Source organism: Amycolatopsis sp. NPDC104775 (assembly GCF_055583325.1).
In genome coordinates this window covers 176,623-234,293 of the sequence record NZ_JBVJOE010000009.1, presented here as the reverse complement: position 1 = coordinate 234,293, position 57,671 = coordinate 176,623, and the positions used below count along the sequence as shown (strand labels likewise).

Below are 57,671 nucleotides of genomic sequence, written 5' to 3'. Positions count from 1 at the left end.
GCGGCAGCCGACACCGATGTCGCCGCGATCGCGCCCGATCCGGCTGTCGCCGAGGGAATCCTCGCCGACACGCCCGCGGTGGACGTGTTCGACGCCGACACGCACCGCGAGGCGAAGGAACTCATCGCCCGGTACCCGATGTCGCGTTCGGCGCTGCTGCCGATGCTGCACCTCGTGCAGTCGGTGCAGGGCTACGTGAGCCAGGAGGGCATCGCCTTCTGCGCCCGGCATCTCGACCTGACCGACGCCGAGGTCAGCGCGGTCGCGACGTTCTACACCATGTACAAGCGCCGCCCGTGCGGCGAGCACCTGGTGAGCGTCTGCACCAACACGCTGTGCGCGGCGCTGGGCGGCGACGACATCTACAAGAAACTCCAGACGCACCTCGGCTCCGCGGAAAAGCCGTTGGGGCACGAGGAAACCGCGGGCACGCCAGGCGAGCCGGGCTCGATCACCCTGGAGCACGCCGAATGCCTCGCGGCCTGCGACCTCGGCCCGGTCATCCAGGTGAACTACGAGTACTTCGACAACCAGACGCCGGAGCAGGCGGTCGCGCTCGTGGACGCGTTGCAGGCGGGGAAAAAGCCCGCCCCGACGCGCGGTGCGGCGCTGACCGACTTCAAGGGCGCGGAGCGGCAGCTCGCCGGGTTCTGGCCCGAAGACGAGGCTGCTTACCGCAGTGCCGTGGACGGTCCTTCGCAGGCGGTCGAGACCCTGCGCGGGGCGCAGATCGCGGCTGACCGCGGCTGGTCGGCCCCCGGCATGCAGGACGTTCCGCTTCCAGAAGTGGAGAAGAAGTAATGGCCGATCCCATCACTCCGGTCCTCACGAAGCGCTGGCTCTCCCCGGAATCCTGGCGCATCGAGACCTACGAGGCGCTCGAGGGCTACACCGCGGCGCGCAAGGCGCTGGCCGCCACGCCCGAGCAGCTCGTGCAGGTGGTCAAGGACTCCGGATTGCGCGGCCGCGGCGGCGCGGGGTTCCCAGCGGGCGTGAAGTGGTCGTTCATGCCGCCCAACGAGGACAAGCCGCACTACCTGGTGATCAACGCCGACGAGGGCGAACCGGGTACCTGCAAGGACATTCCGCTGATGATGGCGGACCCGCATTCGCTGATCGAGGGCTGCATCATCGCCTCGTACGCGATGCGGTCGCACCACTGCTTCATCTACGTCCGGGGCGAGGCGCTGCACTGCATCCGCCGGCTCAACGCGGCCGCGCGCGAGGCGTACGCGAGGGGCTACCTGGGCAAGAACATCTTCGGCACCGGCTGGGACCTTGAGCTGACTGTGCACGCCGGGGCCGGCGCGTACATCTGCGGCGAGGAAACGGCGTTGCTGGACTCGCTCGAAGGCCGCCGCGGCCAGCCCCGGCTCAAGCCGCCGTTCCCCGCCGCCGCCGGGCTGTACGCCGCGCCGACGACGGTGAACAACGTCGAGACCATCGCGAGCGCGCCGTACATCATCAACGCCGGTTCGTCCTGGTTCCGCGAGATGGGCCGGGAGAAGTCGCCCGGCCCGAAGATCTACTCGATCTCCGGCCACGTCGAGAAGCCCGGCCAGTACGAATGCCCGCTCGGCACCACGCTGCGCGAGCTGCTGGAGCTGGCCGGCGGCATGAAGGACGGCATCCCGCTCAAGTTCTGGACGCCGGGCGGGTCCTCGACGCCGATGTTCACCGCCGAGCACCTCGACGTCCCGCTCGACTTCGAGGGCGCGGCCGAGGCCGGTTCGATGCTCGGCACCACGGCGGTCCAGGTCTTCAACGAGACCGTTTCGGTGCCGTGGGCGGTCATGAAGTGGACCCAGTTCTACGAGCACGAATCCTGCGGCAAGTGCACGCCGTGCCGCGAGGGCACGTACTGGCTGGCGCAGATCCTGGAGCGGATGGTCGAGGGCCACGGCACCGAGGAGGACATCGACACCCTCCTGGACGTGTGCGACAACATCTTCGGCCGCTCGTTCTGCGCGCTCGGCGACGGCGCGGTGTCGCCGATCCAGAGCGGCATCAAGTACTTCCGGGACGAGTTCCTGGCTCTGTGTGAGAGCAACAAGCGTGAATTGGTGGGAGCGCAGGCATGACGATCGCGCCCGACAAGCCCGAGACGGCTGAGACGCCGGTCCCCGAGGGCTACGTCAAGCTGACTATCGACGGCGAAGAGGTCATCGCGCCCAAGGGCGAGCTGCTGATCCGCACCGCCGAACGGCTCGGCACCAGCATCCCGCGGTTCTGCGACCACCCGCTGCTCGACCCGGCGGGCGCCTGCCGCCAATGCCTGGTCGAGGTCGAAATGGGCGGCCGTCCGATGCCGAAGCCGCAGGCCTCGTGCACGATGACGGTCGCCGACGGCATGGTGGTGAAAACCCAGCTCACCTCGCCGGTCGCGGACAAGGCGCAGCAGGGCGTGATGGAGCTGCTGCTCATCAACCACCCGCTGGACTGCCCGATCTGCGACAAGGGCGGCGAATGCCCGCTGCAGAACCAGGCGCTCGCGCACGGCCGCGCGGAATCGCGGTTCGTGGACACCAAGCGCACGTTCCCGAAGCCGCTGCCGATCTCGTCGCAGGTGCTGCTGGACCGGGAACGCTGCGTGCTGTGCCAGCGCTGCACCCGGTTCTCCGAGCAAATCGCCGGCGACCCGTTCATCGCGCTGCTCGAACGCGGCGCGCACCAGCAGATCGGCACCGCGGAAACCGCCGACGTGCTGGACCTCGCCTCGCGCACCACCGGCGGCGAGCCGTTCCAGAGCTACTTCTCCGGCAACGTGATCCAGATCTGTCCGGTCGGCGCGCTCACCAGCGCGGCGTACCGGTTCCGGTCGCGGCCGTTCGACCTGGTGTCGGCGCCGAGCGTGTGCGAGCACTGCTCGTCCGGCTGCGCCGAGCGCACCGACTTCCGGCGCGGCAAGGTCCAGCGCAAGCTGGCCGGCGACGACCCGGAGGTGAACGAGGAATGGCTGTGCGACAAGGGCCGTTTCGCGTTCCGCTACGTGCAGGCCAGTGACCGGATCCGTCGTCCGCTCGTCCGCAACGCTCAAGGCGAGCTGGAGGAAGCATCCTGGACCGACGCGCTCCGGATCGCCTCGGCCGGGCTGCTGAAGGCCCGCGAGGGCAAGGGCGGCGCTGTGCTCACCGGCGGTCGGCTGACTGTCGAGGACGCCTACGCGTACTCGAAGTTCGCCCGGATCGCCTTGCGCACCAACGACATCGACTTCCGCGCCCGCGCGCACTCGGACGAGGAACTGGCTTTCCTTGCCTCGACGGTCGTGGGCACTACGCCGGAAACCGGCGTGACGTTCACCGAGATCGAGAACGCCCGCACGGTGCTGTGCGTGGCGTTCGAGCCCGAGGACGAAGCGCCGATCGTGTTCCTGCGGCTGCGCAAGGCGGCCCGCAAGAACCGCACCCGCGTTGTCCACTTGGGACAGTGGACGACTTCCTCGGTGCGCAAGACCTTCGGCGAACTGCTGGCCTGCGTGCCCGGCGGCGAAGCGGCCGCGGTGGACGGCATCGCACAGCACGCGGCCGACCTCGACGCCGCGCTCAGCGGCGACGGCGCGGTGATCCTGGTCGGCGAGCGGGCCGCGGAAATCCCCGGCCTGTTCTCCGCACTGGCGCGGCTCACCGAGCGCACCGGAGCCCGGCTGGCGTGGATCCCGCGCCGCGCGGGCGACCGGGGCGCACTCGAAACCGGTTGTGTGCCAACGCTTCTGCCGGGCGGGCGCTCGGTCGCCGACGAGGCGGCTCGCGCCGAGGTCGGCAAGCAATGGGGCGTCGAGCTTCCGGCCGAACCGGGCCGTGACGTCACCGGCATCCTCCAGGCCGCCTCGGGCGGACAGCTGGACGCGCTGGTGGTCGGCGGCGTCGACCCGAACGACCTGCCGGACCCGGACCTGGCCCGCCGCGCGCTCGACAACGCCGGGTTCGTGGTCAGCCTGGAACTGCGGGCGAGCGAGGTCACCGAACGGGCCGACGTGGTCCTGCCGATCGCCCCGGCGGTCGAGAAGGCGGGCAGCTACCTCAACTGGGAGGGCCGCCGCCGCGCCTTCGACATCACCCTGGAGGGCACCGGTTCCCTTTCCGACGGCCGGGTGCTCGACACCCTCGCCGTCGAAATGGACGCCGACCTGTTCACCCAGACCCCGGCCGCCGCCGCGGGCGATTTCGCGAAGCTCGCGCCGGTCGCCTCCTCGGTGCCCGCGCCGTCGGTCGCCGCCGCGGCGGCCCCGGTCCCGAACGGCAAGGCAGTGCTCGCCACCTGGCGGCAGCTGATCGACAACGGCTCGCTGCAGGACGGCGAACCGCACCTCAAGGGCACCCAGCGGCCGCCGGTCGCGCGGCTTTCGGCGAAGACCGCCGAAGGTCTTGGCCGGACCGTCCGGGTGTCGAACGAGCGCGGGTCGATCACCCTGCCGGTCGAGGTCGCCGACCTGCCGGACGGCGTCGTGTGGCTGCCCGGCAACTCCGACGGCTCGGCCGTCCGCGCCGCACTCGCCGCCGGACACGGCGCGCTCGTGCAGATCTCCGGAGGTGACCAGTGAGCCCGCAGCTCACGCAGTTCCTCGCTGCGTATCCGGACGCGGCCGAACGGGCCCGGCTGCTCGCCGACGACCCGTGGTGGCTCGTCCTGCTCAAGGCGGTCGTGGTCCTGCTGATCGGGCCGGTCCTGACGATCTTCCTGATCGTGTGGGAGCGCAAGGCGATCGGCCGGATGCAGAACCGGCCCGGCCCCAACCGGGTCGGCCCCGGCGGTTACCTGCAGTCGCTCGCCGACGCGATCAAGCTCCCGTTCAAGGAGCAGATCATCCCGGACACCGCCGACCGCAAGGTGTACTTCCTCGCCCCGGTGCTGTCCGCGGTTCCCGCGCTGATCGCGCTGTCGGCCATCCCGTTCGGCCCGGTGGTCTCGATCTTCGGGCACCAGACGGTGCTGCAGCTGATGGACCTCCCGGTCGGCGTGCTGGTGATCCTCGCCTGCTCGTCGGTCGGCGTGTACGGCATCGTGCTGGCCGGCTGGTCGTCCGGCTCGCCGTATCCGCTCTTCGGCGCCATGCGCTCGGCGGCGCAGGTGATCTCCTACGAGATCGCGATGGGCCTGTCGATCGTCGCGGTGATCCTGTACTCCGGTTCGCTGCAGACGTCGGAAATCGTGCAGGCGCAGACGCACGGCTGGTACTTCTACATGCTCATCCCGAGCTTCGTGATCTACGTGATCTCGATGGTCGGCGAGACGAACCGCGCGCCGTTCGACCTCCCGGAGGCCGAATCCGAGCTGGTCGGCGGCTTCCACACCGAGTACAGCTCGATGAAGTTCGCGATGTTCTTCCTCGCCGAGTACGTCAACATGGTGATCGTCTCGGCGTTCTGCACCACGCTGTTCCTCGGCGGCTGGCGGTTCCCGTTCGTCGGCGACGATTCGCCGCTGAACCAGAACTGGTGGCCGATCCTCTGGTTCTTCGCCAAGACCTTCATCCTGCTGTTCGGCTTCATCTGGCTGCGCGGCACGCTGCCCCGGCTGCGCTACGACCAGTTCATGCGGCTGGGCTGGAAGGTGCTGGTCCCGGTCAACCTGGTGTGGATCGTGGTCGTGGTCGCGATCAAGACGATCCAGTGGAGCTGGCCGCAGATCCTCGTCGGCGTCGGCGTCGTGCTGGTGGTGCTCGTGCTGCTGAGCCTCGCGTTGCCGGACAAGAAGCTGCCCGAATCCGATTACGTCGACCTGGCCGGAAGCGGCTACCCGCTGCCGCCGCTGGACCTGCGGGTCCCGGACGCGACGCCGCGGCAGCAGGCGCTGGCCAAGGCGGAGGCGAAGGCCGCGCGGCGCAAGCCGGCCGGCGTCACCGCGGCGGCCGCACAGGAAGGAACAGAAGATGGCGGCAACTGACTTCCTCAATCCCATCAAGGGATTCGGCGTCACCTTCGGGATGATGTTCAAGAAGGTCGCGACCGAGGAGTACCCCGAGGCCGGAGCCCCGGCCGCGCCGCGCTACCACGGCCGTCACCAGCTCAACCGGCATCCGGACGGGCTGGAGAAGTGCGTCGGCTGCGAGCTGTGCGCGTGGGCGTGCCCGGCGGACGCGATCTTCGTCGAGGGCGGCGACAACACCGAAGAGGCGCGGTACTCGCCGGGCGAGCGCTACGGCAAGGACTACCAGATCAACTACCTGCGCTGCATCGGCTGCGGCCTGTGCATCGAGGCGTGCCCGACCCGGTCGCTCACCATGACCAACTTCTACGAGCTGGCCGACGACGACCGGCAGCGGCTCATCTACACCAAGGAAGACCTGCTCGCCCCGCTGCTGCCGGGCATGGAGCAGCCGCCGCATCCGATGCGGCTCGGCGACAACGAGCAGGACTACTACGTGAACGGTCCCGAACTGGCCGCGCACGCGCAGCAGCAGGAGGCGAAGAAGTGATCGCCGCCCTTCTCGCGCAGGCCCCGGCCAGCGTCGACGCGTCCGTGACGACCGGCGAGGCCATCGCGTTCTGGATCCTCGGACCGCTCTCGCTGCTGGGCGCGCTCGGGATGATCTTCTCCCGCAACGCCGTGCACTCGGCGCTGTGGCTGGTGCTCACGATGCTGACGCTCGGCGCGCTGTACATGACGCAGAACGCGCCGTTCCTCGGGTTCACCCAGATCATCGTCTACACCGGCGCGATCATGATGCTGTTCCTGTTCGTGCTGATGCTGGTCGGCCGGGACAGTTCGGACTCGGTGGTCGAGGTGCTGCGCGGGCAGCGGCTCGCCGCGGGGGTGCTCGGCATCGGACTCGCCGCGCTGATCGCCGCGGGCGTGTTCCGCGCGATGGTGAACGTGACCCCGGCCAAGCCGCTCGACCCGTACCAGCAGACCGGCGGCGGCCCCGGCGGTCTCGGCAGGCTGATCTTCACCCAGTACCTGTTCCCGTTCGAGCTGACCTCGGCGCTGCTGATCACCGCCGCGCTCGGCGCGATGGTGCTCGCCTTCACCGGCCGCAGCAGCAAGAGCAAGCTCTCCCAGCGCGAACTGGTCAAGCTGCGCTTCCGCGGCGAGCACGACCGTCCGTCGCCGCTGCCCGGCCCCGGCGTGTTCGCCACCGCCAACTCGGTCTCCACCCCGGCGCTGCTGCCGGACGGTTCGGTCGCGCCGGAGTCGCTGTCGGAGATCATCGAGGCCACCTCGGCGATCCGGCTCATGCGCGAGCGCAAGCTCATCGCGGACGAGGGCCCCAAGCCCGACGCGCACGCACTGGTCGGCGGCGTCGAAAAGGCTGAGCCCGCCGAGGAAGAAGGGGAAGGAAAGTGACCCCGAGCTACTACCTGCTGCTGTCCGCGCTGCTGTTCTGCATCGGCGCGGTGGGCGTGCTGGTCCGCCGCAACGCGATCGTCGTGTTCATGTGCATCGAGCTGATGCTGAACGCGGTGAACCTGACCCTGGTCACCTTCGCCCGCATCAACGGCGGGCTGCACGGCCAGGTGATGGCGTTCTTCGTGATGGTCGTCGCGGCCGCCGAGGTCGTGGTGGGGCTGGCGATCATCATGGCGATCTTCCGCACCCGCCGCTCGGCCTCGGTCGACGACACGAACCTGCTGAAGTACTGAGGGAGACGACCGAGTGACCGCATCATCGTGGCTGCTGGTGGCCCTTCCCGCCCTCGGCGCCCTCGTTCTGCTGCTATCCGGCAAACGCGCGAAAGCGTGGGGGCACCTGCTTGGCTGTGCCACCGTCACGCTTGCCTTCGTGTACGCCGTGATCCTGTTCTTCTCCACCGACAGCCACACGGTCACCGACACCAAGGTCTACTCCTGGATCCCGGTGACCCAGCTGCAAGTGGACTTCGGGCTGCGCATCGACGCGTTGTCGCTGACGTTCGTGCTGCTGATCACCGGCGTCGGCATGCTGATCCACTTCTATTCGATCGGCTACATGGCCGACGACGAGGGCCGGTACCGGTTCTTCGCATACCTGAACCTGTTCGTCGCCTCGATGCTGATCCTGGTGCTGGGCAACAGCTTCGTGACGCTGTACCTCGGCTGGGAGGGCGTGGGTCTCGCCTCGTACCTGCTGATCGGCTGGTATCAGAACCGCCCGTCCGCGGCGACCGCGGCGAAGAAGGCGTTCCTGATGAACCGCGTCGGCGACGTCGGGCTCGCGCTGGCGATCTTCCTGATGTTCAAGTACGTCGGCTCGACCGGCTACGCGCAGGTCTTCGAGGGCGTCGCGCAGGGCAAGATCCCGCCGGGCGCGATCACCGCCATCGCGATCCTGCTGCTGCTGGGCGCCTGCGGTAAGTCCGGCCAGTTCCCGCTGCAGGCATGGCTTCCGGACGCGATGGAGGGCCCGACCCCGGTGTCGGCGCTCATCCACGCGGCGACGATGGTCACCGCTGGCGTGTACCTGGTGGCCCGCTCCAACGTCATCTTCACCGCCACGCCGGACGGCAGGCTGGTGGTCACTCTGGTCGGCGCGGTCACGCTGCTGCTCGGGTGTGTCGTCGGCTGCGCTTATGACGACATCAAGAAGGTGCTCGCGTATTCGACGGTCAGCCAGATCGGCTACATGATGCTGGCGGTCGGCCTCGGGCCGGGCATTTACGCGCTCGGCATCATGCACCTGGTGGCGCACGGCTTCTTCAAGGCCGGGCTGTTCCTCGGGGCCGGTTCGGTCATGCACGGCATGAACGACGAGGTCGACATGCGCAAGTTCGGCGGCCTGGCCAAGAAGATGCCGATCACCTTCGTCACCTTCGGCCTCGGCTACCTGGCGATCATCGGCTTCCCGTTCCTCACCGGCTACTACACGAAGGACGCCATCATCGAGGCGGCGTTCGGCCAGGAAGGCTGGCGCGGCTGGGCTTTCGGCCTCGCGACGGTGATCGGCGCCGGGCTCACCGCGTTCTACATGACGCGGCTGATGATGATGACCTTCTTCGGCAAGGAGCGCTGGAAGGACATCAAGAGCACCGACGGACGCGACTTCCACCCGCACGAGTCCAAGCCGATCATGTGGGTCCCGATGGCGATCCTGGCGGTCGGTTCGGTCGGCGCGGGCGCGTTCTTCGCGATCGGCAACCGGTTCGTGGACTGGCTGGCCCCGGTGGTCGGCCAGTTCGAGGAGGCCGAGCACACCCCGATCCCGTCGTGGACGGTGCCCGCGGCGACGCTGGTGCTGGCCGCGCTCGGCGTGCTGCTGGCGGTCTGGCTCTTCCGCCCCTCGCGCGACGTTCCGCTCGAGAAGCCCGAGCGGGTGGCCTGGCCGGTCCGCGCGGCACGCAAAGACCTGTACGGCAACGCGCTCAACGAAACCCTGGTCGCCCGTCCGGGCACCTGGCTGGCGCGGGCGCTGGTGTACGTGGACAACCGCGGCGTCGACGGCGCGGTGAACGGCCTCGCCGCGACACTCGGCGGCGGGTCCGGGCGGCTGCGCCGGATGCAAACCGGATTCGTGCGGTCCTACGCACTGTCCATGCTCGGCGGCACGTTCCTGCTTCTCGCGGCCCTTCTGCTGGTGAGGTTCTCCTGACATGACTTGGCTTCTGGCGCTCATCCTGCTGCCGCTGGCCGGCTCGCTGGTGCTGGCGTTCCTCAAGGGGAACGACCGGGCCGCGGTCGCCACGGCGCTCGCCGTGTCCATTGTGGAGTTCCTGCTGATCATCCCGTTCTGGGCGAGCTACTCGCCCTCGGGCGCGCGCATCCAGCAGGCCACCACGATGGACTGGATCCCGAGCTTCGGCATCCACATCTCGTTCGGCACCGACGGCATCTCGCTCATCATGATCGCGGTGATCGCCCTGCTGGTGCCGATCGTCGTGGGCGCGCTCGGGCTCACCGACAAACTGCCCGCCGGCCGCAGCGCGGGCGGGTTCCTGTCGCTGATCCTGCTGCAGGAGGCGATCACGATCGGCGTCTTCGCGGCGACCGACGTGTTCCTCTTCTACGTGCTGTTCGAGATCATGCTGATCCCGATGTACTTCCTGATCGGCGGCTACGGCGGCGCGAACCGGCAGTACGCGGCGGTGAAGTTCTTCCTGTACTCGTTCCTCGGCGGCCTGATCATGCTGGCGTCGGCGATCGGGGCGTACTCGCTGGCCTCGGACAAGCTCGGCGGCAAGGGCACGTTCGACTGGGCCACGCTGGTGACGGTGGTGCGCGACGCGCCGACCGGCACGCAGATCTGGCTGTTCCTCGGCTTCTTCCTCGCGTTCGCGATCAAGGCCCCGCTGGTCCCGTTCCACACCTGGCTGCCGGACGCCGCCGGCCAGGCTCCGATCGGCGTGGCGGTGCTGCTGGTCGGCGTGCTGGACAAGGTCGGCACGTTCGGGTTCCTGCGGTACTGCCTGCCGATGTTCCCGGAGGGAAGCAAGGCGCTCGCGCCGCTGGTGCTGATCCTGTCGGTGATCGGCGTGCTGTACGGCTCGATCCTCGCCGCCGGGCAGCAGGACATGAAGCGGTTCATCGCCTACGTGTCGATCGCGCACTTCGGGTTCATCGCGCTGGGCATCTTCACCTTCAACGAGCAGGCGATGGTCGGCTCGGTGTCGTACATGCTGAACCACAGCCTGTCGACCGGGATGCTGATCGTGGTGATCGGCCTGATCGTGATGCGCGGCGGGTCGAGCCGGATCTCGGACTACGGCGGCATGGCGAAGGTGACCCCGCTGCTGGCCGGAATGCTGTTGCTGGCCGGGCTTTCCGCGCTGTCGCTGCCGGGGACCAACTCGTTCGTCAGCGAGTTCCTCGTGCTGCTGGGGTCCTTTGTGGACCAGCCGGTGTACACGATCTTGGCGACCGTGGGCATGGTGCTCGCCGCGGCGTACGTGCTGTGGCTGTACCAGCGGATCATGCAAGGCCCGGTTCGCGGTGACGCTCTCGTGGGCGTCGGCGGGGGACCGGGCACCGCGATCGCGCCGGAACTCGGCGCTCGCAAGGCCATTACCGACCTGGGCACACGCGAGATCGCGATTCTCGCGCCCCTGGTCATCCTGATCATCGGACTGGGTTTCTACCCCAAGCCGATGCTCGACACGATCACCCCGTCGGTGCAGGCGACGCTGTCTGCCGTGCAGGGAGGCAAGTAAACCGTGCTCGACATGTTCCTGGCGCAAGCGCCGGCGGCGCCGCTGGAAGTGCCTTCGGTCGATTACGCGGCCGTGCTGCCGATGCTGATCGTCTTCGGCGTCGCCTGCATCGGCGTGCTGGTGGAAGCGTTCGCTCCGAAGGCGACGCGGTGGGGGATCCAGGTCACGATCTCCCTCGTCGCGATCCTCGCCGCGGGCGTTTCGCTGATCCTCTACGCGACCGGCTCCACGTCCACGAAGGCAGGCACGACGACGTTCTCCGGCGCGATCTCGGTCGACCGGCCGTCGTTGTTCCTGTGGGGCACGCTGCTGCTGCTCGGACTCGGCGCGGTGTTCCTCATCGCGGACCGGAAGCTCGAGCCCGGTGGTGCGTTCGTGGCGCAGGCGGCGATCCGGCCGGGCACCGTGCAGGACCGCGCGCAGGCCAGTGCGGCTACGACGTCGCAGACCGAAGTGTTCCCGCTGACGCTCTTCGCGCTCGGCGGGATGATGACTTTCTGCGCGGCCAATGACCTGCTGACGATGTTCATCGCGCTGGAAGTGCTTTCGCTGCCGCTGTATCTGATGTGCGGTCTGGCGCGGCGGCGTCGGCTGATCTCGCAGGAAGCCGCGGTCAAGTACTTCCTGTTGGGGGCGTTTTCGTCGGCGTTCTTCCTGTACGGGCTGGCGTTGCTGTACGGCTACGCGGACTCGGTGAAGCTGGCTGACATCGCGCACGCTGCGGCTGGGTCGGATCGGTCGGACACGTTGCTGTTCGCTGGTCTTGGGCTGCTGGTGGTGGGTCTGCTGTTCAAGGGTTCGGTGGGGCCGTTCCACACGTGGACGCCGGACGTTTATCAGGGTGCGCCTACTCCGGTTACCGGGTTTATGGCTGCTTGCACGAAGGTCGCCGCGTTCGGGGCGATTCTGCGGGTGCTCAGCGTCGGGTTTTCCTCGACCAGCTGGGAATGGCGCGGGGTTATGTGGGCGGTGGCCATCATTTCGATGGCGCTCGGGGCGATTCTTGGCCTGACGCAGACTGATGTGAAGCGGATGATCGCTTACTCGTCGGTGGCGCACGCTGGATTCTTGCTCGTGGGTGCGATCGCGATGACTGAGGACGGGTTGTCCGGGACGCTGTTCTACTTGCTGGCGTATGGGTTTACGACGTTGGCCGCGTTCGGCGTGGTTTCGCTGGTTCGGGATTCCAGCGGGGAGGCTACGCATCTGTCCGCTTGGGCTGGGCTGGCTAAGCGGTCGCCGTTGCTGGCTGGGGTGTTTACGTTCCTGCTGCTTGCGTTGGCGGGGATTCCGTTGACCAGTGGGTTTGTCGGGAAGTTCGTGGTGTTCTCGGCGGCGTTGTCGGACGGGATGGCGCCGTTGGTGGTGGTCGCGTTGGTGTTCAGCGCGGTGGCTGCGTTCTTCTATTTGCGGGTGATCGTGTTGATGTACTTCTCGGAGCCTGCTGCGGATGGGCCTACGGTGACGGTGCCGGGTGGGTTTACTACGGCGGCTATCGCGTTGGGTGTTGTGGTTACGTTGGTGCTTGGGGTGTTGCCTGCCTTTGCGTTGGATTGGGCTGGGGCTGGGGGGTTTGCTTCCTAGCGGCTCGTCGCCTGGCGGCGACATTGCGCCCCGGGCGTGAGGGGGCACCCCGAAGCTGATTGTGATGACGTTCGGCGGGTGCTTGTCAAGGCGGGAAAGATGCCTTGACAAGCACCCGCCGAACGCATTTTTGGCTTCGTATCGGGGCGCGGGGGTGGTGTGGGTGCATGGTGAGGTGGGTGCGCGGGCTGCGGTTTAGGGCCGTGAGGGGAACCCTGAGGGAATCAGAGTCAATGAGGGTTCCCCTCACGGACGTTTAAGGAGTCGGGGCGCAGGCGGTGTGGCCTACGGTGACTGAGCCTGTTGCGCCGGAGGCGGGGGTGAAGTCGATGCGGAGCATGGTGAGGGTCATGCTTCCGTCGCCGGGCAGGGTTTGGATGTTGAAGACTGCGTTCGCCAGGACTGTTCCGTCGGATTTGGTCAGCGGCTTGGTGTAGTTCGCGGGGATGGGGGACGGGAGGCCGGTGATTCCGGTCAGGCCGCTCAGGGTCCAGTTCGCGTTGGTGCCGCTTTGGGTTGCCTTGCAGGTCACCGTGTAACTCGAGATGCGGATGCGTTTTCCGCCTGCGCTCACCAGGGCCGACAGTTCGAAGTTGTTGCCGGTGGCGGTCGACGTCGTGGTGGTGATGTCGTTCGCCGGGTCCGTCACCTCCGTGGTGCACGAGGACGTGCCGCCGCCGAAGGTGACGCCGGGGCGGGACACTGCTGGCGCGGAGCCGCTCGTCGGGCCTTCTACCGAGCACGGGGCCTGGGTGGGCACCGAGACCGTGGTGCCGGACTTCGTGAAGTTCGCGTTGCCGATGTCGGCGATTCCGGCCGGGCTGTCCGCGAAGGCGGTCCCGGCAGCGGCGAGCAAACCGGCGGTGGCCAGCGCTGCCCCGGTGAGTGCGGTGCGCTTGATGATCATGATGGTGTCTCCTCGCTGCTGATGCTGCCTCCAGGACTATCCGCAGGTCCGAATCGCCCGTTGCGTCCTCGGGTGGCGATCACCCGTCCGGGACCGCGGATCAACCCGTTCGTGGCCTGGCGGGCCGCTGGGGCGGCAGTGTCGCCTTCGTCACCGTTTCCGCAGGACAGCGGGTAAAGGCAGGCAGCGGGGCAACCACTACCCTGAAGGGGGTAACCGACTGGCGAAGAGCGCCATGAGAGAGCGGAGCCGACGTGTCTGTGTCTTCACCACCTCCGGGGGCGGCCCGGGATGGCGCTGTCGAGGACCTGCGCGCGACCGTCGGGCTGCAGATCCAGGACGAGCCGTTGCTGCGCGCCATCGCGGGCGGGCTGGCGGATGTCGAGACGATGCTGCGGGACGTCGTGAAAAGCGATGTGCCCGCCGTGCACGACGCCGCGTTGCACCTGGTCGAAGCGGGGGGCAAACGCTTTCGTCCGCTGTTCACGCTGCTGTCGGCGCAGTTCGGGCCCAAGCAGGGTGAGCAGGTGCTGATCGCGGCCGCGGCGGTCGAGCTGGTGCACCTGGCGACGCTGTACCACGACGACGTGATGGACGAGGCGACCATGCGCCGCGGCGCGGAGAGCGTCAACTCGCGCTGGGACAACACCGTCGCGATCCTCACCGGCGACTACCTCTTCGCGCACGCCTCCCGGCTTGTCGCCGACCTCGGCACGGACGCCGCGCGGATCATCGCCGAGACGTTCGGCGAGCTGGTCAGCGGGCAGATGCGGGAGACCGTGGGTCCTGGTCCCGGCGACGATCCGGTCGAGCACTACCTCACCGTCATCGCGCAGAAGACCGGTTCGCTGATCGCGACGTCCGGGCGCTTCGGCGGCATGATGTCCGGCGCGGCTGAGGAGCACATCCAGGCGCTGCGCCGCTTCGGCGACATCATCGGCGCGGCCTTCCAGATCTCCGACGACGTCATCGACATCGCCTCGCCGTCGGTCGAGCTGGGCAAGGCGCAGGGCACTGACCTGCGGGAAGGCGTTCGTACGCTGCCGATGCTGTACGCGCTGGCCGATCCGGACACCGACCCGCGGCTCGTGGAGCTGCTCGCCGGCCCGATCACCGACGACGAGCTGGTGGCCGAGGCACTCGAGCTGCTGCGCCGTTCCAGCGGCCTCGAACGAGCGCGGGAAACCCTTTCCGACTACGCTTCCCGAGCACGTGCCGAGCTCGCCTCGCTGCCCGCTTCCCCTGCGCGCGACGCTTGCGAGTCGGTCGCCGACTACCTGGTCGCGCGAACGTTCTAAAAGGGGCGGAAGATGTCCATTTTCGGGCAGGTGTGGCTCTGGAGCCTGCTGGCCTTCCTCGTCGGCGCGGTCCTCGCCTGGCTGGTGCTGGCGCGTCCGGCGCACAAGCGGGTCCGCGAACTGGAAACGGAACTGGCGAGCGCGCACGCCGACACGGCACGCGCCGCGGCCAGCACGCCCGCGCGCACCGCGGTGCTGCCTCCGGCGGAGGACTGGACCAGAGACCGCCGCGAGCACGCTCCGACGGAAGTCATCCAGGCGACGAGCGCGTTCGAGCCGGAGGCCGAGTACGACGCGGAGTACCGCACGGCTCCGGAACCGGCCGCGGCTGCCGCTCCGGACGACGACGTCGACGAGGCGTTCGCTCAGGCCGAGGCCCGTGAACACCAAGCGGCGAACGGTCTTTTCGACAGCGCGCCTGCCGAGAACGCGCCGGAGGACACCGGTTCGGCCTACCGCGCCGCTGCCACCGAGTACCTGCAGCCCGCCGAGCGTGACACTGGTTCGCATCGCATCGCCGAACCGGCCGAGGACCACGACAGCGGCTACCACCGCATCGCGGAACCGGCGGCCGAGCACGACAGCGGCTACCACCGGCTGCCGGAACCGGATTCCGCGGCGGACTACTCCGAAACGGACAGTCCCGTCGAGGAGGAGCCGAGCCGCCAGCACGCCGAGTCTTTGTCCTCTTTGGAGCGACGGCTCGACCCGGATCCGCTGGACACCACCGCTTCCGAGCCGGAGCCGGTGTCACTGTTCCGTCCGGGACCGGGCCGGGCGACCACCGAGCCGGAACCGGCCTGGTTCAGCCAGCCGGACACTCCGCAGCGGTCGCCGTTCGAGGAACCCGCTGAATCGTCGGTCGGGCACCTCGAAGAGGATTCGTCGACCGACCACCTGATCCCGAGCGCCGAACCGGTCGCTGAGTCCACAGAGGACGCTGGGGAGGCCGGGGAAATCGCGGAAGGCAGCCAGGGCTTGCCGAAACGGCAGCGCCGCGAATCCCCGCGCGGCGGTTTCGACCCGCCGCGGCCGATTCAGCCCTCAATGCGTCCGGTGGAGCGTCGCGAACCGGATCTCGCCGGCGGGCACAGCGGTTCGCTGTTCGAGCCGTCCGTGCAGCCGAACCAGGCCGCGATGGCCGCTCCGGAGCCGCCGCCTGCCCGGCAGACCGCGGACGACGCGGTGCCGCCGGGGCCGTTCGGACCGGGATCGGCGATGCCGCGGCCGGGTGGCGGCCGTCCGGCGGAGGGTTTCACGGTCAAGGCGAGCGTGACGGCGTTGCGGTATTGCGCGGAGGATTCGCCGCAGTTCCCGAAGATGGTGGCTGAGGTGTGGTTCCGCAGTGCCGCTGACGCCGAGCGGGTGGGATTCCGTCCCTTGCATTGAGTCCAGATAAGACAGCGGCCGCCATTCCCGAACCGGGAGTGGCGGCCGCTGTCTTAAGTGGACTAAGCGACGGTCCAGGTGTCCTTGCCCCGCAACAATCCCTGCAGATCCGGCTTGCGCGCCTCGCGCGCCTGCTCGACCTGCGCCCGCGCTGCGTCGTCATACGTGGGTCGTTCGACCTGGCGCAGGATGCCCGTCGGGACGTGGTTCAGGTTCTGGTCGCCCAGCCGGGAAAGCGCGAAGGCGTACGACGTGTCCGCGATCGTCGGGTCGTGCACCACCAGGTTTTCCTCGCCGATTTCCGCGACCTTGCCGACATCCAGGCCGCCCCAGTCGCCGCGGCGGACGCCGAACTCGCTTTCCGGGCCGAAGCGGATCGGCTCGCCCGCGCGCAGCGGGATCAGCCGGGACGCGGCTTCGTCCTTGTCCTTCAAGACATCGAAGGCGCCATCGTTGAAGATCGGGCAGTTCTGGTAGATCTCCACCAGCGCCGAACCGCGGTGTTTCGCCGCCGCTTCAAGGACTTCGGTGAGTCCCTTGCGGTCGGAGTCCAGCGCGCGGCCCACGAACGACGCCTCCGCGCCGATCGCCAGCGACAGCGGGTTGAACGGCGTGTCCAGCGAACCCATCGGCGTGGACTTGGTGACCATGCCCTGGCCCGACGTCGGCGAGTACTGGCCCTTGGTGAGCCCGTAGATCCGGTTGTTGAACAGCAGGATCTTGATGTTCACGTTGCGCCGCAACGCGTGGATCAGGTGATTGCCGCCGATGGACAGCGCGTCGCCGTCGCCGGTGACGACCCACACCGACAGGTCCGGGCGCGTCGTGGCGAGCCCGGTCGCGATCGACGGCGCGCGGCCGTGGATCGAGTGCATGCCGTAGGTGTTGAGGTAGTACGGGAACCGCGACGAGCAGCCGATGCCCGAGATGAAGACGATGTTCTCGCGCTTGAGCCCGAGCGTCGGCAGGAACGACTGCACGGCGTTGAGCACCACGTAGTCGCCGCAGCCGGGACACCAGCGCACTTCCTGGTCGGACTTGTAGTCCTTGGCCTTCTGCGGTTCGTCGGTGGTCGGCACCAGGTCGATGCCGCCCAATTGCGGCAGCCCGAGATCGATGGCGGTCACTTGACGCCCTCCGGAACGAGGTTGGCGATGATGTCGGCGAACACGTTCTGCAGTTCCTCGGCCTTGAACGGCAGGCCGGCGACCTTGGTGTGCGAGTGCACGTCCACCAGGTACTTCGCCCGCAGCAGCAGCGCGAGCTGGCCCAGGTTCATCTCCGGGACCACGACCCGGTCGTAGCGGGCGAGCACCTCGCCGAGATTTTTCGGCAGCGGGTTGAGGTGGCGCAGGTGCGCCTGCGCGATCGGCATCCCGAGCTTGCGCACCCGGCGGCAGGCCGCGCCGATCGGGCCGTAGGACGAACCCCAGCCCAGCGCCAGCACGCGGGCCTCGCCGGACGGGTCGTCGACCTCCAGGTCCGGCACGTCGATGCCGTCGATTTTGGCCTGGCGCAACCGCACCATCTTGTCGTGGTTGTCCGGGTCGTAGGAGATGTGGCCGGTGCCGTCGGCTTTCTCCAGCCCGCCGATGCGGTGCTGCAGCCCCGGAGTGCCCGGGATCGCCCACGCCCGCGCGAGCGTCTCGGGGTCGCGCACGTACGGCCAGAACTCGCCGGATCCGTTGTCCGAGTTGGGTTCCGCCGCGAATTCCACCCGAAGATCCGGCAGGTCTTCGACATTCGGGACCAGCCATGGCTCCGAGCCGTTGGCGATCGCGCCGTCGGACAGCAGCAGCACCGGCGTGCGGTACTTGAGCGCGATCCGGGTGGCCTCGATGGCCGCGTCGAAACAGTCGGCCGGCGAGAGCGGCGCGACGATCGGCACCGGCGATTCGCCGTTGCGGCCGAACATCGCCTGCAGCAGGTCGGCCTGTTCGGTCTTGGTCGGCAGGCCGGTGGACGGCCCGCCGCGCTGCACGTCGATGATCACCAGCGGCAGTTCGGTCATCACGCCGAGGCCGATGGTCTCCGACTTCAACGCGACACCCGGCCCGGACGTGGACGTGATGCCCAGCGCCCCGCCGTAGGACGCGCCGAGCGCGGCCCCGATCCCGGCGATCTCGTCCTCGGCCTGGAAGGTGATGATGCCGTAGTTCTTGTGCTTGGACAGCTCGTGCAGGACGTCCGAGGCCGGGGTGATCGGGTACGTGCCGAGCAGGATCTGCAGCCCGGACTGCTGTCCGGCGGCCACGATCCCGTAGGCCAGCGCGGTGTTGCCGGTGATCTGCCGGTAAGTGCCCTTGTCCAGCTTCGCGGGCGCGACCTCGAAGGTGGTCGCGAACGATTCGGTGGTCTCGCCGTAGTTCCAGCCTGCCCGGAAGGCAAGGATGTTCGCCTCGGCGATGTCCGGCTTCTTCGCGAACTTCTCGCGCAGGAAGCGTTCGGTGCCCTCGGTCGGCCGGTGGTACATCCAGGACAGCAGGCCGAGCGCGAACATGTTCTTGCAGCGTTCGGCGTCCTTCTTGCCGAGGCCGGTGTCGGCGAGCGCGCCCTGGGTCAGCGTCGACATGGCGACCCGGTGCACCTGGAACGGCGAGAGCGAATCGTCTTCGAGCGGGTCGGTCTCGTAGCCGACCTTGACCAGGTTCCGCTTGGAGAACTCGTCGGTGTTGAGGATGATCGTCCCGCCGTGCGGGACGTCCCGCACGTTCGCCTTGAGCGCGGCGGGGTTCATCGCGACGAGCACGTCCGGCCGGTCGCCCGGGGTGAGGATGTCGTAGTCGGCGAAGTGCACCTGAAAGGACGAGACGCCGGGGATGGTGCCCTGTGGCGCCCGGATCTCGGCAGGGAAGTTCGGCATGGTCGACAGGTCGTTCCCGAACGCCGCCGCCTCCGAGGTGAACCGGTCGCCGGTCAGCTGCATCCCGTCGCCCGAGTCGCCGGCAAACCGGATGACCACCCGGTCCAGCTTGTTCACCTCGGTGGACCGGGACGCGGTCAGCGCGCCGTTCCCGGCCGCGCTGCCGTTCGCACTGGTGCTCATGGGTCAGGGAATCCCTCTCTCCCGGCGTGCTGCGGGCCCGGGTCGGCTCCCCGGGGAGCCCGCCGAGGCCTGCTTCCGAGGTTACTCGCCGAGCCTTGGCCTCGGCCCGAGTCCGGCTCAAGTGTGGGGTGTGCAGACCGAATGCCCGCCGGGGGTGCCCTCGATCGTAGGGCGTCTGGTGCCGCGGTCCGGAGTGACGCGCGTCTCTTGCCGCGGGTGCGACACTGACCAGCAGTTTGCTCCAGGTTGAGGGTTCCCGGAATGTGGGAATTTGTGCGCGGACCGGCTCAGCGGCCGCTGATGCGGGCCTTCATCGCCGCCAGCCGCTCCGCGAATGCCGGTGCGGCCAGCGATTCCAGCTGCGGAGTGAGTTCGGCGTCGACCGCCGCGGAGTGTTCGGACAGGACGCTCGTCTGCCGCATAGTCCGCTTGGTGGACAGCACGACCTCGCGCGGCGCGGCGACCGTCGGGGCGGCGAGGTCGCGGGCGGCCTGGACCAATGCGTCGTGGTCGCCTTCGATTAAGCGCAGTGCGAACCCGGCCTCCACAGCGGATTCCGCGGTAAGGGTTTCGCCGAACAACGCCATCGCGGACGCCCGCTGCGGACCGAGGATTCGTTGCGACATCCAGGTCATGCCGCCGCCGGGATGCAACCCCAGTTCGAGGAACCGCGGGATGAATTTGGCGTGCGGCCCCACGAGGCGGACGTCGGCGGCCAGGGCGAGGTTCAGACCAGCACCGACGGCGGCCCCGCCGACCGCGGCGATTGTCGGCAAGCTGCAGGACGCGACAGCGAGGAAGCCCGCGTATACCGAGCGCAGTCCTTCGGCGTCGGCCTCGCCGAGCGCGGTGAGGTCCGCGCCCGCGCAGAACGCCGGGGGTGCGCCAGTAACGATCACCGCGTGCACGCTCTCGTCGGCTTCGGCGCGCGCGACCGCCGCGGCCAGCTCGGCGGAGAGGTCGAGGGTGAGCGCGTTGCGGCTCTTCGGGGCGTCGACGGTGAGCAGCGCGACGCCCTGGTCGTGCTCGCTGTGAATGCGGTCGGTCATGGCGCTCAGCATCGCAGGCGCGTGGTGGTCAAGCCGGTTAGAACCGTCACTCAGGAAGGCGTCGGCGGGCGTTCCAGCAGCCGGGACAACACGACCGTCGAGACGGTGCGGTCGATGATTTCGAGCCCGCGCAGCCGTTCCAGCGCGGTCTCCAGGTGGTGGATGTCGGCGGCGCGCAGGTGCACGATCGCGTCTGCCGCACCGGACACCGTGTACGCGGCGACCACCTCGGTCAGCGGTTCGAGCCGGGCGCGGATCCGGCCGGGCGTGACGTTGCCCTGACAGTGCACCTCGACGAACGCCTCGGTGCCCCAGCCGAGCGCCTCCGGGTCGACGACCGCGGTGAACCCGCGCAGCACGCCCGTTTCCAGCAGTCGGTCCACGCGCCGCTTCACCGCCGGGGCGGACAGTCCGACCACCTTGCCGATCTCCGCGTAGCTGGAGCGGGCATTGGCCACCAGGCAGGAAACGATTCGCTGGTCGATGGTGTTCACACGCAATGTTTAGCACGCAGGTGCGCACTGAACAGCGATTGATTGCGAGATTAGGTCCACCTTAGCCTGGTTGCATGCAGGGAGAGGTTGTGCCGCCGCGGGTGCCCACACCCCGCCGTTACCTGATGTGCCCGCCGCGTTACTTCGCCGTCGACTACGCGATCAACCCCTGGATGGACCCCTCGAAGCCGGTCAGCGCGGACGTCGCCGTCGCGCAGTGGACCGAGCTGCGCGACACCTATCTCCGCCTCGGCCACACCGTCGAGGAAATCGACCCGCAACCCGGCCTTCCGGACATGGTGTTCGCGGCCAACTCGGGCACCGTCGTGGACGGGCGCGTGCTCGGCTCGCGCTTCCGCGCTCCGCAGCGCACCGCCGAGGCCGAGCACTTCCGCCGCTGGTTCCTCGAACACGGCTACCGCGACCTGACCATGCCGGAGAAGATCAACGAGGCCGAGGGCGATTTCGCCTGGACCGGACGGCTGCTGCTGGCCGGCACCGGCTTCCGCACCGACCCGGCCGCGCACGCCGAGGCACAGGAGGTGCTCGGCGTCCCGGTCGTGTCGCTGCAGCTGGTCGACCCGCGCTACTACCACCTGGACACCGCGCTGTTCGTGCTGGCCGAAGCGACCGACACGACGACCGCGCAGGTCGTCTACTACCCGGACGCGTTTTCGCCGGGTTCGCAACGCGTGCTGCGCCGGATGTTCCCGGACGCCGTCCTCGCCACCGCGGCCGACGCCGAGTGCTTCGGACTGAACGGGGTGTCCGACGGCCGCAACGTGGTGCTGCCGGTGGAAGCGACGGATCTCGGCGCTCGGTTGGCGGAGCGCGGGTATGAGCCGGTGTACGTGGACATTTCGGAGCTGCGCAAGGCTGGCGGCGGGCCGAAGTGCTGCACGCTGGAGATCCGCAAGTAGGTCAGTGGGGGTACTCCGTCTGGTCGATCGCGCTCTGCTCCGGGAACGGCCCGGAGGGGAGCGCGGCCGGGTCGATCTTGTGCACGGTGAGCTCGAGGTTGGTGTAGGTGTACCCGTTTTCCTTGAGCCAGGCCGGGACGCCGAATTTCGAGAAGGAGCAGTCGCGGGTGAACCGGCCGGTCGCGGCGTCCCAGTCGGTGCCGCCGGTGCTGTAGGCGGTGTAGTGGCCGTCCGCGATGCCGCCCGCGGAAGCGGTGGCCCCGGCCTTGACGTACACCGTGAATACCGGGCGCGTGCCGTCAGCCAGCGTCACCGCCTGGTCGGTGCCGGAGACGTTCTTGACCGAGATGCTGTTCTTGCCGCTGCCCGCGCCGGTAATGACCGTTTCGTTCGCGAGGCTTCGGTTCGGTTCCGGCTGCGGGCCGGGGAACAGCGGGTCGAGGCGATAGGGGTGGGCCGGGTCGGCGGTCGCCAGTTTCGCGAGGCTGTCGCGCAGACCGGCGACGGCTGGGTCGCGGCTCAGTATCGCCATGGCGGAAAGGGCGCCGCACAGTTTGTTGTCGAACGTCGGGGCGATGACCTTCGGGAGGGCGTTGGCGCTGACCACGTTGAGGTCAGTGAGCAGGTCCCGGTTGGCGGCGCGGACGGCGTCCGGGGGCGTGGCGGCGTCGAGCTGGCGGACGGCCTGGTTGAGCGCGTCGCTGAGAGCTGTTCCCGCGTCCCGGAGGGCGCTGGCGGTGGTCGCCTGTCCGAGCTGCTGGACGGCCGGGGTGATCGACGCGCCGAGGTCGGTGAGGAGCTTCTGGTAGCCAGCCGGGTCGAGCGGAGCGGGTTTGACGGTGCTGCTGGGCGGGCTAACGCTCGGCGCGGCCGCCGGGCTGCTCGTCGCGGCGGCGCTGGACGCGGTCTCGTCGGCCGAGCGGTTCGTCAGGGCCAGCACCGCGCCGGTGCCGAGGACGACGACGGCGACGATCGCGGCGAGCAACCGCGGGCGAGTTTTCACTAGGCCGAGCACCTGACGATTTTCCGGGCTGTGCCAAGGATCCGGGTCGGTATTTATGCTTACCTCAGTACTCGCCCGAGGAACCCGCGCAGGTAGCCCGCGACGACGTCGAGGTGGCTTTCCAGCAGGAAGTGGCCGCCGTCGATCAGGTGTACCTCGGTGTCCTTGGCGTCGCGGGCAAAGGCTTCCGCACCGGCTGGGGCGAAGATCTCGTCGTTGCGGCCCCACACGGCGAGCACCGGGACGTCGTGGGTGCGCAGGAATTCGTGCAGCCGCGGGTAGAGCGGGCGGTTGTGCTGGTAGTCGCGGAACAGCGCGAGCTGGATTTCGTCGTTGCCGGGGCGGGAGACCTGGGCGTGGTCGTGCTCCCAGGTGTCCGGGTCGACCAGGCTCGGGTCGGGGACGCCGTGCAGGTACTGCCAGCGGATGGCGTCGTAGCTCAGCGCGGCGCGGACGGCTGGTTCGGTATCGGGGCCGGGGTTCGCGCCGTACGCCCAGAGTCCGGCCCAGAACTCGTCGACGAAGCCTTCCTCGTAACCGTTGCCGTTCTGGGTGACGATCGCCGAGATTCGGTCGGGGTGGTTGAGCGCGAGCCGCCAGGCGATCGGGGCGCCGTAGTCCTGGACGTACACGGCGTAGCGGTCTAGGCCGAGTTGGTCGAGCAGGCCGGACGTGAGGTCGGCGAGGGCGTCGAAGGTGTAGTCGAACTCGTCGGCCGCGGGGGCGGCGGAGTGGCCGAAGCCGAGGTGGTCCGGCGCGATGACGTGGTAGCGGTCGGCCAGCAGCGGGATGAGGTTCCGGAACATGTACGAGCTGGTCGGATACCCGTGCAGCAGGACGATCGCGGGCGCGTCGGCAGGACCGGCCTCGCGGTAGAAGAGCCGGTGGCCGTCGACGGCGGTCGTGCGGTGGTGGATCACGGCTAACCCCTTTAGCGATTTGATCCGGTTAGGTGTTCGCCAGCGAAGCACGTTCGAGCTAACCTGTCAAAGGGTTCAATCTGGTTAGGGAGCTTCGATGGACGTGCTTGCCCTGCTCAACAGCAGGCCGCTGGTCAACGGCGAGGAAGCCGACGCGCTCGACCGGCGATGGGCGCGGGAGCACGGCGGCGACGGGAGTGTCGCGGAGCTGGAGTTGCTGCGGCAGGCGCGGGACCTGCTGCGAGACGTCGTGCGCGGGGACAGCTCGCCGGTGGTGTTGCGTCCGCTGTTCGACGGGGTGCGTCAGGTTCCGGAGGTTTCCGCGGACGGGCTTCGCTGGTCGGTCGAGACCCCGCCGCATGCCCGGTTGGCGGTGGAGGCGGTGCTGGACTGGGCCGCGATCGAGAAGGATCTTCCCGGGCGGTTGCGCGCCTGCGCCAATGACGAGTGCCAGCTGTTCCTGCTCGATCGCAGCCGGGCGAATCGGGCGCGCTGGTGCTCGATGGCGGCCTGCGGCAATCGCGAGAAGGTGCGGCGGCACTATCAGCGAAATCATTGAATCTTCACCCAAAAGTGTGAAGCTGACCGTTGTCTACAAGTGTGGACGTATTCCGATTTTCCTGCGGGAGTGCTTTCCCTGTGCTGGAAATTCACTGCTGACCATGGGTTCAGCGCCGGTAACTACTCCGTTTGCGAATCCGATTAATCGGGTACGGTACGTCGGACGGGAGGCGCGGATGATCACCTTTGCGGTGCACGGCATTGGGAAGCCCCAGCGAACCCTCGATCCCGGCGAGGACGAGCGGTGGATCACCGTGGAGCAGTTCGACGCGCTCTTGGACGTCGTTTCGGGCAGCGACGCACAGCTCACTTTCGACGACGGGAACGCCTCGGATGTCGAGATCGCGCTGCCCCGGCTGGTCGAGCGCGGGCTTTACGCCGAGTTCTTCCCGCTGGCCGGCCGGGTCGGCGAGCGCGGGTACGTGGACCGCGACGGGCTGCGGCAGCTGGTGGACGCGGGGATGCACGTCGGGTCGCACGGCTGGGACCGGCTCGACTGGCGGCGGCTGAACGGTCCGTTCGCGGTGCGCCGGGAGCTGGACGAGGCACCGCGGTTGCTGGAGCAGCTGAGCGGGGCTCCGGTGCGGCGGTTTTCCCTGCCCGAGGGCCGGTTCGGCCGCCGGGTGCTGACGCATTTGCGCGACGCGGGCGCGACCCGCGTGTACGCGAACGTCGGCGGGGTGCGCGGGGCGGCGCTGGTGCGGTCCCGGACGGAGATCCGGTCGGACCTGAACCCACGCTGGGCGGAAGCGGTGAGCCAGCGTCCGCGTCGCTTCGCCGGACGCGTCGCTTCGCCGGACGCTGGGCTTCCCGGCCCGGGCGGTAATTCGCCCGCCTCCGGTCTGGCAAGGACTCCTTCCCGGACTTGGCTTCCCGCAACGAGCCCTTCCCGGACTGCTCGGTTCGGCGGGAAAAAACACCCTCTTTTGGCGGGTTGTGACCACGTCCCTTCGGCGGCATCCTGAGCGCGCGCCGCCGTAAGGAAAGTTTCCTAATAAAAGGGAGCGTCGATGCGGAAACTCGTCCTGCTCGCGATTCTGGCGATAGCCGCCGCCGTCCTGCCCGCCGCGCTCGCTTCCGCGGCGACCGCCGCGCCGGAAGCGGTTCAGGCGGGTCCGACCGCGGACCAGATCCTCGCCAAGGTCGCCTCCTGCAAGCAGATCTCCAACGGCAAATACAAAACCGACGAGGACTCCGGCAGCGCGACCGTTCCGGTCTGCGACGCGGGCAAGGCGGTCTTCTGGAAAGCCGACATGGACATCGACTGCGACGGCCAGCGCACCACGCAGTGCAACGAGAACACCGACTGCTGCTTCTACCCCGACACCGCCTTCCCGCAATCGGACGGCAAACCGCTCAACGCCGCGAAGCTGCCCTACATCGTCGTGCCTAGTTCGAGCGGCATCTGGAACTACGCGAACTCCGGCCTCCGCGGCGGCGGTTCCTGTGCGGTGATCTACAACGGCAAGGTCGAGTACGCGGTCATCGGGGACACCGGCCCGAACAAGATCATCGGCGAGGCGTCCTACGCCACGGCCAAGGACCTCGGGATCAATCCGGACCCGAAGAACGGCGGGGTCGACTCCGGCGTGACCTACGTGTGCTTCAAGAACTCGGCGGTGAACCCGATCGAGGACCACGCCGCCGCGACGAGCACGGGGCAAAAACTGGCCTCCGCGTTCGTCGGCGGCAACTGAATTTTCCGAAGCTTCGGAAGGCATTCACTGCCCTTTCCGGACAACGGTGGGCAAATTCCCCGGCCGGTAGGGCCGGATGGGGTAACGCGGGCCGGATGGCCGGCACACGGCGGGAATCCTTGTCAGGACAAGGGTTCCCGCCTTGTTATGCGGAACCGGTAACGAAGCCCGTCCGCGCTCCGACCAATGAGCAGCGAACGGTCGGGCGGAGGTTCCGTGGTGAAGATCAGCGTCTTCGGGCTGGGATACGTCGGGTGCGTGTCCGCGGCTTGCCTGGCGGGAGAAGGACACGAGGTCGTCGGAGTAGACGTCAATCCGGCGAAGGTGGCTCTCGTGACGGCCGGCAAGGCACCGGTGGTCGAGGAGCGGATCGGCGAACTGACCGCGGAGGTGGTTGCCTCCGGTGCGCTGCGGGCGACCACCGACGTGGCCGAAGCGATTGGTTCGACGGACGTTTCCCTGGTCTGCGTCGGTACGCCGTCCGCGCCCAACGGGAGTCTTTCCACCGAGTACCTGCAACGCGTAGCCGAGGAAATCGGCACTGCGTTGAAGGAACGAAAAGGGTTGGGTGACAACGAGAACCGGCATACGGTCGTGTTCCGGAGCACGATGCTGCCGGGGACCTGCCTCGGGTTGCTCGTGCCGATTCTGGAAAAGCACAGCGGCGGCACCGCGGGGGTCGATTTCGGCGTGGCGGTGAACCCGGAGTTCCTCCGCGAGGGCACCAGCGTCCGCGACTTCTTCCAGCCGCCGAAAACGGTGATCGGTGAGTTTGATCCCGCCAGCGGCGACGTCGTGGCGAAACTCTACGAGGGACTGCCCGGCGACGTCTTCCGCGTGCCGATCCCGGTCGCGGAGATGACGAAGTACGCGGACAACGCTTTCCACGGCGTGAAGATCGGTTTCGCGAACGAACTCGGCGCGATCTGCCGGGCGCTCGGGCTCGATTCGCATCAGGTGATGGACGTGTTCCTCGCCGATCGCAAGCTCAACATCAGCCCGGCGTACCTGCGGCCGGGTTTCGCCTTCGGCGGTTCCTGCCTGCCGAAGGACCTGCGCGGGCTCGTCTACGCCGCGCGGCAGGCGGACGTCTCGGTGCCGTTGCTCGCACACGTGCTTCCGTCGAACACCGAACATCTGCACCGGGCGTTCGACCTGGTCGCGCGGACCGGGAAACGCAAGGTCGGGCTGTTCGGGCTTTCGTTCAAACCGGGCACTGACGACCTGCGCGAAAGTCCGCTGGTCGAACTCGCCGAACGGTTGCTCGGCAAGGGATACGACCTCAAGATCCACGACGCCAACGTCAGCCTGTCGCGGCTGATGGGGGCCAACCGCGAGTACATCGAAAGCCGGCTCCCGCATCTCGGGCAGCTGCTCGCCGGGTCGGTGCAGGAGGTGCTCGACCACGCCGAAGTGTGCTTGATCGGCACCTCGGACCCGGAAGTGCTGGCCGCGCTGCCGCACGGCAGTGGTCCGGTGCTGGTCGATCTGGTCCGCGTCCCGGACGCCGCCGCGCGCCGGACGGAAGAGGGGTACGTCGGCCTTGCCTGGTGAAGGCTTTTCCGAAAACGAAATCCTGCGGAACCGGGTCGCGCTGATTCTTGTGGAGAATCTGTCGGTGCCGTTCGACCGGCGAGTGTGGCAGGAATGCCAGACATTGCGCGACGCCGGGATGACGGTGCACGTGATCTGCCCACAGGGCACGAAACGGGACACCGAAGCCGAAGTCGTGCTCGACGGCGTGCACATCCACCGGTATCCGCTGCGAGCAGCGACCGGCGGACCCGCCGGGTACGCGCGCGAGTACGGATCCGCGCTGTGGCATACGTTCCGGCTGGCCCGCAAGATCGGCCGGGTCGACGTCGTGCACGCCTGCAACCCGCCGGACCTGCTTTTCCTCGTCGCCCGGATGGTGCGAAGACGTGGCGCGAAATTCATTTTCGATCAGCACGACCTGGTGCCGGAACTGTATTTGTCCCGCTTCGACCGCGGACAGGATTTCCTTTACCGCGGCGTTTGTGCGTTGGAACGCGCCACCTACCGCGCGGCCGACGTCGTGCTCTCCACCAACGAGAGCTACCGCGAGGTCGCGCGGATCCGCGGCGGCAAGCGCCCCGAGGACGTGTTCGTGGTCCGCAGCGCGCCGGTCGTGGAGCGGTTCCACGAGGTGCCGGTGGAGCCGGAACTCAAGCGGGGCAAGCCGAATCTGCTGTGCTATCTCGGCGTGATGGGCCCGCAGGACGGGGTGGATTACGCCCTGCGCGCGCTCGCTTCCCTGCGCGACGAAGTGGGCCGCGACGACTGGCACGCGGTGTTCGTCGGCGCGGGCGACACGTTCGACGAGATGGTCGCGTTGTCGCGGGAGTTCGGTCTGTCCGGGCAGGTGGAATTCACCGGCCGGGTGTCCGACGAAGATTTGCTGCGGTATTTGTCGGCCGCCGACGTGTGTCTTTCGCCGGATCCGCTCAATCCGCTCAACGACGTGTCGACGATGAACAAGGTCATGGAGTACATGGCCATGGGCAAACCGATGGTGTCGTTCGAGCTGCGCGAGGCGCGGGTGTCGGCGGGCGAGGCGGCGCTTTACGCCCCGGCCAACGACATCGCGGAGTTCGCGAAGCTCGTCTCCGTGCTCCTGGACGACCCGCAGCAGCGGGAACGGATGGGGAAGCTTGGCAAGGAACGCGTGCGCGGACCGCTCGCCTGGGGCAATTCGCAGGCGGCGTTGATCAAGGCGTACGAGCGTGCGCTGGGTTGAGCTGGGTCGCGTTTCGAACAAGGTTCGGCCGGATGGTGTAACCAACCGGTGCGGTGCCGCGACGGGGTCAATGACCCGTGCGTCGGCCCGTGAGGGGAGACCTGGTTTTGAGTGACGAAACAGTACGCCTCTCCGTCGTGGGGAAGGTCGTGCGCCGTCGATGGCGAGCGCTGCTGCTGCTCGCGGTCGTCGGCGCGGGTGTCGGGGCCGGGGCTTCGGTGGTGCTGTCGCCGGGATACGAGGCGCAGGCCAGCGTGTTGCTGCAAGGAGCGCGGCAGCCGGACGAACTGCTGACCCAGGCGCAGGTGGCGACGAGTTCGGTGGTGCTCGACCGGGCGTCGGCGGCGCTGGGACTCGGAATTCGCGGGACGGACTTGCAGAAATCGGTCACCCCGTCGGTCGCGCAGGGCAATGTCGTGACGCTCACCGCGAAAGGTGACAGCCCGGAGCACGCGCAACGGCTGGCGGACCAGGTGGCCAAAGAGTTCGTGAAATATTCGACGCAATTGCTCGGAAATTCCGCCGACCAGGCCGCGCAACTCGCGCAACAGCAGAGGGAATCGCTGCGCCAGCAGATCGCGCAGACCAATCAGCGGATCCTCGACCTGTCGAAGGCCGTGGCGAACGGCGACTCCGTCGAGGGCGTGCAGGCACGCACCACGCTGCAGGGATTGCGGACGGCGCTGGAGCAGGCGGTCAACAACCTCAACGCGGCGGACGCGGCGACCGGCGCGGGCAACATGGTCGTGCTCGGCCCGTCCGAACGGCCGTCTTCGCCGTCCGCGCCGACCTTCCTGCAGCTGACGGTCGGCGGAGCGGTGCTGTTCTTCGTGCTCGGGGTACTGGGCTATCTCTTCGGTGCGAGGACTGACCGGCGGCCGCGCAGCGAAGACGAAATCGGGTCCGCGCTGGGTGCTCCGGTGCTGGCGAGCGTGGACATCCCGGCGGCCGCGGACACGCCGGTGAAGTGGTGGCGCAAAGCGGTCGGGAACGACCGGCCGTGGAATCTGCCCGAGGTGCCGGCGTCGGCGGACGACGCGGCTCGCGAGGTGCGGTACCGCCGCGTGCTGGCGCGGCTGGGTGCGGACCGCGACGGAGTGTTGCGGTTGCTGATTCTCGTCCCGCGCGGGGACGCCTCGGCGCGGGAGGTCGCGGAGCAGTTCGCGGACGCCGCGTGCGGCGAGCGCAGGCGGGTCGAGGTGAAGGTGGCCGAGATCGAGGTGGTACCCGGGGCGCAGCCGATCGTGCCGGACGGAACGGCAGGGGTGCTCGTGGTGGTGTCGCTCGGCTCGCGCAACGCGTGGGAACTGGTTTCGATCGCGGAGGCTTGCTCGGACGCCGGGCACGAAATTCTCGGTGCCGTGCTGGCGAGGGAAGTGCACCTGGCTGGCGGGCCGAAGCCCAAGCCCGCCGTCAAGCAGCGCACGGACGAGCTGGCGGGTGCGAGATGAGCACGGGACAGGTCCAGCCGCTCGTCGATCTCCAGCGGCTGGTGGTCGCGCTGCGGCGCAAACGACGGTTCTGGCTGACGACCGCGCTGGCCGGGCTGGTCCTCGGCTGCGCGGTGGCGGTCCTGCTGCCCGCGCCGCCCACCGCGGTCACGAAGATCATGGTGATTCACCCCAACGACTCGCCGACCGACAGCGGCACGCTGATGCGCACCGACGTCGCCGTGCTTTCGACGGTCAACATGGCGGCGGCGGCCCTGAAACGGATCAACAACACCGAAGCGCCGTCGGATTTCCTGAAGGACTACGCCGGGCTCGGTCTCACCAACAACGTCCTGCAGGTGACGGTCAAGGGAAAGACCAAGGACGACGCGGTCGCGAAGGCGAAAGCGCTCGCGGACGCGTTCATCGCCGACCACACGCAGCGCACGCAAGCAGCCGCGACCGGCCGCTCGAAGGCGTTGCTGCAGCAGCGGGACCAGGCACAGGCGCAGCTGACGGACATTGACAACCAGGCGGCGGCTGAGGTCGGAAAGGGCCGCAACTCCAACGCGGGTGCGCTGGAGCAGCTGTACACGCAGCGCGCGAACCTGGTGTCGAAGATCGCCGATCTGCAGAACCAGGCGCAGCAGGCCGGGATCGGGTCGCCGGAGGTCATCGCCGGGACGCAGATCGTGGACGCGCCCGCGGTCCAGCCGGTGTCCAAGCTCAAGACCTACGGCACGCCCGCCGGGGTCGGGCTGGCACTGGGGCTCGCGCTCGGGCTCGCGTTCGCCGCGGTGACCGCGCTGGTCCGGGACCGGCCGGTGTTGCGCCGCGAAATTTCGCAGCACCTCGGGGCTTCGGTGATCGCGCAGGTCGGCGTGAAACCGGTCGGCCCGGCGAAGCTGTGGCGGCGTTCCAAGGCGGTGACTGACACCAGCCGGGTGGCGCTCACGCTCGCGCGGGCGGCGCGGGAGGACCGGGCTTCGCTGTCGTTGCTGGAGATCGGCGCGGCTTCGACCGCGGCGAAGGTGGCGGTGGAACTCGGCCGGTCGCTGGCCGAGGACGGGCCGGTGGTGCTCGTGGACGACCTGCCCGGCAAGGAACTGTCGCGGCTGCCCGTGGAGGGGAACGTCCAGATCGTCGAGGCGGGCGATCCGGCGGTGGCCCGTGCGGTGCGCCGGGTCGGCGTCGGCACGGCCGCTCCGGGCACGGCGTGGACCGATCTGTCGGCGCTCGGCGCGGAGACCGTCTTGGTGGTTCGTGCCGGGTTCGCCAACACCCAATGGCTGCACACCGTCGCGCGGCAGCTCGCCGACTGCGGCGTGCCGATCCTCGGCGTGGTGCTGGTCGATCCGGATCCGAAGGACCACACCGACGGCACGCTCTGGGACGGGCTGCACACGGCGTTGCGCGGGCGCGCGGCGGTGATCGCGAAGAAACAGGAAGACGCGGTCGAGCTGGAACTGCGCGGCGAAACCAAGCCGATCGAGTGGCCGACTAAGCGCGACGTCGAACGCAGGCGCCGTCCGCTCGACCGGACTCGTCCGCCGTCGCCTGTGGATCCGGACGCACCGACGAGGCGGCTCAAACCCGTCCAGGAAAGCTAGGGGGACGAAAGCGCATGTGCGGCATCGCGGGCGCGTACAGCTGGCCGGACGGCGGCCCACTCACCGACCGGCTCACCCAGTGCCTCGCGCACCGGGGACCGGACGGCGACGGCCGCTACGACCATCGGGAAGTCCACTTAGGACACCGGCGGCTGTCCATCGTGGACCTGTCGGAAACGGGCGCGCAGCCGATGACGGCCGAGGGCCTTGCCTTCACCTACAACGGCGAGCTGTACAACGCGCCGGAGCTGCGAGCCGAACTCGAATCCGCCGGGGTCCGGTTCCGCGGCACCTCCGATACCGAGGTGCTGCTGCGGGCCTGGCTGGAGTGGGGCACGGACTGCCTGCCGCGGTTGCGTGGGATGTTCGCCTTCGCGGTGTACGACGAACGCACTGGCGAGCTGGTGCTCGTGCGGGACCAGCTGGGCATCAAGCCGCTGTTCTTCGTGCGGCGCGGAGGCGGCGTCGTATTCGCGTCGGAGCTGAAAGCGCTGGCTCGCGAACTTGGCGACACCCTGAACGTGGACCAGGCGGCGATGATCGCGTCGCTGCTCTACTACTGGGTCCCCGACAGCCGGTGCGCTTACCGCGAGGCGGAGAAACTGCCGCCCGGCACCTGGCTGCGGTTCCGGCCGGACGGCAGCACGGACACCGGGACTTACTGGTCTCTCCGGCAGGTCGCGGAGGAGGGCGCGGCGTATCGCGGCGAGGTCGACCTGCACGCGGTCGTCGAGGATTCCACCCGCAAGCACCTGCTGTCCGACGTCCCGGTGGCGACCTTCCTCTCCGGCGGCCTGGACTCCAGTTACCTCACCGCGCTGGCCGCCCGCGAGCAGCCGGGGATTTCCGCTTACACCATCGGTTTCCGTCCCGAGGACGCGAAATTCGAGGCGATGCCGGACGACCTGCGCTACGCCCGGATCGTCGCCCGCCAGTTCGGCGTGGACCTGCACGAGATCGAGATCGCGCCGGACGTGCAGGACCTGCTGCCGCGGATGACGCACCACCTGGACGAACCGATCGGCGATCCGGCGGCGATCAACTCGTTCCTGATCTGCTCGGCGGCGCGCGAGGCGGGCGTGAAGGTGCTGCTGTCCGGAATGGGCGCGGACGAGCTTTTCGCCGGGTACCGCAAGCATTTGGCGAACCTGCTGGCGTTGCGGTACCGGCGGGTGCCCGGGGTGGCTCGCCGTGCGATCGGGGCGGCGGTCGACCGGCTGCCAGTCGCGTCGTCCACCCGCGGCTACCGGTCGGTGCGGTTCGCGAAGCGGTTCCTGTCCTTCGCGGACCTGCCGGAGGAAACGGCGTTCCGGCGCAGCTACACCATGTACGACCGGACCGAGCTGCTCGACCTGGTCTCGCCGGATCTCCAGTCCGAAGTGGACGATGTGCTCACCGAGCACGCCGACGTCTACTACGACACGAAGCTGACCGACCAGGTCAACCGGATGTGCCTCGCCGACGCGCGGATGTTCTTGCCTGGCTTGAACCTCGCCTACACCGACCGGTCCACGATGGCCGCTTCGACCGAGGTGCGAACGCCCTTTGTGGACATTGAAGTGGTCCGCGCGGCGTTCCAGGTGCCTGGCCGGGAGAAGATCGCTCGACGGCAAGGCAAGGTGGCGTTGAAGAAGGCGGCCACGGCGATCCTGCCGGACGAAATCGTGTACCGGCCGAAGGGCTTGTTCAGCGCGCCGCTGCGGGCGTGGATGAGCCGGGACCTCGCGCCGCTGGTGCGGGAGGTCATCGAGGACGGCGTCCTGGTCGAGTCCGGTTTCCTGCAGCGCGACGCCCTGCGCAAGCTGGTGGCCGAGGACGCCGCCGGGCGCGAGGACCGCGCGAAACATCTTTGGCACGTGCTGACCCTCGAGTACTGGTACCGCGGGGCACTCCGCGGAGAGCGGCTAGGAGTCCAGTGAAACAGGTAGTGCAGAACTACAAGAGCGGCGAACTGGCCCTGCTCGACGTCCCGGTGCCGGCGTGCAAACCGGGCGGCGTGCTCGTGCGCAGCCAGTACTCGCTGATCTCGACCGGCACCGAGATGATGAAGGTGTCCGAGGCGGGGATGTCGCTGCTGGGCAAGGCCCGGTCACGGCCGGACCAGGTCGCGAAGGTCATGCAGAGCGTCGCGACGAACGGGCTCGCCGCGACGTATCGCAAGGTGTCCGGGAAGCTCGATTCCTATACGCCGCTGGGCTATTCGCTGTGCGGGGTGGTCGAGCAGGTCGGCGAAGGCGTCGACGACGTCGTGGTCGGCGACCTCGTGGCGTGCGCCGGGAACGAGCACGCGCTGCACAGCGAGCTGAACTGGGTGCCGAAGAATCTGTACGCGAAGGTGCCGGCCGGGCTTTCGCCGCGGCAGGCGGCGTTCGCGACGGTCGGCGCGATCGCGATGCAGGGCGTCCGGCGCGGCGAACCGCAGCTCGGCGACCTCACGCTGGTGATCGGGCTCGGCCTGATCGGGCAGCTGGTGGTGCAACTGCTGGTGGCGACCGGCGCGCGCGTCGTCGGCGTGGATCCGGACGCGCAGCGCTGCGAGCTCGCCCGCGAGCTGGGTGCGCTCGCCTGCGGCCATCCGGCGTCCGGCGAGATCGACCAGGCGGTGGCCGAACTGTCCGGCGGGCACGGCGTGGACCAGGTGTATCTCGCCGCGGGCGGTGCGTCGAACGATCCGGTGGAGCTGGCCGCGCGGCTCGCCCGCGACCGCGGCCGGGTGGTCGACATCGGCAAGATCTCGCTGAACCTGCCCTGGAACGCCTACTACGAAAAGGAACTCGACGTCCGGTTCTCCCGTTCCTACGGGCCTGGCCGCTACGACCCGGCATACGAGCTGGAGGGACGCGACTATCCGATCGGCTACGTGCGCTGGACGGAACGGCGCAACCTCGAATGCTTCCTCGACCTGGCCGCGCGGGGCAAGCTCGACGTCTCGCCGCTGATCAGCCACACCGCGGACTTCGCAAAGGCGGTCGAGACCTACCGGGCGCTCAACGAGGGCGAGCTGAAAGCGGTCGCGGTGCTGTTCCGCTATCCGGACGCGCCGCCCGCCGAGGACGAAAGCGTGGTGTCCGCGGTCCCGGCGGCTCCGGTCGTCGACAAGCGGACGGATCCGTTGCAGTGGTTGCGGATCGGGTTCATCGGCGCGGGCAACTACGCGTCGTCGATGATCCTCCCGCACCTGGCCGGGGACGAACGCGTGCTGCTCACCGACGTCGTCACCACGTCGGCGCTCTCCGGGGCCAACGCGAAGCGCAAGTTCGGTTTCGTCGCGGCGAGCACCGACGTCGACGCCTTGCTGGAGGACGACGAGGTCAGCACGGTCTTCGTGGTGACCCGGCACAGCTCGCACGCCGAGCTGACGCGGCGGGCGCTGCTGGCGGGCAAGGCAGTCTTCGTGGAGAAACCGCTCGCATTGTCGGAGAAGGAATTGCGCAGCGTTGTGGACGCGGTGGCGGAATCGGGCAACGACCGGCTGCAGGTCGGGTTCAACCGCCGGTTCGCGCCGCTGCTGGTCGAGGCGAAGAACCAGTTCGGCCCGCGAGTCGGCCCGGCTTCGGTGCGGTACCTGGTCAACGCGGGCAAGCTGGACGCCAGCAGCTGGTACAACCAGGCCGATGCCGAGGGCAGCCGGTTCGTCGGCGAGGGCGGGCACTTTATCGACACGGTCAGCTGGTTCCTCGGCAGCAACCCGGTTTCGGTCTACGCGACCGGTACTCCGGGCAACCACGACCTGCAAGTGCTGCTGCGCTACGCCGACGGCTCGACTGCGACGATCAGCTACATCACCAGCGGCAGCACCGCGTTTCCCAAGGAAACGCTGGAAGTGCTGGCCGACGGCAAGGTGCTGAAATTCGACGATTTCGTCCGCGCCTCGGTGTACGGGCGCAAGCGCTGGACCAGCTCGCGGTTGCCGAAGGCGCGCGACAAGGGCCAGCAAGCCGAACTGGACGCGTTCATCACCGCGTTGAAGACCGGCGTCGCGATGCCGATCAGCCTCGACTCGCTCGTGTCCACGACACTCGCGACACTGGCCGTGCACCGCAGCCTCGAAACCGGTGCGCCGGTGCGGTTGGAGCAGTGATGGACCCGTCCTGGTACCTGCGCCGGCTGTCCGCGATGGGTCCGGCGGAGATCGCCGGCCGGGTCGGCGACGTCGTGCGCAAACAGCGGTGGCGCGGGGAATCCCGGCGGCGGCCGACCTGGTCCGCGACCCGCACGTTTCCGGCCTGGCCCGCCGAGCCGCAGCTGCCCGCGACTGGCCGGGACCGGCTGATCGCGGCGGCGGACCGGCTGATGGACGGACACGCCGAGTACTTCGGGGTGCCGCGGGACGATTTGGTCGCGCCCGACTGGGCGTTCGATCCGAAGACCGGCCGCCGCGCGCCGGGGGATCGGTACTCGTTCGAGATCCCGTACCGGGACGAGAACGCGATCGGCGACATCAAGCAGATCTGGGAGCCCTCGCGGCATCAGCATCTGACCGTGCTGGCCGCGGCGTACCAAGCGACCGGAGACGACAGTTACGCGCACCGGGTCGCCGACCACCTGAAATCGTGGTGGGCAGCCAACCCGCCGATGCGCGGCGTGCACTGGCTGAGCGGGATCGAGCTGGGCATCCGGCTGTTGTCCTGGGTGTGGGTGCGGCGGCTGCTGGACGGCTGGTCCGGCGCGCCCGGACTGTTCGAGGACAATCCCGAGGCGCTGCGGCAGATCTGGCACCACCAGCGGTGGCTGGCGGCGTTCCCGAGCCGGGGCACCTCGGCCAACAACCACGTGCTGGCCGAGGCCGCCGGACAGCTGGCGGCCTCGTGCGCGTTCGACTGGTTCCCGGAATCTGCGAAGTGGGGCTCTGCCGCGGTTCGCTCGCTGGACTTTCACCTGCGGGCCAACACCTTCACCTCCGGGCTGAACCGCGAGCTGGCCACGGAGTACCACGGGCTCGTGCTGGAGCTGGGGCTGGCCGCCGCGCTGGAAGCCGGTCCCCGGCTGCCCCGTTCGACCTGGCTGGAACTGCGGGCGATGTGCGACGCGCTCGCGGCCATTGTGGACTGTGCCGGACGGCCGCCGCGACAAGGCGACGCCGACGACGGCTTCGGCCTGATCGTGGACGGACCCGAATCGGACCGCTGGCATTCGCTGCTGGCCACCGGAGACGCGCTGTTCGGCCGTGCGGAATGGTGGCCGAAACTGCCCGCCGACGACGTGCGCACGGCATTGTTCGCGGCGCTGCGGTCCCGCGTGCCGCAGCTCGACAGCGTTCGCGAGCGGCCGGTTTTCTCGGACGCGGGCCTGACCATCCTGCGCAGCGAAACCGGTCCGGAAATCTGGTGCCGATGCGACAGTGGCCCGCACGGCTTCCTCGCCATCGCCGCGCACGCCCACGCCGACGCGTTGTCCATTGAGGTCCGGCACGACGGCGTCGACATCCTCGCCGACCCAGGAACGTACTGCTACCACGGCGAACCCGAGTGGCGCGCGTACTTCCGCTCCACGCTCGGCCACAACACGCTGCAGCTCGACGGAGTCGACCAATCGACTTCCGGCGGTCCGTTCCTGTGGACGCGGCACGCCAACTCGCGCACCCTCGCCGCGACGCCCACCCAATGGCAGGCCGAACACGACGGTTACGCCCCCGCGCTGCACCGCCGCACCGTCGAGTTGTCCGGCCGGACGCTGACTGTGGTCGACGAGGTGACCGGCGGCGGTGCCGCGAAACTCGCCTTCCACCTGGGCCCGCTGCTGTCGGTGGAACTTTCCGGCAGCACCGCGCAGCTCACCTGGCCCGGCCGTACCGCGACCCTGGAGCTGCCGCCGCAACTCGCCTGGACCGCGCACCGAGGCGAGACGAATCCGCCGCTGGGCTGGTACTCGCCCGGCTTCGGCCGCCGCGAACCCGCCACCACGCTCGTCGGCTCCGGTCGCGTCACCGGCCCGCTGACCACCGTGCTCCGCCTGCCCTGATGTCGAGAGGATCCACCGTGCGAAGGACTTTGCTGCTGCTGGGAGCGCTGCTCCCGCTCACGCTGGCTTCGTGCAGTTCGTCCGGAGCCGCACCCGCTCCGGCCGCGGGATCGACTTCGCCGCAGGGTCCGGTCGCCGCGGTCTGCGACCACGTCCCGCCGGGCCCGGCGACCGCGCCCGCGGGGGCGGTCACGGTGGATCCGGCGGTGGTGGACGACCTGTCAGCCAAAACGAAGAACTCCCCGGCCGGTACGACGTTCTGGCTCGCGCCTGGCACGCACCGGCTCAGCGACGACGAGTACGCCCAGGTGCAGCCCAAGGACGGCGACGTCTACCTCGGCGCTCCCGGCGCGGTGTTCGACGGCCGGAAGAAGAACCGCTACGCCTTCGCCGGCCCGGCCAAGGACGTCCGGCTCGAATCGTTCGTCGTGCAGGGCTTCGCCGCGCCGCGCGACGAAGGCGTGGTCAACCACGATTCAGGTCCCGGCTGGGTCATCCAGCACCTGACCGTGCAGGACAACGACGGGGCCGGGCTGATGGCCGGGCCGAAGCAGCAGATCCTCGACAGCTGCCTGCGGCGCAACGGCCAGTACGGCCTGAACGCCTACTCCGGCACTGCCGCGGTGACCGGGCTGGTCCTGCGCCACACCGAGATCACCGGCAACAACACCGGGAACTGGGAAGCGAAAGTCTCCGGGTGCGGCTGCACCGGCGGCATGAAGTTCTGGGCGGTGGACGGCGCGGACGTCGTCGGCAACTGGGTGCACGACAACCGCGGCACCGGGCTGTGGGCCGACACGAACAACAACGATTTCCTGATCGAAGACAATCTGATCGAGAACAACGACAGCGCCGCGATCATTTACGAGACCAGCTACAACGCGTCCATCCGCAACAACACGTTCCGCCGCAACAACCTGATCGACGGCCGCGCGCACGCCGATCGCGGCGACCCGTTCCCGTCCGCGACGATCTATGTCTCCGAATCCGGTGGCGAACCGCGGGTGAAGGCCCGCACGAGCACTCTGGAGATCTCCGGAAACCTGCTGCAGGACAACTGGAACGGCGTGATCCTGTGGGAGAACGCCGACCGGTTCTGCAACAGCCCGGCCAACACCTCCAGCGGCTCGTGCACGAAACTGGTGCCGAACGTCAGCACTTGTTCCGCGCCTGCGATCTCGAAGAAACCGCTGTACAACGACTGCCGGTGGAAGACGCAGCGGGTCGTGGTGCAGCACAACCAGTTCACGCTCAACTCGAAAGCGCTCGGTTGCGAGGAGGTATGCGGCCGGATGGGCGTGCTGTCGAATTTCGGCAGCTACCCGGACTGGTCGCCGTATCAGGGCGCGGTGATCCAGCAGGCGATCACTTTCCAGCAGGACAATTCCTGGCACGACAACGCTTACGCCGGGCCGTGGACGTTCGTCGCCAAGGAGATGAGCAACATCATCGGCGTCGGCGAATGGCAGAGCACGCCGTATCGCCAGGACGCGAATTCGAGCTACCAGCCGAACGGGGGTGGCTGACGTGGCCGAATTGACCGCGGCACTGCCCGTTGAAACGAAAGCGGTGCCGAAGGCGGTAAGCGCGGCCTGGGCGTTGCTGATCCTCAACACGCTCGGCTCGACCGGCGCGCAAACGGTGATCCCGCTGCCGCGCACAGTGATTCAGCTGGTCACCATGGGCGCGCTGATGACCGCGTTCCTGCTCGCCCTCGTATTAAACCTCCGGATCCGGATCAAGCCGAGCGCGTATCTACTGCTCCTGACGTTCCTGCTGCTCACGAGCATCGTGGCCAGCGTGCACCTCGAATCCGGCTACGGCTCGCTGTTCCGCTGTTTCCGGTTCTCCGTGTTCGTCGCGACGCTGTGGCTGCTCAGCGGGTGGTGGGACGGGGCGTTCACCTTCGTGCGAGCGCACATCCGGATGTTCGGCGCGGTGCTGGTGTCGGTCGTGCTCGGTTTGGCGATCGCGCCGGGCAAGGCGATGCCGGACATCTACGGCGGGCGGCTTTCCGGCGCGGTGTGGCCGCTGACGCCGCCGCAGGTCGGCCAGTACGCGGCGGTGATCGCGGGCCTCGCGGTGCTGCTGTGGCTGGGCAAGCGGACGGACGCCAAGAGCGCGCTGATAGTGGTCGTGCCCTCGCTCGGAGTCCTGCTGCTCACGCACACCCGCACCGCGACGCTCGGACTGGTCGCCGGGCTGATCGTCGCGTTGCTGTCGCTCGGGCTGGTCAGCGCGCGGGCGCGGAAGGTGTTCGCCGGGATCGTGCTCGTGGCCGGCTTCGCCGCGGTGGTGCTGGGCGGACTGCTGCAGGCCTGGTTCCTGCGTGGGCAGAGCACCGACGACTTCTCCAGCCTGACCGGTCGCGCGAAGGTGTGGGACGCGCTGCTGTCCGCGCCGCGGACCGGATTTGAGTACACCTTCGGCGTCGGCCTCACCGACAAGTCCTATGACGGCCTGCCGATCGACAACAGCTGGCTCGCGATCTACCACGAGCAGGGCATTGTCGGGATCGGGATCGTCGCCGCGATCCTGCTCGTGCTGATCGCGATCGCGGTGCTGCGGCCGCCGTCGCTGGCCAGGGCGTGCGCGATCTTCCTGATCGCGTACTGCGTTTCCGCTTCCTACACCGAAGCCGGGCTCGGCGACGCGTCGCCGTATCTGCTGCATCTGGCGGTGGCCGCGTCGTTGCTGGCCGTGGGCGAGGCTCCAGCGAGGGAGAAGCTGGCGTGAAGGTTCTGGTGGTGCACAACCGCTATCGGTCGGAACAGCCGAGCGGCGAGAACAACGTGGTCGACGCGGAGGTCTCGCTGCTGACCTCGGCCGGGATCGACGTTCAGCGGTTCGAGCGGCACAGCGACGACATCGCGTCGATGCCGTTGGCGCGCAAGGCTTTGGTGCCGTTGCAAGTGCCATGGAACCGTGCTTCGCGGGCGGCATTGCGGACGCAGCTTCGGCGGGACCGACCCGATGTCGTGCACGTCCACAACACCTTCCCGCTGCTGTCGCCGTCGGTGCTCTCCGCGTGTGCTGAGGCGCGTGTGCCGGTGGTCGCGACCCTGCACAACTACGGCCTCGTCTGCCCGCCCGGCACGCTCTACCGCGACGGCCGGATCTGCACCGACTGCGTCGGCGGGCTGCCGGTCCCGGCGGTCCGGCACGGCTGCTACCGCGATTCGGCCGCCGCGACCGTGCCGATGGCGGTAAACCTGCTGGTCAACCGCGAGCGCTGGCGAACCGGGGTGACCCGGTTCTTCTGCATCTCCGACGCGCAGCGCCGCCTTCTCGTGGACGCTGGCCTGCCCGCGGCGCGAATGACGGTGAAGCACAACTTCGTGCCCGACCAAGGCCGGCGCCGCGTCGGTGACGGCGAGCACCTCCTGTTCCTCGGGCGGCTCACCGAAGAGAAAGGCATCCCGCTGCTCAAAGCGGCTTGGGAGCAGTACTCCGGCGAGCTGCCGTTGCTGATCGCCGGGACCGGGCCGCTGTCCGACGACGTCACGGCCTGGGCTGCCGGACGGGACAACGTGTCGTATGTCGGCCTGCAGGACCGGGCCTCGTGCCAGGAATTGATCGCCCGAGCGGCCGCCGTCGTGGTTCCTTCGACCTGGCTCGAGGCGTTCGGTCTCGTGGTGGTGGAGGCGATGGCCGCCGGGGTGCCGACGGTCGCGCCCGCGCACGGAGCGTTCGAAGAACTGGTCACCGACGGCAGCACCGGCCTGCTGCACACACCCGGCGACGCGGCGGCGCTCGCTTCTTCGCTCCTGAGGGTTGCCGATGCCGAGTTGAACCAGAAGATGGGCGAGGCCGCGCGGCACCGGTACGAAGCGGACTTCACTCCGGAAGTGGGGCTGAAACGGCTGCTTGAAGGCTACGAGGAAGCGATTTCCGCGGTATGAAGGAAGTTGTGCGCGACCGGCTGAGAACCGCGCCCCGGGCACTTCCGCTCGTGCTGCGCACGCCGTCGCTGGTCTTGGCCGTGCTCGGCTTCCTGACCGTGCTCGCACTGGGCCTCCGCTTCGCCGGACACTCGGTGCCGAGCGCGTTCGACGCCCCGCTCCTGCCCGGCCCGGACCTCGTGCCCGACCCGTGGTGGTACTTCGCGACCGCGATCGACTTCTGCGGCGAACCGCTCGGCTCGGTGCTGATCCTGGTCCTGGTGATCGGCGGCTGCCTGCTGACGCACCGGCTCCGCACGGCGGTGCTGGCGGTAGTCGGCTGCGGGCTGACGGTCGCGGTGACCTCGGTGCTGAAACCACTGACCGGCCGCACTATCCACGGCAGCTACCTGTCCTTCCCGAGCGGCCACACCGCTTTCGCGACCGCTTTGGCGTTGATCGGCGCTTACGTCCTGGCCGGGCGGTTGAGCCGGTTCGCCGCGGTGGCGTGGCTGCTGGGCCTTGCTTTGGTGTCCGGCTTCCTGATGGCCTGGGCCGAGGTAGGGCTAGGCGCGCACTACCCGACCGACACGATCGGCGGCTTCGCGACGGCGCTGGCGATCGTGCCGGTCACGGCGTACGGGATCGACGGGATCGTCAAGCCTTCTGGCGAAAGACCGGCTTGACCGGCCGCCCGCCCAGCCACGGCGACGGGTCACCGGCCTCCAGCGCCTTCCGGTAGACGACGCAGGCCGACGCGACCACCTCCACGGTCCGGTCGATGTCTTCCTCCGTCATGGCCGCACTGACCACAAAGGACGGAGCCAGCACCCCGTTCTCCAGAAGGCACCGCAGGAACAGCGTCCGGTACTCCTGCGACGGGGCACCTTCCGCGTCGAGGGTCGCGAACACCAGGTTGCTGTGTCGCCCGCGTACCAGCAGGTGCTCGCCGACCCCGTACGCCGACGTCACCTCGTTCACACCCGCCGCCAGCCGGGCCCCGAGCGCGTGCAGCCGAGCCGTCACGTCTTCTGCCGCGTAGACATCGATTACCGCCATAGCGGCGGCTAACGCTGGGGTTTCCGCACCGTGCGTCGTGGACAGCAGGAACACCCGGTCCCGCGAATCACGCAGCCCCCCCAGTTCCATCAAATCCCGCCGGCCGGCCAGCGCGGCGACCGCGAAGCCGTTGCCGAGCGCTTTGCCGAACGTTGAGAGATCCGGCGTCACGCCGTAGAGGCCCTGCGCGCCGTGCTCGGAGTACCGGAACCCGGTGATCATCTCGTCGAAGATCACCAGCGCGCCGTACTGATGCGCGAGGTCGAGCAACCCGGCGAGATAGCCGTCCGGCGGGGCTACCCCCTTGGTCGCCTCCAGGATCAGGCACGCCACCTGCCCGTGGTGCTGGCGCAGCATTTGTTCAGTCGCCGGGAGGTCGCCGTACGGGAAGGGCACGGTCATCGCCATCGTCGCGGCGGGGATCCCGGCCGACATCGGGGTGGTGCCGATGAACCAGTCGTCGGTGGAGAAGAACGCGTGGTCGGCGCAGCGGGCGACCAGCGGGCGGCCGGTGGCGGCGCGGGCGAGCCGGACGGCGGCGGTCGTCGCGTCGGAGCCGTTCTTCGCGAACTTCACCATTTCCGCGGTCGGCACCGTTTCCAGGAACTGCTCCGCCGCCTCAAGCTCCACGATAGACGGACGGACGAAGTTGTTGCCCCGTTCCAGCACGTCGCGGACGGCCGCGGTGACGCGCGGATGCACGTGGCCGAGGCTGACCGAGCGCAGCCCGGAGCCGTATTCGAGGTACCGGTTGCCGTCGACGTCCCAGACATGCGCGCCGCGGCCGTGCGAAATGACCGGCGCGAGATGTTCCGGGTATTGATCCTCGCCTTTGGCGTAGGTGTGCGCACCGCCGGGGATGGCGCGGTGCAGGCGTTCGTTCGCGATTCGGGAGAGTGGCAGGTCCATGACGGGTCACCTCAAGGCGTCGGCGAGCGAAGGGGCCGACGCGTCGCGTTCGGACAGCAATGCCGCTGGCAGCGGCCAGGGAATGGCGAGCTCCGGGTCGTCGTGCGCGATAGCGACGTCCTCGGACGGGTCGTGCGCGCGGTCGATCCGGTACGACACGTCGGCGATATCGCTCAGCGCCTGGAAACCGTGTGCGCATCCGGCCGGGATATAGATGCTCTCCTGGGCGTCCCCGGAGAGACGAAACGTTTCCATCGCCCGGAAAGTCGGCGAGCCCGGTCGCAAATCGACCACGACGTCGAACACTTCCCCGAACGAGCATCGCACCAGCTTCGCCTCGCCTGCCCCGGACCGCAGGTGCATCCCGCGCACCACGCCGCGCACCGAGCGGGACACGCTGTCCTGCAGGAACGCGTCCGGATCGATGCCGACCGACCGGGCGACGTCAGCGTCGAAGGTGCGTGAGAAGAAGCCGCGTTCGTCTCGGTGCGGCGTCGGCTGAAACAGCCACACGCCGGAAATCGACGGCACGGGAACGGCTTTCACGACACCTCCGCGGGAATGAGCGTCCTCGACAACAGGGCGAACTGGTCTTTCAACTGCTGGCCGCAGGCTTCGTTGCGGGCGGCGAGTTCCGCTTTCAGTTCCGGAGCCCGCCGCTGCAGTTCCTCGAACTGCCCGATCAGCCTCGGCACGTCGACCGCGCGGGCCTCCTGGCAGAACTCGCCGAGCCCCATTTCGGCCATCAGCACGTCGTTCTTCTTCGCGTAGCCGATCGCGACCGTCGGCGTCCCGACCTTCAACGCGCACAACACATTGTGGTACCGAGTGGCCACGACCGTGCCGACTTCGGCCATCGACCGCATCAGCTCGTCGAGCGAGCCCGGAACGGCCGCGGAAAGCAGCGGCGAGCCGACCGTTTCGACGATCTCGTCCACCACTTCGCGATCGATCCGGTCGCCGATGAACAGTCGGACCGGCCGGTCCTGCCCGACCAGATACCGCACGAACTCCGTCATCGCGTCTACGTACGCCCGGTAAATCTCGTCGCCGCGCGCACGGTCGTCGTTGCTGCCGTAGTAGGCCATCACGCCGACGCCGACGGCCCGCGGGTCCTCGACCGCGGCAGGCGTCGGCAAGGCGAAGGCGAGGTCGGGATAGACACGGTCGTTCGTGACCCGAACCCCCATATCGGCCATCGCCGAACGCGACAGTTCATCGCGGAAGGACCGATACGTCGCGAGCTGCGTCGCGGATCGCACCAGAAACCGCGTGGCCGGCACCCGGATCCGGTCAGCGCCGACGCTGACCAGCGCGACCTTCGTCCGTCCCAGCCGCCCGCACAGCGAGAGCAAAAACAGCGCATACGGGAATCCCCACGGCCGGAGCGGAAGCGTCGCCTCCAGCACGCCCATGCCGGGAACGATCACCACGTTCTGCTTCCGGACCCACCAAGCCGTCCGGACAACGTCGATCACCTTCCCCATGGCTTTGGCCGCGATCGACCGCAGCCCGGAAGCGTGCCGGTATTCGCCGCTGTACCAGTTCAGCCGCACCGCGGGGATCCCGTAGCGCGCACGGATAGCGTCCGCCCCACCGCAGAACGCGGACACCTTCGCGTACGGATGTTCGGCTCGCAGGAAGGCGAGTACCGCCTCCAGCGAACCGTCGTTGCCCAGGTTGCCTGAACCGAGCAGTCCGAAGACCCCGACCCGAACAGTCACGGCACCCGCCGTTCGCGCCCGGCGACCACCCGGTCGACCGCGAGGTCGAGTTCGGCCGCGTGCACCGGAGCCCGGTCTTCGACGCGCTCCCCGGCCCCGCCCGGCCGGGCCCGGCTGGCGAACCATTCCGCCAGTGCGAGGTAGCAGGCGCGGCGTTCGCCGGACGGCAGCGGCGCGGAGCGGATGCCGTGCACGAATCCCCAGAGGTACTCGGCGAGCAGCCGCGCGGTCGGGTTCGTGAGGGCGTTGCCGCGCTTCGGGTCGAGATTCGCGCAGCGGGAGCGTTTGCTGGGGTTCGCGCGTTCCGCCCGGTCGGGGTGATCGCGGCGGAAGTACAGCAGTTCCGGCACTTGATAGAACGGTCCGTGCAGCGCCAGTTCGGCCACGTACGTGCGGTCGGCGTGGTGATAGCTGTCCATCGGAGTGACGCGCCGCAGCACCGCCGTGCGGATCACGCCGTAGAAATCATCGCCGCCCGGCTCGAAAAGCAGGCTCTTGAAGCGCACCGACGGCCGGGGCGAGTCGGTCTTGTGCCGGTAGTCCAGCGGCACGGTCACCGCGCCGTTCTCGTCGATGATCGCCTGATGCGAATGCGCGAGGATCATCTCCGGCCGCGCGTCGAGCGCTTCGACGCACTTCGCCAGCAGTTCCCGGCCGTAGAGGTCGTCGTGCGAAGCCCATTTGAACAGCTCGCCGCGCGCCTGGTCGAGCAGGATGTTGTGGTTCGGGGTCGCGCCGATGTTGCGCGACTGGCGCAGGTACCGGATCCGCGAGTCCTCCCGCGCGTACTTCCGCGCGATCTCCTCGGTGCCGTCCTGCGACGCGTTGTCGGAGATGATCAGCTCGAAGTCCTCGTACGTTTGCCCGAGCAGCGCGTCGAGCGCTTCGCCGAGGAATTCCTCGCCGTTGTAGACAGGCAGACCGATGGTCAGCCGGGGCGGCGTGCTCATGCCGGTTTCATCTCCTCGGAAGCCGAATGGAGTTCTGCTGGGCTGAATGAACCTGAAGTGGCGGGAAACTCGACTGCCGCCGCGAAGTGGTCGCGAAGCGCGCTGCGCAGCTGCCACCACCACACGGCAGAGCCGGTGAGCGTGGCGGCCGCGACGCCCCACTCCGAGCCCGCCGCGCCGCCGAGCCCGGCCCCGATCAGGCCGAACACGACGTAGCACGCGGACGAGATCAGCTGGGACCGCAAGCTCCGCCGCGCCATCCCGAGCGCCCGCAACCCGGCCGTCGCGCCGGTGGTGAAACTCGCGCCGACGACCGCCATCGTGACCGCCGGGACCAGCAGCGACGAGCTGTCCCACAGCGAACCGAGCACGAACCGGCCAGCGTTTTCGGGAACGAAGAACCACAGTCCGAGCCCCCAGATCAAGGCAGCCGCCGCCTGCGCCGCACCGAGCACCACGCAGAAGTGCCACAGCCGATGCGGAGACTGCCGGAGCACTCGCGCTCCCTCGGCGACAGTGACGAGGGAAAGACCCATGAGCAGGGCGAGAAACGGCCCGAGCAGCTGTTCCGCGCCGCGCACCGTGCCGACCGCGGCCAGTCCGGAAATCGCGCCCAGCCCGTATGCCCGCAGCTGCGACGAGCCGCTGTTGCTGACGTTCTCCACGAGATAGCGCACGCCCAGGTCGCGATGCTCCCGGAACCACGAGCGCACCCCGCCGAGCCGCGGCAGCACACTCGTCTGCACCCAGCCGAACGCCGCCGCGACCCCGGCCGAACAGCCCCAGGCCAGCAGGAACGCGACCACGGTGTCGTAGCGCGCGGCCAAGACCAGCGCGGGGAACAACGCGACGGCCTGGATCCCGTCATTGAGAAACGCCTTGTGCCCGCTGCCCTGCGCGAAGAACCCGAACCGCCAGGCGTCCTGGACGAGCAGGAACGGCAGCACCACCCCGAGGGCGACAAACGCGGCACCGAGTGCACCGCCGACCACGAGTCCAAAAAGGACACTGACCGCCCCGGAAGCGACTCCGACCACCAGGGCGGTTCCGACGGCCTGGCCGACCGCGGTCCGCCAGGCCGCCCGGGCGACCCCGGAGAACCGCACCATCAGCGGGTCGGTGGCGAGGCCGCGCGAGATGTTGAGAATGACGCCGTAGGTCACCCACGCGATGCTGAACAGGCCGAACGCCGTCGCGCCGAGCGAGCGCGCGACGTAAAGGCCGACCACGAAGTTGGTCAGGCTCGAAACGGCCTGGTCGCCAAGGCCCCAGCTGAGCCGTCCCGCCATCGCGCGGACGGCTCGCGAACGCAGGATCGACGGCACGGCTTCACTCCTTCAGCAGTCCGGCGGCCCGAAGGGCATCGGCCGCCGCGGCTACGGTGCCGAATGGCAGGTCCGCCCGTTCGGCGATGTCGAGGAGGCTGTGGTCGCCGTCGGAAAGGCTGAGCACCCACAGCATGGCGAGCTGGGCTTCCTTCGCGTCGCTGCGCCCGCCGAGCGAGTCGTACAGCCCGCGCTTGCCGAGCTGTGGCTCGCCGTACGGGCTGAGATTCACGTAGCGCCGGTTGCGGTCCAGCACGGAAAACGCCGTCCGCAGGGTGTCGAGGGTGTCGGCCATCGAGTCCGGGTCGACGAAGGACGGGTTGTCCGCCGAGGTGTGGTACTCCGGGTAGCCCGCGTACGGCGTGCGCGTGAGCGAGCCGACGCCGAGGTTGAACCCGGGGGAGCAGAACTGGCGCTCGTCGTAGCCGTACGGCGAGAAATCCCGGATCTCGTGCGGTTTGTCCTTGAGGATGTGCGCGAAAACGCGGTCGATGTCGGCGTCCCCGCGACGGCTCCGCTTGTAAGTCAGCGTCCCGCGGTCACCGGCGCAGGCCAGCACGACGCCGTGCTTGACCTGGTCGATGCGCTCGGAATTGCGTGCCAGCCAGGTGATCGCGCCGATCGTGCCGGGCACGAACAGGAACCGGTAGGTGTAGTACGGCTTTTCCTCGGCCAGCGCTTGCGCGAGCGCGACGGCGACCGCGATGCCGGCGAGGTTGTCGTTGGCCAGCGACGGATGGCAGAGGTGACAGGAGACGAGCACCTCGTCGCCCACCTCGCCCGGTACGACGTGCTCGGCGTAGGTGAGGTGGCCGTCGGCGAGCGTGGAGTCGATCTTGACGTGGTAGTCGCCTTCCGGCAGCGTGTCGAGAACGTCCTGGGCGAGGCAAAACCCCCAGGTGGGGGAGTAATAACTGGTGCGGTAAGGGATCAACGACGGCTGGTCGGGCAGCGTATGCAGGTGGGTGCGCAGTTCGGCGAGACTGACGACCCGGTCGACCGGGACGCTGTAGCCGACCACGTGCAGGTTTGACTTCCGGAAATCGATCACCCGCCGTCCGGAGGAATCCGCGACGAAGGCGTCGCGGATGTTCCACTCCGGCGGCACGGTCCAGTCCAGCACCTCGGTGCCGCTGGGCACCTCGTACCGGTCGAGCGGGAGGTGCTCGCCGACGACGGCCAGGGTTTGCCGCACGCCGTCGCCGGTGATGCTCCGGCAGAACGGGTACAACCGTTCCACCAGAGCGTGCATCTCGGCCCCCGTGCGCATCAGGCGTGCCGCAGGGTGGCGTCGACCGCGCCGGCGGCCTGCCGGTCGCTCAACCAGTTCAGCCGGGTGAAGCGGCGCTCGAACTGTTCCCGGGTGAGGCTGTTGCGGCGGTAGGCGTCGAACAGTTGCAGCGCACCGTCTTTCACGCCCCACTTGCAGTCGAACTGGGGGACGGCGTCGCGGAACCGGGAGAAATCGACGCGGTAGGAACGCGGGTCGGCCCCGGCCTCGCCGGTGATCCGCAGCTTGGCGCCCGGCACCACCGCGACGACCTCTTCGGCGATCTCGGCGACCGTCACATTGTTGCGCTCGGTGCCGATGTTGAACGCCTTGTTGTGCACGGCTTCGCGCGGCGCTTCGAGGGCGGCGGTGAAGGCGTGGGCGATGTCGTCGGCGTGCACCAGCGGCCGCCACGGCGTGCCGTCGGAGAGCACGAGAACCTCGCCCGACAGGTAGGCGTGGCCGACCAGGTTGTTCAGCACGATGTCGGCGCGCAACCGCGGCGAGAAGCCGAAGGCGGTGGCGTTGCGCATGTACACCGGAGTGAAGTTGTCGTCGGCGAGTTCAGACACCTCGGCTTCCACTCGGACCTTCGACTCCGCGTACGGCGTGACCGGCCGCAGCGGCGCGTCTTCGTCGACCAGGCCACTGCTGCCGGAAGCGCCATAGACGGAACAGGTCGATGCGTAGAGGAACCGGGAAACCCCGGCGTCCTTCGCGAGTTTCGCGAGCTTGACCGACGCGCGGTGGTTGATGTCGTAGGTCAATTCGGGCGCGAGCGAGCCGAGCGGGTCGTTCGACAGCGCGGCGAGGTGGATCACCGCGTCGAAACCCCGCAGGTGTTCGGGTTTCACCTCGCGCAGGTCGACGGCCAGCCCGACCGGATCGCGCGGGGCCGGGCCGAGCACACAAGCGGCGAACAAGCCCGAGTCGAGGCCGACGACCTCGTGTCCCGCCGCGGCGAGCACCGGTGCCATCACCGTGCCCAGATATCCCGTGTGCCCCGTGAGCAGCACGCGCATGCCTTCAGCCCCTTAGCTCGATGACGAGTTTGTGTGCCTCGAACGCCTCGGCATAGCGTTCTTGGCATTCGATTCCGCGAATTCGTGCGAGGCCGAGAAAAGCCTCGCGGTCGTACCACGGCCGACGCTGCTGCGAGCCGTAGTGCTCGTGCAGCAGTTCGACCTTGCGCTGCATGACCTCGTCCGACAGCGGCACGTAAGCGGGCAGCCGACCGAGGTCGCCGTCCCATTTGACGATCTCGTAACCCAGTGTCAGATGACCGCGGAACACCGTGGGCACGAGCTGCGCGAGCCCGCGGTGGTCCTGGTGCGCGTCAACGGTGCGGGGCGCGAACACGACGTCCGGGTCGGTGCGGCGGCGGAGGTCTTCCAGCGCGTTCTTGGCTTCCTCCCAATGCGAGGGGAGGCGGCCGTCCGGCAGCTTGAGGACCGTGACGGTCAGCTCGGCACCCGGGCAGAACGCGGCCAGAGCGGCGCGCTCCTCGGTCTCCCGGTCGGTGCCGCCGCCGGACAGCACCAGCGCGTCGACCTGGATTCCGGGGCTCTTTCCACAGATCTCCAGCAGCGTGCCGCCCGCCCCGATGGCGATGTCGTCGCAATGCGCGCCGAGCACGACGATGCTCTTCACCTCGGCGCCGAGGCCGATCACGAGTGCACCTTTTCGCGTTCCCACAACGCCCACGGCCGGTCGCCGTGCGCGTAGGCGGCGTCGAGTGCGTAACGTTCCTTGACCGTGTCGGTCGGCTTCCAGAACCCGCGATAGGGGTAGGCGAGCAGCCGGCCCTGCTTGGCGAGTTCGCCGCAGCCGTCGGCGACCAGGTCGCCGTTCTCCGGGATGTGGTCGAAAATCTCCTGCCGCAGCACGAAATAGCCGCCGTTTTCCCACAGCGGGAGTTCGCTCACCGGCGTGATCGCCCCGATCAGGCCGCCCTCGTCCATCTCGACGCAGTGGAACGACGACTGCGGCGGCACGACGAGCATGGACGCGCCCGCGTCGCTGTTCCGGAACCGCTCGACGATGTTGTCCAGCGGCGCGTCGGTGAGGACATCGGCGTAGTTGGCGAGGAACATTTCGTCGCCGTCGAGATGGTCGCGCACCCGGCGGAGCCGTTCGCCGATCGGCGATTCGATGCCGGTCTGCACGAAGGAGATCGTCCAGTCGGCGATGTCGGTGGACAGCAGTTCCGGTTTCCCGCCGCGCAGCACGAAATCATTGGAGGTCGTTTCCTGGTAGTTCAGGAAGAACTCCTTGATGTGGTGCGCGCCGTAGCCGAGGCACAGCACGAACTCGGTGTGCCCGAAGTGCGCGTAGTAGCGCATGACGTGCCAGATCAGCGGCCGGGGCCCGACCATCGCCATCGGCTTGGGCACGTCGGACGCTTCGCTGCTGCGCATCCGCATTCCGTAGCCGCCGCAGAACAGAACGACCTTCACTTCACGTCACCTCGACGATTTCCAGGCGCGGAATCGGGAAGACGAGCTTGCCGCCCCACGCGCCGACGTAGGAGAGCTGTTCGGTCAGTTCGTCCCGCAGGTTCCAGGGCAGGACGAGCACGTAGTCCGGCCGGTCGGCCGCGATCCGGTCCGGTTCCACGACCGGGATCCGGGTGCCCGGCGTGAACCGGCCGTGCTTGTACGGATTGCGATCCACGGTGTAGGCCAGCAGGTCCGGCCGGATGCCGCAGTGGTTCAGCAGGGTGTTGCCCTTGCCCGGCGCGCCGTACCCGACGGTCGTTTTCCCGGCTTTCCGGGCGGCGAGAAGAAATTCGAGCAATTCCAGCCGCACCCGGGTGACCCGGTCGGCGAATTCGGTGTACCCGGACAGCTCGTGCAGCCCGGCGGCCTTCTCCCGGGCGAGCACGTCGATCATCCGGGCACTCGGCTCCCCGGCCGCCTCCGCGGGCCGCGCCCACAGCCGGATCGATCCGCCGTGCGTGGGCAGGAGTTCGACGTCGACCACGGTCAGCCCGCCTGCCGCCAGCGCCCGCCGCGCGGATTCGACGGTGTAGTACTGGAAATGTTCGTGGTAAATCGTGTCGTACTGGTTCTTTTCGATCAGCGTGAGCAAATGCTGCACCTCGATCGACACCCAGCCGTCGTTCGCGACGAGCGCGCGCAGGCCGTGGGTGAACCCGCGAATGTCCGGGATGTGCGCGTAAACGTTGTTCGCCACGACCAGGTCGGCCGGACCGTGTTCGGCACGCACCTCGCGGCCGGTGTCCTCGGAGAGGAACGCGGTGTGCGTCGGCACCCCCGCTTCCCGCGCGGCCTGCCCGACGTTGACGGAAGGTTCCACGCCGAGACAACGGATTCCGCGTTCCACGACGTGCTTCAGGAGGTATCCGTCGTTGCTGGCGACCTCGACGACGAAAGACCGGTCAGTCAGTCCGAGCCGCTCCACCGCGTCGTCGGTGAACCGCTTCGCGTGTTCGACCCACGAGGTGGAAAAAGACGAGAAATACGCGTAATCGGTGAATGTGTCGGCCGGGTCGAGCAGCGGCGGCAGCTGCGCGAGCCAGCATTCGGTGCACACTTCGAGATGCAGCGGGAAAGTCGGTTCGGGTTCGGCCAGCTGCGCGGCGGTCAGGAACCGTTCGCACGGCGGGGTCGCGCCGAGGTCGACCACGCTGGCGGTTCTTTGCGAACCGCAGAGTCGACATGTGGTCATGTGCCAGGCTCCTCCGGTCACGAGCGCGATCTGCGTAGGGCAGGTCGATCCGCGCCCGGCCGTCGTTACAACGCGCCGGGAAGCTCACCGGAGTCGATTCGGAACCGAGACCAAAGTTGCCCGGCGGCCGATGCGGCGGCAAAGTCGCACACCGGTGCGGCGGCCGGGAAAAAGACTTCTGACGGCGGCGGAATGCCGCGAAGTGCTGCGGCGAACGGGTGGCGGACCGGCGCCGGATGGCGCAGCCGTCACCCGTTCGTCAGCGGATCACAGCTTTTCGGCCGCCGGGATCACCTCGGTGGCGAACCGTTCGAGTACCGCCGGGTCCGGCACGCCGTGCGCCCAGCCGGTCGCGACGCTGAACCCGAGTTCCGACAGCCGGCCCAGTTCATCCAGCAGCTGCCCGGTTTTCTCGCCGTTTTCACCCGTGTCGAGCCGCAGCGAAACGGTTTTCGTGATCTCGGAGTAGTCGCGGCCGACGTCCTCGCAGTGCTGCTTCAGGACTTCCAGCTTGCGCGGAATGTCCGCGTCGGGCAGCAAATTGCAGATGTCGCCGTACTGCGCGACGAACCGCAGGGTCTTCTTCTCGCCGCTGCCGCCGATCAGGATCGGCGGGTGCGGACGCTGGATCGGCTGCGGGCTGTTGAGCAGCCGCTCACCGCTGACGTGCGTGCCGGTGAAGGGTTCGTCGCCCTCGGCCCACATCTGGCGGACGTAGCGCAGCGCGTCCTCGAGCTGTTCGAAGCGCTCCTTCATCGGCGGGAACCGGAACCCGAGCCCGCGGGATTCCTCCTCGTTCCAGCCGGCCCCGATGCCGAGGATCGCCCGGCCGCCGGACAGCACGTCGAGCGTCGTCGCCGTCTTCGCGAGCAGCCCGGGGTGCCGGTAAATGACGCCGGTGACGAGCGTGAGCAGTTTGACCCGTTCGGTGTGCGCGGCCAGGAAGCCGAGCGTGGTCCAGGCTTCCAGCATCTCGTGCTCGGGCGGGCCGTAGCTGGAAATCTGGAAGAAATGGTCCATCACCGACAGGTATTCGAACCCGGCCTCGTCCGCCGTCCGGGCCACCCGCGCCAGGTCCGAGCCCAGCGCCGCCGGGCCGTTCGGCCAGGTCTGCTGAGCCAGGTGCAACCCGAGTTTCATGCCAACTCCTTAACCACCGGAATGATGTCTTGCGCGAAAATCTCGATGCGTCGTCGATCCGTCCCGCCGGGCAGCGGGCCGATCATGGTCTGTACGCCCAGCCGGTGCAGCCTTTCGGCCTCGGCGAGAAATTCGCCGGTTTTCTCCCCGGACGGACCGATGTCCAGATAGTGGTAAACGGTCTTGGCGATCTCGGCGTAGTCGCGGCCCTCGGTTTCGCAGTGCCGCTTGAGCACGTCGAGCTTGCGTTCGAGATCCGGACCGTTGCCGATGTTGCAGAAGTCGCCGTACTTCGCGACGAGCCGGAGCGTTTTCTTCTCCCCGCCCCCGCCGATCATGATCGGCGGCCGGTGCCGGGGTTGCGGGCTGTTGAGCAGTCGCTCGGCGGTGAAATGCTTGCTGGAGAACGGTTTGTCGTCCTCGTCCCACATCTGGCGGACGTACCGCAGGTTTTCCTCGAGCAGTTCGAATCGTTCCGATGTGGACGGAAACGGGAAGCCGAGTCCGCGGGCTTCTTCTTCGTTCCATCCGGCTCCGATGCCGAGCATCGCTCGCCCGCCGGACAGCACGTCGAGCGTGGTGACCGCTTTCGCCAGCAGCCCGGGATGCCGGTAAATCGCGCCGGTGACGTAGGTGAACAGTTTCGCGCGCTGGGTGTGCGCGGCGAAGTAGCCGAGCGTCGTGTACGCCTCAAGCATCGGACGATCGCTCGGGCCGACACTGGGAATCTGGAAGAAGTGGTCCATCACCGCGAGATAAGCGAACCCGGCGTCGTCCGCCGCCCGCACCGCTGCGGCCAGTTCCGCACCGAGCGCGGCAGTCCCTCCCGGGAAGGCGAAGTCGGGGACCTGGAGACCTAGTTCCATATCCGACACCGTATACCTGGAGTGACTTCATGTGGACAGTCAGAAGTCGCGCACGATGGTGACCGTGCCGTGCAGCGGATCGGCCACGTACACCGTGCGCGTGCGCTGGTCCACCGCCACGTCGCCCGGGTTCACGCCCAGACTCAGCTCGCCAGTAAGGGTTTGGGTCTTCCCGTCCACACGGGACAGTCCATTTTGCCCGCCGTTGGTGTACACCGTGTCGCTGCCCTGATGCACCGCGAGCGAGGACGCCTCGCTGCGCAGCAACACGGTCTTGACTTGAGCCTTCGCTGATCCGTCCACAATGGACATATGGTGGATCGCCGAATTCGCCACGAACACCGCGCCGGTCAGCTCATGGACGCCGATCCCGGTCGGGGCCGCCCCCACCGGCACGCTCGCGGTGAACGCCCCGGCGTCGAGGTCGCAGATCTCGACCGAGTTCGTGTTCGGGCTGGTGCAGTAGGCGCGCCGCCGGCCGCGGTCGAGCGCGATCCCGGCGAGGCCCGGCTTCGGCGCGGGCAGCAGGTCCTGCTGCGTGAGGCTGACGCTGTCCAGCACCGCGAACGTGCCGGTCTTGCCGCTCACCGCGTACACGAGGTTGACCTGGGGATCGATCGCGAGCGCCGATGCGCCCGCCCCCGCGCTGACGGCGCTCAGGAACCGGTGCGTCTGGCTGTCGAAGGCGAGCACCGTGCCGCCCGCCGGATTGGCGACGTAGATCCGCTCGGCGTCCACCACCACGTCGCTCGGCTCCCCGCCGACCGCGAGCGCGGCCACGACCCGCCCCGCGTCCGGGTCGAGGACCACGACCATGCCGGACGCCTGGTCAGCCGCGTAGACGAGCCCGGTGACCGGACTCACCGCGAGCGCCGAAAGCGCCCCGCCGACCTGCACGCTGGTGACCCGTCCGGCCGCCTCCGCGCGCCCGCCCAGCACCACCGCCGCACCCGTGCTGACCAGGCCGAACAGCCCTCGCCGGGAGAACTGGGAACCTCGCATCGCTCACCTGCCCCGGTCGGTTGGGTTGCTCGCCGACCCTAACCCGGACGAGGATCGGGCGAAGGAACTTCGCGTCCCTCGATCGCGTTGTTTCCAGTGAGTAACCCACCTTGCGGCACCTGCCAGAGCGGACGGAGGCGAGCGCGCGTGCACAAGCACCACAACGGGCTGAAGACGGCGATGCTGCTCGGTCTGCTTTCGGCGATCATCATCGGGATCAGCGGACTGTTCGGCCGCGGGGCACTGGTGATCGGCCTGATCGTGGCGCTGGGGATGAACGCCTACGCCTACTTCAACTCCGAGAAAATGGCCCTGCGCGCGATGCACGCGCGGCCGGTGTCAGAGGTCGAGCAGCCCGCGATGTACCGGATCGTGCGGGAACTGGCGACGTCGGCGCGGCAGCCGATGCCCTCGCTGTACGTGAGCCCGACCGCGGCGCCCAATGCTTTCGCGACGGGGCGCAATCCGCAGCATGCGGCGGTGTGCTGCACTACCGGGATCCTGGAGCTGCTCGACGAGCGCGAGCTGCGGGCGGTGCTCGGGCATGAGTTGTCGCATGTGTACAACCGGGACATTTTGATCTCGTGCGTGGCCGGGGCACTGGCGAGTGTGGTCAGTGTGCTGGCGAATATCGCGTTCTTCTTCGGCGGGGATGATCGCGAGGGCAATCCGTTCATGTCGCTGCTGGTGGTGCTGATCGGGCCGATCGCGGCTGGGGTGGTGAAGATGGCGGTGAGCCGGTCTCGGGAGTATCAGGCGGATGCTTCCGGGGCTGAGCTGACCGGGGATCCGCTGGGGCTGGCTTCGGCGTTGCGGAAGCTGGAGCGGGGGACTCGGGCCGCGCCGCTGGTTCCGGAACCGGCTGTGGTGTCGCAGTCGCATTTGATGATCGCGAACCCGTTCCGGCCGGGGGCTGGGTTGAGCCGGATGTTTTCTACGCATCCGCCGATTGAGGATCGGATTCGGCGGTTGGAGGAGATGGGGCGGTGAGTCCCGGGGGCGGCTCGGCTCGTCGCCTGGCGGCGACATTGCATGTGGGGGTTGGCGTGGGGCACCCCGAAGCTTGATTGTGCTGACGGTTCGGGGGTGCTTGTCAAGGCGGGAAAGATGCCTTGACAAGCACCCCCGAACCGCAGAGAAGGCTTCGTATCGGGGTGCAGGGCGGGGGCTGGGTGCCTCGCTGTAGTTGGTTACTCCCAGGATGCGGTTTCTGGGTTTACGCCGTGGGTGATGGCGTTGGCGAAAATTACGTCTCGTAGCCAGGTTGCTAGGCCGGGGGCCAGGGAGTCGTAGTACTCGGTGTAGCCGGTTTCTTCTACGAACTTTCGGCCGAGGCATACCTGCATTGAGTGGGTGCAGTCGAAGTATCGGGACATCATTGTCCGGTGTCGTTCCGCTAGGGCGTTCGCTTCTGCTGACCCTGGTTCAACGCCTGCGCGCCGGGCTGCGGCTAGGTCTGCGTGGAGTGTCTCGTGTTCGGCTGCGGCTTGCTGCCAGTCTTGCGGGGTCAGGTGGGTGGTCCGCTCGCGGTATTCCGTCCACTGCTTGGTGTTGCCCCATTGCTCCGCGGCCTCGTCGATCCATTCTGGATTCCAGTCGGACCCGAAGATTTCGACCTGCTCCTCGGCCGTCAGCTGCATCCCGCCGCGAGTGGCCGCTGCCATGCGGTCTACTGCGGACACCATGTGTTCCAGGTGCGCGATCCGGTCGCGCAGCTCGCGCCGTTGCCGGGTCAAGTGGGTGTGTGCGTCGACTGAGGGGTCGTCCAGCAGCCGCCCGATTTCTGACAGTGGGAAGCCCAGCTCGCGGTAAACGAGCACCCGATGCAGCCGCGCGATGTCCTCGGCTGAGTACACCCGGTAGCCGGCGCTGGTGCGTCCGCTTGGGCGCACCAGGCCGACCGCGTCCCAGTGGTGCAGGGTTTTGACACTCACGCCGACCAGCGTCGCCGTGCGTCCGACAGTGAGGCCGTCTTGCTCGATCACGACCTCAGTGTCGCAGTTCACGACCGCGGGACGTCGATTCCCGTGGCCCGCAGCTTGTCCGCGAGGGCGCTGTCCGGGTCGATCGGCTCCGCCGCGGTCATCACGACATTCGTGCCTTCCGGCGTGACGACCGTCAACTCCCGCGAGTTCCACGGCTGGAGCACCGGACCGCTCGTGCAGCCAGGCG

At 68.4% G+C, this 57,671-nt stretch carries 49 protein-coding genes and 1 pseudogene (2 of these 50 only partly in view); 28 read left to right on the top strand and 22 right to left on the bottom strand.

What is annotated here, in order from left to right; all coding sequences use genetic code 11:
* The 10 genes in view from nuoE to nuoN are tightly spaced (at most 13 nt apart) and all read left to right on the top strand, a layout consistent with a single transcriptional unit that may run on beyond the window.
* A protein-coding gene (nuoE, locus tag ACZ63D_RS33745; protein WP_465358360.1) for an NADH-quinone oxidoreductase subunit NuoE crosses the window boundary here: on the top strand, window positions 1–801 show its 3' portion. The gene continues 63 nt to the left of window position 1, outside the view; only the last 801 of its 864 coding nucleotides appear in the window; its start codon lies off the left edge, out of view; it ends in the stop codon at window positions 799–801.
* Window positions 801–2,081 carry an NADH-quinone oxidoreductase subunit NuoF gene (gene nuoF / locus ACZ63D_RS33740; RefSeq protein WP_465358359.1) on the top strand — a complete coding sequence of 427 codons (1,281 nt, stop codon included), beginning with the start codon at window positions 801–803 and terminating at the stop codon, window positions 2,079–2,081. The genes nuoE and nuoF overlap by 1 nt, the downstream gene beginning before the upstream one ends.
* Window positions 2,078–4,540: an NADH-quinone oxidoreductase subunit G gene (locus ACZ63D_RS33735; RefSeq protein ID WP_465358358.1), complete on the top strand. Its 2,463-nt coding sequence runs from the start codon at window positions 2,078–2,080 to the stop codon at window positions 4,538–4,540. The genes nuoF and ACZ63D_RS33735 overlap by 4 nt, the downstream gene beginning before the upstream one ends.
* Window positions 4,537–5,883, top strand: coding sequence for an NADH-quinone oxidoreductase subunit NuoH (gene nuoH, locus ACZ63D_RS33730; RefSeq protein ID WP_465358357.1), 1,347 nt, complete (start codon window positions 4,537–4,539; stop codon window positions 5,881–5,883). Before ACZ63D_RS33735 ends, nuoH begins: the two co-directional genes overlap by 4 nt.
* Entirely contained in the window at window positions 5,870–6,415 is a 546-nt protein-coding gene (nuoI, locus tag ACZ63D_RS33725; protein ID WP_465358356.1) for an NADH-quinone oxidoreductase subunit NuoI, read from the top strand. Before nuoH ends, nuoI begins: the two co-directional genes overlap by 14 nt.
* Window positions 6,412–7,284, top strand: coding sequence for an NADH-quinone oxidoreductase subunit J (locus ACZ63D_RS33720; protein WP_465358355.1), 873 nt, complete (start codon window positions 6,412–6,414; stop codon window positions 7,282–7,284). The genes nuoI and ACZ63D_RS33720 overlap by 4 nt, the downstream gene beginning before the upstream one ends.
* Complete coding sequence (nuoK, locus tag ACZ63D_RS33715; RefSeq protein WP_033291119.1) at window positions 7,281–7,580, top strand: NADH-quinone oxidoreductase subunit NuoK; 300 nt, start codon at window positions 7,281–7,283, stop codon at window positions 7,578–7,580. The genes ACZ63D_RS33720 and nuoK overlap by 4 nt, the downstream gene beginning before the upstream one ends.
* A gap of 13 nt (window positions 7,581–7,593) precedes the next feature.
* Window positions 7,594–9,501, top strand: coding sequence for an NADH-quinone oxidoreductase subunit L (nuoL, locus tag ACZ63D_RS33710; protein ID WP_465358354.1), 1,908 nt, complete (start codon window positions 7,594–7,596; stop codon window positions 9,499–9,501).
* Between the two features lies 1 nt (window position 9,502).
* Entirely contained in the window at window positions 9,503–11,056 is a 1,554-nt protein-coding gene (locus ACZ63D_RS33705) for an NADH-quinone oxidoreductase subunit M (protein ID WP_465358353.1), read from the top strand.
* A 12-nt stretch (window positions 11,057–11,068) separates the two neighbouring features.
* Entirely contained in the window at window positions 11,069–12,640 is a 1,572-nt protein-coding gene (nuoN, locus tag ACZ63D_RS33700) for an NADH-quinone oxidoreductase subunit NuoN (protein WP_465358483.1), read from the top strand.
* Between the two features lie 256 nt (window positions 12,641–12,896).
* Here nuoN and ACZ63D_RS33695 read toward each other — a convergent pair whose 3' ends face one another.
* The gene (locus tag ACZ63D_RS33695) at window positions 12,897–13,547 is read right to left on the bottom strand and encodes a hypothetical protein (protein ID WP_465358352.1); all 651 of its coding nucleotides are present in this window, start codon (window positions 13,545–13,547) and stop codon (window positions 12,897–12,899) included.
* Window positions 13,548–13,807: 260 nt separating this feature from the next.
* On the opposite strand from ACZ63D_RS33695, the gene ACZ63D_RS33690 reads away from it, so the two are divergent.
* Both ACZ63D_RS33690 and ACZ63D_RS33685 read left to right on the top strand, forming a co-directional pair.
* Window positions 13,808–14,845 carry a polyprenyl synthetase family protein gene (locus tag ACZ63D_RS33690; protein ID WP_465358351.1) on the top strand — a complete coding sequence of 346 codons (1,038 nt, stop codon included), beginning with the start codon at window positions 13,808–13,810 and terminating at the stop codon, window positions 14,843–14,845.
* Between the two features lie 12 nt (window positions 14,846–14,857).
* Window positions 14,858–16,234: a LapA family protein gene (locus ACZ63D_RS33685; protein ID WP_465358350.1), complete on the top strand. Its 1,377-nt coding sequence runs from the start codon at window positions 14,858–14,860 to the stop codon at window positions 16,232–16,234.
* Window positions 16,235–16,296: 62 nt separating this feature from the next.
* On the opposite strand, the gene ACZ63D_RS33680 is transcribed toward ACZ63D_RS33685, so the two are convergent.
* From ACZ63D_RS33680 to ACZ63D_RS33665, 4 genes are all read right to left on the bottom strand, one after another.
* On the bottom strand, window positions 16,297–17,361 hold the full coding sequence (locus ACZ63D_RS33680) for a 2-oxoacid:ferredoxin oxidoreductase subunit beta (RefSeq protein WP_465358349.1): 1,065 nt from the start codon (window positions 17,359–17,361) through the stop codon (window positions 16,297–16,299).
* The gene (locus ACZ63D_RS33675; protein WP_465358348.1) at window positions 17,358–19,280 is read right to left on the bottom strand and encodes a 2-oxoacid:acceptor oxidoreductase subunit alpha; all 1,923 of its coding nucleotides are present in this window, start codon (window positions 19,278–19,280) and stop codon (window positions 17,358–17,360) included. Before ACZ63D_RS33675 ends, ACZ63D_RS33680 begins: the two co-directional genes overlap by 4 nt.
* 287 nt (window positions 19,281–19,567) lie before the next feature.
* Entirely contained in the window at window positions 19,568–20,329 is a 762-nt protein-coding gene (locus ACZ63D_RS33670; RefSeq protein ID WP_465358347.1) for an enoyl-CoA hydratase, read from the bottom strand.
* Between the two features lie 50 nt (window positions 20,330–20,379).
* Complete coding sequence (locus ACZ63D_RS33665; protein WP_037712217.1) at window positions 20,380–20,823, bottom strand: Lrp/AsnC family transcriptional regulator; 444 nt, start codon at window positions 20,821–20,823, stop codon at window positions 20,380–20,382.
* 74 nt (window positions 20,824–20,897) lie between these two features.
* Here ACZ63D_RS33665 and ddaH point away from each other — a divergent pair, with 74 nt between their 5' ends.
* Entirely contained in the window at window positions 20,898–21,743 is an 846-nt protein-coding gene (gene ddaH / locus ACZ63D_RS33660) for a dimethylargininase (protein ID WP_465358346.1), read from the top strand.
* 1 nt (window position 21,744) lies between these two features.
* Here ddaH and ACZ63D_RS33655 read toward each other — a convergent pair whose 3' ends face one another.
* Window positions 21,745–22,746 (bottom strand): hypothetical protein, encoded by a 1,002-nt coding sequence (locus ACZ63D_RS33655; protein WP_465358345.1) that lies wholly within the window; start codon window positions 22,744–22,746, stop codon window positions 21,745–21,747.
* 59 nt (window positions 22,747–22,805) lie between these two features.
* Window positions 22,806–23,663, bottom strand: coding sequence for an alpha/beta fold hydrolase (locus ACZ63D_RS33650; protein ID WP_465358482.1), 858 nt, complete (start codon window positions 23,661–23,663; stop codon window positions 22,806–22,808).
* A 100-nt stretch (window positions 23,664–23,763) separates the two neighbouring features.
* Here ACZ63D_RS33650 and ACZ63D_RS33645 point away from each other — a divergent pair, with 100 nt between their 5' ends.
* From ACZ63D_RS33645 to ACZ63D_RS33580, 14 genes and pseudogenes are all read left to right on the top strand, one after another.
* Window positions 23,764–24,225 carry a CGNR zinc finger domain-containing protein gene (locus ACZ63D_RS33645; RefSeq protein ID WP_465358344.1) on the top strand — a complete coding sequence of 154 codons (462 nt, stop codon included), beginning with the start codon at window positions 23,764–23,766 and terminating at the stop codon, window positions 24,223–24,225.
* Window positions 24,226–24,403: 178 nt separating this feature from the next.
* Window positions 24,404–24,982: pseudogene (locus ACZ63D_RS33640) on the top strand (polysaccharide deacetylase family protein); the annotation flags it as partial.
* 255 nt (window positions 24,983–25,237) lie between these two features.
* The gene (locus tag ACZ63D_RS33635) at window positions 25,238–25,924 is read left to right on the top strand and encodes a glycoside hydrolase family 75 protein (protein ID WP_465358343.1); all 687 of its coding nucleotides are present in this window, start codon (window positions 25,238–25,240) and stop codon (window positions 25,922–25,924) included.
* A 219-nt stretch (window positions 25,925–26,143) separates the two neighbouring features.
* Window positions 26,144–27,478, top strand: a complete 1,335-nt coding sequence (locus ACZ63D_RS33630; protein ID WP_465358481.1) for a nucleotide sugar dehydrogenase — start codon at window positions 26,144–26,146, stop codon at window positions 27,476–27,478.
* Window positions 27,479–27,608: 130 nt separating this feature from the next.
* Window positions 27,609–28,682, top strand: a complete 1,074-nt coding sequence (locus tag ACZ63D_RS33625) for a glycosyltransferase family 4 protein (RefSeq protein WP_465358480.1) — start codon at window positions 27,609–27,611, stop codon at window positions 28,680–28,682.
* A gap of 107 nt (window positions 28,683–28,789) precedes the next feature.
* Window positions 28,790–30,133 carry a YveK family protein gene (locus ACZ63D_RS33620; RefSeq protein WP_465358342.1) on the top strand — a complete coding sequence of 448 codons (1,344 nt, stop codon included), beginning with the start codon at window positions 28,790–28,792 and terminating at the stop codon, window positions 30,131–30,133.
* Window positions 30,130–31,722: a Wzz/FepE/Etk N-terminal domain-containing protein gene (locus tag ACZ63D_RS33615; protein WP_465358341.1), complete on the top strand. Its 1,593-nt coding sequence runs from the start codon at window positions 30,130–30,132 to the stop codon at window positions 31,720–31,722. Before ACZ63D_RS33620 ends, ACZ63D_RS33615 begins: the two co-directional genes overlap by 4 nt.
* A 14-nt stretch (window positions 31,723–31,736) precedes the next feature.
* Window positions 31,737–33,641: an asparagine synthase (glutamine-hydrolyzing) gene (gene asnB / locus ACZ63D_RS33610; RefSeq protein WP_465358340.1), complete on the top strand. Its 1,905-nt coding sequence runs from the start codon at window positions 31,737–31,739 to the stop codon at window positions 33,639–33,641.
* Window positions 33,638–35,803 (top strand): bi-domain-containing oxidoreductase, encoded by a 2,166-nt coding sequence (locus ACZ63D_RS33605; RefSeq protein WP_465358339.1) that lies wholly within the window; start codon window positions 33,638–33,640, stop codon window positions 35,801–35,803. Before asnB ends, ACZ63D_RS33605 begins: the two co-directional genes overlap by 4 nt.
* On the top strand, window positions 35,803–37,683 hold the full coding sequence (locus tag ACZ63D_RS33600) for a heparinase II/III family protein (RefSeq protein WP_465358338.1): 1,881 nt from the start codon (window positions 35,803–35,805) through the stop codon (window positions 37,681–37,683). The genes ACZ63D_RS33605 and ACZ63D_RS33600 overlap by 1 nt, the downstream gene beginning before the upstream one ends.
* Window positions 37,680–39,209 carry a right-handed parallel beta-helix repeat-containing protein gene (locus ACZ63D_RS33595; RefSeq protein ID WP_465358479.1) on the top strand — a complete coding sequence of 510 codons (1,530 nt, stop codon included), beginning with the start codon at window positions 37,680–37,682 and terminating at the stop codon, window positions 39,207–39,209. Before ACZ63D_RS33600 ends, ACZ63D_RS33595 begins: the two co-directional genes overlap by 4 nt.
* A 10-nt stretch (window positions 39,210–39,219) precedes the next feature.
* The gene (locus tag ACZ63D_RS33590; RefSeq protein WP_465358478.1) at window positions 39,220–40,419 is read left to right on the top strand and encodes an O-antigen ligase family protein; all 1,200 of its coding nucleotides are present in this window, start codon (window positions 39,220–39,222) and stop codon (window positions 40,417–40,419) included.
* Window positions 40,416–41,585, top strand: a complete 1,170-nt coding sequence (locus ACZ63D_RS33585) for a glycosyltransferase family 4 protein (RefSeq protein ID WP_465358337.1) — start codon at window positions 40,416–40,418, stop codon at window positions 41,583–41,585. Before ACZ63D_RS33590 ends, ACZ63D_RS33585 begins: the two co-directional genes overlap by 4 nt.
* Complete coding sequence (locus ACZ63D_RS33580; protein ID WP_465358336.1) at window positions 41,582–42,250, top strand: phosphatase PAP2 family protein; 669 nt, start codon at window positions 41,582–41,584, stop codon at window positions 42,248–42,250. The genes ACZ63D_RS33585 and ACZ63D_RS33580 overlap by 4 nt, the downstream gene beginning before the upstream one ends.
* On the opposite strand, the gene ACZ63D_RS33575 is transcribed toward ACZ63D_RS33580, so the two are convergent.
* The 13 genes from ACZ63D_RS33575 to ACZ63D_RS33515 all read right to left on the bottom strand — a co-directional run bounded on the left by ACZ63D_RS33575 (window position 42,222) and on the right by ACZ63D_RS33515 (window position 55,499).
* Window positions 42,222–43,532, bottom strand: a complete 1,311-nt coding sequence (locus ACZ63D_RS33575; RefSeq protein ID WP_465358335.1) for a glutamate-1-semialdehyde 2,1-aminomutase — start codon at window positions 43,530–43,532, stop codon at window positions 42,222–42,224. The genes ACZ63D_RS33580 and ACZ63D_RS33575 overlap by 29 nt on opposite strands.
* Before the next feature lie 6 nt (window positions 43,533–43,538).
* Entirely contained in the window at window positions 43,539–44,078 is a 540-nt protein-coding gene (rfbC, locus tag ACZ63D_RS33570) for a dTDP-4-dehydrorhamnose 3,5-epimerase (protein WP_465358334.1), read from the bottom strand.
* Entirely contained in the window at window positions 44,075–45,256 is a 1,182-nt protein-coding gene (locus ACZ63D_RS33565; protein ID WP_465358333.1) for a polysaccharide pyruvyl transferase family protein, read from the bottom strand. The genes rfbC and ACZ63D_RS33565 overlap by 4 nt, the downstream gene beginning before the upstream one ends.
* Entirely contained in the window at window positions 45,253–46,206 is a 954-nt protein-coding gene (locus ACZ63D_RS33560; protein WP_465358332.1) for a glycosyltransferase family 2 protein, read from the bottom strand. Before ACZ63D_RS33560 ends, ACZ63D_RS33565 begins: the two co-directional genes overlap by 4 nt.
* Window positions 46,203–47,495: a hypothetical protein gene (locus ACZ63D_RS33555; RefSeq protein ID WP_465358477.1), complete on the bottom strand. Its 1,293-nt coding sequence runs from the start codon at window positions 47,493–47,495 to the stop codon at window positions 46,203–46,205. The genes ACZ63D_RS33560 and ACZ63D_RS33555 overlap by 4 nt, the downstream gene beginning before the upstream one ends.
* Before the next feature lie 40 nt (window positions 47,496–47,535).
* Complete coding sequence (locus ACZ63D_RS33550; RefSeq protein ID WP_465358331.1) at window positions 47,536–48,801, bottom strand: DUF4910 domain-containing protein; 1,266 nt, start codon at window positions 48,799–48,801, stop codon at window positions 47,536–47,538.
* Complete coding sequence (locus ACZ63D_RS33545) at window positions 48,801–49,823, bottom strand: NAD-dependent epimerase/dehydratase family protein (RefSeq protein WP_465358330.1); 1,023 nt, start codon at window positions 49,821–49,823, stop codon at window positions 48,801–48,803. The genes ACZ63D_RS33550 and ACZ63D_RS33545 overlap by 1 nt, the downstream gene beginning before the upstream one ends.
* Window positions 49,824–49,827: 4 nt before the next feature.
* Window positions 49,828–50,472 carry a PIG-L deacetylase family protein gene (locus ACZ63D_RS33540; protein ID WP_465358329.1) on the bottom strand — a complete coding sequence of 215 codons (645 nt, stop codon included), beginning with the start codon at window positions 50,470–50,472 and terminating at the stop codon, window positions 49,828–49,830.
* Window positions 50,469–51,257, bottom strand: a complete 789-nt coding sequence (locus ACZ63D_RS33535) for a glycosyltransferase family protein (protein WP_465358328.1) — start codon at window positions 51,255–51,257, stop codon at window positions 50,469–50,471. Before ACZ63D_RS33535 ends, ACZ63D_RS33540 begins: the two co-directional genes overlap by 4 nt.
* 1 nt (window position 51,258) lies before the next feature.
* The gene (locus tag ACZ63D_RS33530; RefSeq protein WP_465358327.1) at window positions 51,259–52,491 is read right to left on the bottom strand and encodes a methyltransferase domain-containing protein; all 1,233 of its coding nucleotides are present in this window, start codon (window positions 52,489–52,491) and stop codon (window positions 51,259–51,261) included.
* Between the two features lie 267 nt (window positions 52,492–52,758).
* Complete coding sequence (locus ACZ63D_RS33525) at window positions 52,759–53,631, bottom strand: LLM class F420-dependent oxidoreductase (protein ID WP_465358326.1); 873 nt, start codon at window positions 53,629–53,631, stop codon at window positions 52,759–52,761.
* Entirely contained in the window at window positions 53,628–54,497 is an 870-nt protein-coding gene (locus ACZ63D_RS33520) for an LLM class F420-dependent oxidoreductase (RefSeq protein WP_465358325.1), read from the bottom strand. Before ACZ63D_RS33520 ends, ACZ63D_RS33525 begins: the two co-directional genes overlap by 4 nt.
* Before the next feature lie 39 nt (window positions 54,498–54,536).
* On the bottom strand, window positions 54,537–55,499 hold the full coding sequence (locus ACZ63D_RS33515; RefSeq protein ID WP_465358324.1) for a YncE family protein: 963 nt from the start codon (window positions 55,497–55,499) through the stop codon (window positions 54,537–54,539).
* Between the two features lie 147 nt (window positions 55,500–55,646).
* Between ACZ63D_RS33515 and htpX the strand changes: the two genes are divergently transcribed.
* Window positions 55,647–56,489: a zinc metalloprotease HtpX gene (gene htpX, locus ACZ63D_RS33510; RefSeq protein ID WP_465358323.1), complete on the top strand. Its 843-nt coding sequence runs from the start codon at window positions 55,647–55,649 to the stop codon at window positions 56,487–56,489.
* A gap of 200 nt (window positions 56,490–56,689) precedes the next feature.
* Here the strand turns inward: htpX and ACZ63D_RS33505 are convergent, their stop codons facing one another.
* Window positions 56,690–57,484: a MerR family transcriptional regulator gene (locus ACZ63D_RS33505; RefSeq protein ID WP_465358322.1), complete on the bottom strand. Its 795-nt coding sequence runs from the start codon at window positions 57,482–57,484 to the stop codon at window positions 56,690–56,692.
* A gap of 17 nt (window positions 57,485–57,501) precedes the next feature.
* Window positions 57,502–57,671: the end of a VOC family protein gene (locus ACZ63D_RS33500; RefSeq protein WP_465358321.1), read on the bottom strand. Its footprint extends 319 nt past the window's final position; only the last 170 of its 489 coding nucleotides appear in the window; the start codon falls outside the window, past its right edge — the gene reads right to left on this strand; its stop codon occupies window positions 57,502–57,504.

What these genes read in the sequence shown, in the direction of transcription:
- ACZ63D_RS33550 (WP_465358331.1), bottom strand. Translation starts at nt 48,801, where the DNA reads ATGCGCACGGGGGCCGAGATGCACGCTCTGGTGGAACGGTTGTACCCG.
- ACZ63D_RS33515 (WP_465358324.1), bottom strand. Translation starts at nt 55,499, where the DNA reads ATGCGAGGTTCCCAGTTCTCCCGGCGAGGGCTGTTCGGCCTGGTCAGC.
- ACZ63D_RS33615 (WP_465358341.1), top strand. Translation starts at nt 30,130, where the DNA reads ATGAGCACGGGACAGGTCCAGCCGCTCGTCGATCTCCAGCGGCTGGTG.
- ACZ63D_RS33705 (WP_465358353.1), top strand. Translation starts at nt 9,503, where the DNA reads ATGACTTGGCTTCTGGCGCTCATCCTGCTGCCGCTGGCCGGCTCGCTG.
- ACZ63D_RS33575 (WP_465358335.1), bottom strand. Translation starts at nt 43,532, where the DNA reads ATGGACCTGCCACTCTCCCGAATCGCGAACGAACGCCTGCACCGCGCC.
- ACZ63D_RS33525 (WP_465358326.1), bottom strand. Translation starts at nt 53,631, where the DNA reads ATGAAACTCGGGTTGCACCTGGCTCAGCAGACCTGGCCGAACGGCCCG.
- ACZ63D_RS33520 (WP_465358325.1), bottom strand. Translation starts at nt 54,497, where the DNA reads ATGGAACTAGGTCTCCAGGTCCCCGACTTCGCCTTCCCGGGAGGGACT.
- ACZ63D_RS33600 (WP_465358338.1), top strand. Translation starts at nt 35,803, where the DNA reads ATGGACCCGTCCTGGTACCTGCGCCGGCTGTCCGCGATGGGTCCGGCG.
- ACZ63D_RS33685 (WP_465358350.1), top strand. Translation starts at nt 14,858, where the DNA reads ATGTCCATTTTCGGGCAGGTGTGGCTCTGGAGCCTGCTGGCCTTCCTC.
- asnB (WP_465358340.1), top strand. Translation starts at nt 31,737, where the DNA reads ATGTGCGGCATCGCGGGCGCGTACAGCTGGCCGGACGGCGGCCCACTC.
- ACZ63D_RS33670 (WP_465358347.1), bottom strand. Translation starts at nt 20,329, where the DNA reads ATGACCGACCGCATTCACAGCGAGCACGACCAGGGCGTCGCGCTGCTC.
- ACZ63D_RS33635 (WP_465358343.1), top strand. Translation starts at nt 25,238, where the DNA reads ATGCGGAAACTCGTCCTGCTCGCGATTCTGGCGATAGCCGCCGCCGTC.
- nuoN (WP_465358483.1), top strand. Translation starts at nt 11,069, where the DNA reads ATGTTCCTGGCGCAAGCGCCGGCGGCGCCGCTGGAAGTGCCTTCGGTC.
- ACZ63D_RS33530 (WP_465358327.1), bottom strand. Translation starts at nt 52,491, where the DNA reads ATGACCACATGTCGACTCTGCGGTTCGCAAAGAACCGCCAGCGTGGTC.
- ACZ63D_RS33545 (WP_465358330.1), bottom strand. Translation starts at nt 49,823, where the DNA reads ATGCGCGTGCTGCTCACGGGGCACACGGGATATCTGGGCACGGTGATG.
- ACZ63D_RS33695 (WP_465358352.1), bottom strand. Translation starts at nt 13,547, where the DNA reads ATGATCATCAAGCGCACCGCACTCACCGGGGCAGCGCTGGCCACCGCC.
- ACZ63D_RS33560 (WP_465358332.1), bottom strand. Translation starts at nt 46,206, where the DNA reads ATGAGCACGCCGCCCCGGCTGACCATCGGTCTGCCTGTCTACAACGGC.
- nuoF (WP_465358359.1), top strand. Translation starts at nt 801, where the DNA reads ATGGCCGATCCCATCACTCCGGTCCTCACGAAGCGCTGGCTCTCCCCG.
- ACZ63D_RS33735 (WP_465358358.1), top strand. Translation starts at nt 2,078, where the DNA reads ATGACGATCGCGCCCGACAAGCCCGAGACGGCTGAGACGCCGGTCCCC.
- ACZ63D_RS33645 (WP_465358344.1), top strand. Translation starts at nt 23,764, where the DNA reads ATGGACGTGCTTGCCCTGCTCAACAGCAGGCCGCTGGTCAACGGCGAG.
- ddaH (WP_465358346.1), top strand. Translation starts at nt 20,898, where the DNA reads ATGCAGGGAGAGGTTGTGCCGCCGCGGGTGCCCACACCCCGCCGTTAC.
- ACZ63D_RS33675 (WP_465358348.1), bottom strand. Translation starts at nt 19,280, where the DNA reads ATGAGCACCAGTGCGAACGGCAGCGCGGCCGGGAACGGCGCGCTGACC.
- nuoI (WP_465358356.1), top strand. Translation starts at nt 5,870, where the DNA reads ATGGCGGCAACTGACTTCCTCAATCCCATCAAGGGATTCGGCGTCACC.
- ACZ63D_RS33580 (WP_465358336.1), top strand. Translation starts at nt 41,582, where the DNA reads ATGAAGGAAGTTGTGCGCGACCGGCTGAGAACCGCGCCCCGGGCACTT.
- ACZ63D_RS33555 (WP_465358477.1), bottom strand. Translation starts at nt 47,495, where the DNA reads ATGGCGGGACGGCTCAGCTGGGGCCTTGGCGACCAGGCCGTTTCGAGC.